The sequence below is a fragment of the uncultured Bradyrhizobium sp. genome, from assembly GCF_947648125.1.
Taxonomy (GTDB): domain Bacteria; phylum Pseudomonadota; class Alphaproteobacteria; order Rhizobiales; family Xanthobacteraceae; genus Bradyrhizobium.
Genome location: NZ_CANSMR010000003.1, coordinates 457,505 through 513,304 on the forward strand (window position 1 = coordinate 457,505; position 55,800 = coordinate 513,304).

Sequence of the window (55,800 nt, forward strand, 5' to 3'; positions counted from 1 at the left end):
CCCCGACGAATCGCATGTCGATGCCGTCAACGACGACTGGGACAAGTTCTCGTCGTTCGCTGCCTATGACGATTTCACGCGCGCCTGGCTGCTCGCCTGCCGCCGCGTGATGAAGCCGTCGGCAACGCTGTGGGTGATCGGCTCCTATCACAATATCTTCCGCGTCGGCGCGATCATGCAGGACCTCGGCTTCTGGCTCCTGAACGACATCGTCTGGCGCAAGTCCAATCCGATGCCGAACTTCCGCGGCCGCCGCTTCACCAACGCGCACGAGACCATGATCTGGGCCGCGCGCGACGAGAAAGCCAAGGGCTACACCTTCAACTATGAAGCGCTGAAGGCGTCCAATGAGGACGTGCAGGCGCGCTCCGACTGGCTGATCCCGCTGTGCACCGGCGAGGAACGCCTCAAGGGCGACGACGGCAAGAAGGTCCATCCGACGCAGAAGCCCGAGCAGCTGCTCGCCCGCGTGCTGCTGTCGTCGTCGAAGCCCGGCGATCTCGTGATCGATCCGTTCAACGGCACCGGCACCACCGGCGCTGTCGCCAAGCGCCTCGGCCGCAACTATATCGGCTTCGAGCGCGACAGGACCTATGCCGCCGCCGCCGAAGCGCGAATCGCCGCGATCGAGCCGCTGCCGGCCGAGACATTGGCCCCGTTCATGACCGCGCGCGAGGCGCCGCGGGTGGCATTCTCCGAGCTGATCGAACGCGGCATGATCGTGCCCGGCGCGAAACTCGTCGATGCCAAAAAGCGTCATGGCGCCCTGGTGCGCGCCGACGGCGCCATCATGCTCGGCGACAAGGTCGGCTCGATCCACCGCATCGGTGCCGTTGCGCAGGGCTCCGGCGCCTGCAACGGATGGACCTTCTGGCACGTCGAGACCAAGACCGGGCTCAGGCTGATCGACGAGCTGCGCGCCGAGATTCGCTCCGGGATGGCGGTGGGCTGAGCAAGCCGACTAATCTTCCTCGTCATTCCCCGATGCGCAATTGCGCATCTGAGGGCTCGCGAAGCGAGAGCCCGGAATCCATCGGGCCGCTGAGCACGTGGCGAAATGGATTCCGGGCTCGCCGCTTTGCGGCGCCCCGGAATGACGGAAATGACGCCGTCTTGAACATGGGCCGCCTTGTTGCGCCACCGCGGCGGGCATACATTCACCCCCGTCACTTGCCGTTTCGATTGGTCGCCCGATGCGAAGACAATCCGAGACCTTGCTGCTGGTGCCGCTGTTGCCGGTCTTCCTGCTCGGCATGTTTCCGATGCTGCTGATCGGCCTGCTCGGATTCTTCGGCCTGATCATCTTCGGCATCCTGCTGGTCTGCGTCGGCTTGACGCTCGCCCTCGAAGCGCATGGCGAGTTCAATGAAGAGATCATCGTCCACGGCTATGCCCGCGGCTCTGAGCGCGCGACGCAGCTTTCCAACCTGCATGCTGCGACCCGCTCCGCCGCCGCGCTGGACGTCGCGGGCGTTGCGCTGGTCGTCGCGGGTATCCTGGGCTTCTTCTGGGCCGGTTGACCGGCGCGGCACGCGACCCTGATTCACAAACTCGTCGCTTGCGCATTGCAGCGAATTTTGCGCATGAGGGGCCAAGCGGCCGTTCCCCGCCGCGTCCCGATTTCGCCGGTCACAAGAACCAAGGGAGTCCCTTCATGATCAAATTCTATTTCAATGGCGCGCCGAATCCGAACAAGGTCGCCCTGTTCCTGGAAGAATCTGGCCTGCCGTTCGAGGCGATCCCGGTCGACACCCGCAAGGGCGAGCAGTTCGCGCCGGAATTCCTCAAGGTCAACCCGAACGGCAAGGTGCCGGCGATCGACGACGACGGGGTGCTGGTGTTCGACTCCAACGCCATCCTGCTTTACCTCGCCGAGGAGAACGGCAAGTTCCTGCCCGCCAACACGCCGGCCAACCGCGCCGCGACGCTGTCCTGGCTGATGTTCATCGCAACCGGCCTCGGCCCGTATTCCGGCCAGGCGGTGCATTTCAAGCATTTCGCGCCAAAGGATCTCGACTACGCCAACAACCGTTACCAGTATGAGGCGCATCGCCACTACAAGATCCTCGACGATCATTTGGCGAAGTCGCGCTACATGGTCGGCGACAGCTACACGATCGTCGACATGGCGTTCTGGGGCTGGGCGCGGATGGCGCCGTTCATCCTCGGCGAGGAAGGCTATGCGAAATATCCGAACGTGAAGCGGCTGGTCGACGAGATCTCGGCCCGGCCGGCGGCGGCGCGCGCGATCGCGCTGAAAGACAAGCACACCTTCAAGACCGAGATGGACGACGCGGCGCGCGACATCATGTTCGGCCACCTCAAGTCCAAGGTGGCGTAAGCCATCCATCAAAGCTGCGCAGGGTGGGCGCGCTTGCGCGTTGCCCACCCTGCGCATTTCGCATCGCATCTTACGGCGGCCAGTAATTGCCGTTGTCGTACCGGCCTTGATGGACGATGTCGGCGCGGCAGACGCCGACGTCCTGCAGCTCACGTTCACTCATGGCAGCAAGCTGTCGCCACGCGCGCCGGTTCTCACGCCACTGCCGGATCCAGGCCAGCGCTGCCGCGGCTGCGGCCGTCAGTGCTTCAACCCGCCGCGCGAACCGCGGCCGCCGGAAACGGACCGAGTGCCTTCTCGGTCAGCACCGAGTCGCAATATTCCCGGACTTCCTTGATCCGGCCGCCGTCGAAGCGAAACACCAGGCAGTAGTCGTTGTCATAGCGCTGACCTTGCTTGGTGAGGTTGCTGCCCTTGGCCTCGACCGCGACGATGTCGCCGTCGGCGATGAAGCGATGGGCGATGGTGCGGCCGCGCTCCACCAGTCTGGAGCGGACGTGGCCGTGCAGGTCGTTCATGATCGACGGCTTGCCGGTGAAGGTGCGTGACCAGGAATATTGCCCGGTCACGGTCCAGATCGCGTCGTCGGCGAGATTGGCCACCAGCAGCGATTTCTCGCGCACCGCGGGATCGGGATCGCCTGCGATCGCGAATATCTCCTGCACCAGTTTCTTGTTGTCGGCTGCGCTCATGGCGGGTCTCCTTGCGATGGATTGGCTCTGATTTCAGGCATTTCCTCATGCGAAGCGCTATTCGCTGCGCGTGAAAACGCCTTGCCTCCCGATCATGCGGCGCCGGTGCACATTCTTCCAATCGATAGGTGGTATGATATATATTCGCCCGATGAATTTGAATTCGCTTGACCTCAATCTGCTGGTCGCGCTCGACGCCCTGCTGCGCGATGCCAATGTCAGCCGCGCCGCGATGCGGCTCAATCTGTCGCAGCCGGCGACCAGCCACGCGCTGCAGCGGCTGCGCGACCTGATCGGCGATCCGTTGCTGGTGCGCAACGGCGCACGGATGGAGCTGACGCCGCGGGCGCAGGCGCTGCGTTCACCGCTGGCACAGGCGCTCGACCAGGTGCGCACGCTGTTCGTCTCCGATGATTTCGACCCCGCGCGCAGCGAGCGACATTTCCGCTTGATGATGCCCGACCTCGCGGTCGAGTTGCTGATGCCGCGGCTGATGGAGAAGGTGACGCAGCTGGCGCCGAACGTCACGATCGACGTGGTGCCGTGGCGGAGCTCCACGATCTTCACGCCCGACTTCGCCCGCACCATCGACCTCGTGATCTCGATCGGCAATTCCTTCAAGGGATTTCACCGCCAGCGGCTCTACACCGACATCGATGCGCTCGCGGTGCGGCGCGGCCATCCCGCCGGCGCCAAGCTCAGGAAGCGCGAGGCGTTCCTCGCGGCACGGCACGTCGCGGTGATCATCCGCGGCCATAACGAGGATCTGATCGATACCTGGCTGCACGCCAAGGGCATCCAGCGCCGGATCGCGCTGGTGGTGCCGGGTTATATCGAGGCGCTGCACGTCACCGCGCGCACCGACCTCGTCGCCTTCGTGCCGCGCCGGCTGATCTCCGCTCTGTCGAAACAATTATCGCTGGTGACGGTGACGCCGCCGCTCGATCCCGGCATCGATGAGCAGCACATGTTCTATCCGACACGGGCCCAGATGGATCCCGGTTCGATCTGGCTGCGCCGGCTGATGCTGGAGACCGGAAGGGAGTTGGAGACGCGGAAGGTGTGACGCGACGCTCCATCCGCGCGTCGTCCCGGCGAAGGCCGGGACCCATTACCACCATTCTGGATCGTGGATGAAGGCTGCGGCCCCAGCGTCGTACCACAAGCGAGATTTGTGGTTATGGGTCCCGGCCTTCGCCGGGACGACAGCGAGTTCTTGGCTTCCGCGTCGCTCTCTGCCTTACACCCTCTGCTCGGCCAGCACCTTCTGCACCGCAGGCCGTTGCTCCATCGCCGCGCGATGCGCCTTCACCTTGGGCAGGGTCGCGATGTCGACGCCGTCGCCATCGAGCCAGAGGGTGAGCGTGTAGAGATAGGCGTCGCCGACCGTGTAGCTGTCGCCCATCACCCAGGGGCCCTTCAACATGTCGCGCTCGATCAGATTGAAGCAGGCGCCCATGGTCTTCGGGACCATCGTCTTCATGTCGGCGAACGACGTCTCCTGCGTCGCCCAGCGCGCGCCGCGCATCTTGTGGGCGTGGCAGACATGCACCGTCGAGCAGAGGTAGGAATTGAAGGCCTGCAGCTTCGCGAATGCAAAGGCGTCGTCGAGCGGCGCGAGCTTTGCCTGCGGATAGGTCTGTGCGATGTAGGCCAGCATCGCGGGCGTCTCGGTCAGCACGCCGTGGTCGGTCACCAGCGACGGCACCCGGCCCTTCGGATTGATCTTCAGATACTCCGGGCTGTTCTGCTGGTTGATCTTGAAATCGAGCCGCTCGACCGAATAGGGCGCGCCGGCCTCGGCCAGTGCAATGTGGGACGCGAGGGCACAGGTGCCGGGGGCGGTGTAGAGCTTGAGCATGTCGTTGTCCTCTGCGGGCCTTGTCGGTTCGTTGCGAACCCGGCCTGGCTTGTTATGAGATGCGGCGGACGTTAGCGGCAGCACCCCTTGCCGTCCACCCCGCGCGGTGCCGCGGACCTTGCCCGCAGCCGGGCCGTCATGCGATGACGATGGCCCATCGAGAGGGCTTTTCATGACTGTGCTGATTGCAGGTGGCGGAATTGGCGGGCTGACGTTGGCGCTCAGCCTGCACCAGATCGGCGTGCCCTGCCGCGTTTTCGAGAGCGTGCCCGAGCTGAGGCCGCTCGGCGTCGGCATCAACGTGCTGCCGCATGCGGTGCGCGAACTGATCGAGCTCGGGCTGCACGATGTGCTCGACGCATCGGCGGTGCGCACCCGCGAGCTCGCCTATTTCTCCAAGCACGGCAAGCCGATCTGGAGCGAGCCGCGCGGGCTCGAGGCCGGCTATAAGTGGCCGCAGTTCTCGATCCATCGCGGCCGGTTGCAGCAGCTGCTGCTCGATGCCGCGACCGAACGGCTGGGAGCCACGAACATCCTGACCAGCCATCACCTCACCGGCTGGACCGAGACCGCCGACGGCGTCCGCGCCGACTTCATCGACAAGGCGACCGGCAAGCCCGCCGGCAGCTACGACGGCGCGGTGCTGATCGCCGCCGACGGCATTCATTCGGCGGTGCGCGAAAAACTCTATCCGCAGGAAGGGCCGCCGATCTGGAACGGCCGCATCCTGTGGCGCGGCATCACCCGCGGCAATGCCTTCCTGACCGGCCGCACCATGATCATGGCCGGCCACGAGACCCTGAAATTCGTCTGCTATCCGATCTCGAAGGAGGCCGGCGCCGACGGCAAGTTCGACATCAACTGGGTCGCCGAGCGCCACATGCCGCCAACCTATCAGTGGCGCCGCGAGGACTATAACCGCACCGCAAAGCTCGACGAGTTCCTGCCGTGGTTCGAGAGCTGGAATTTCGACTGGCTCGACGTGCCCGGTTTGATCCGGAACTGCCCGCATGCCTACGAATATCCGCTGGTCGATCGCGACCCGATCCCGCAATGGACCTTCGGCCGCGTCACGCTGATGGGCGACGCCGCGCACCCGATGTACCCGATCGGCTCCAACGGAGCCTCGCAAGCGATTCTCGATGCACGCACACTGACGCGCGAGATTTTGGCGCATGGCGCAACGCAGGCGGCGCTATTGGCCTATGAGGCCGAACGACGGCCCGCGACCACCGATCTCGTGATGCTCAACCGCCGCAACGGCCCGGAACAGGTGATGCAGCTGGTCGAGGAGCGCGCCCCCAACGGCTTTGGCGTCGTCACCGAGGTGCTGTCGCAGCAGGAGCTGGAAGACATCGCCGCCAACTACAAGCGCGTCGCCGGCTTCCAGGTCGAGGGGCTGAACGCCAAGCCGCCGATCGTGCAGCGGACTGGCTGACGCAGTTTTACCCGTCATCCTCAGCAGCGCGGAACGCGCGTCTCGAAGGATGCAGGGCCCGGCCGGTGGCCGTCGACCCTTCAAGACGCGCGCGACATGCGCGCTCCTCCAGCGACAAAGGCAAAGCCTTTGCGCGGGGGTGACGGAACAGGTTGGGCGCAAGCGGCCCTACCGCAACGCCCGCGCCGCTTCCACCAGGCGGATGCTGCTGCTCGCCGTCGCAAGCAATGTGCCATCCGCGGCGGTCAGCCGGCCCTCGACGAAGGCGATGGTCTTGCCGAGTTGGGTCACGGTCGCCTCGCCGGTGATCGGTCCCGGCTTCGCCGGTGCGAGAAAATTGACGTTCATCGTGATCGTCGTGGTGAACAGCCTGCCCTCGGTCATGATGAACACCGCCGGCCCCATCGTGTCGTCGAGCATAGCCGAGAGCATGCCGCCCTGGACGAAGCCGGCTGGATTGCAGAAGTCCGGCTTGCCGTCGAATACGATCCTGATCCAGCCGTCCTGCGGACGTGCGTCAGCCACGCGCCAACCCAGCAGCTTTGCGACGGGCGGCATCGGGATGCGGTCGAGTGCGGTTGCGATCATGGCGGCCTCCGTTGTCCCTGCGGTCGTAGCTGAGCGCTGCTGCCAGCATGGTGTCAGCAGAATGACCCCCGCGTCAGAGATCCAGCCCGTGCGCGATGGCCTTGCGCATCACGTTCGGAAACGCCTCGCCGTCCAGCGTCGCTACCGGCACCCAGCGCATCCCCTCCGGCGCGCGGGTTCGCGGCGGCACGCTGGCCGTATAGACCACGAGCTCGAGCGGAAAGTGCGTGAACACATGGGTGACGACGCCGGTCTTGCGGTGCCAGCGCGTGACGCACTTGAGCTCCGGCGCCTGCGCCAGCGCGGCCGCATCCGCCTGCCCGGCAAGCCATTGCGATCCCGGCACTTCGGTCATGCCGCCGAGCAGGCCTTTTTCCGGGCGCGAGCGCACCAAAAGCTCGCCGCCGCGCGTTACCACGAAGGCGGCGCCGCGGCGCAACGTGCCGCTCTTCTTCGGCGCCTTGCGCGGGAACGTCTCCTGGTCGCCGCGGGCACGGGCCGCGCAATCGTCATTCAGCGGACACAATGCACAGGCCGGCTTCTTCGGCGTGCAGATGGTGGCGCCGAGATCCATCAGGGCCTGGGCGCTATCTCCGGCGCGAGAGGGACCAAGCAATGTTGCCGCCATCTCCTTGATCAGCGGCTTGGCCTGCGGCAGCGCCTCCTCGATAGCGTAGAGCCGACTGACCACGCGCTCGATATTGCCGTCGACCGGCATGGTGCGGCGGTCGAAGGCGATCGCGGCGATCGCCGCCGCGGTGTAGGGCCCGATGCCGGGCAGCGCGCGCAGGCCCTCCTCGGTGTCCGGAAAGGCCCCGCCATGGTCGCTCAGCACCGCAACCGCGCAGGCATGCAGGTTGCGCGCCCGCGAATAATAGCCGAGCCCTGCCCACATCCTTAAGACGTCGTCGAGCGAGGCGCGGCCGAGCGCCGTCACGTCGGGCCAGCGCGACAGGAATTTCTCGAAATAAGGTCCGACCGCCCTGACCGTGGTCTGCTGCAGCATAATCTCGGACAGCCACACGCGGTACGGATCGGCCCGCTCCCCTGCCTCCGCACGCCACGGCAGCCGCCGGCGATGCCGGTCATACCAGGCAAGCAGCCGCGCCGGGCGGTTGGTTTGGTCGGACAACTTCGCTTTGGCGGCGGCGCGAGAGCTCATGGGCCTACTTTAAGGTCACCGGACCAATCTCTCCACGTCATGCCCGGACTTGACCCGGGCATCCACGTCTTTCTTTGTGCTGTCAGTCCAGACGTAGATGGCCGGGACAAGCCCGGCCATGACGGCTGGAGCGTTCCTCACGCGAACTGCACCATGCTATAACCCTCCCATGCCCAGACCCGGCCCAATCAGCGCAAAGCCCCTATCGATCCTGCTCAGCGACGTCTTCACCGACGCCTATGCCAAGCAGGGCTTTGCCGCACGCGAACTGGTGACGCGCTGGACCGAGATCGCCGGGGAGCGGATCGCGGCCTATTGCGAGCCGCTGAAGATCCAGTGGCCTCGGCCGGTCGAGGGGCAACCGCAGGAGCCGGCGACGCTGGTGCTGCGGGTCGAGGGGCCGATGGCGCTGGAGATCCAGCACTCCTCCGACGTTATCCTGGAACGGGTGAACCGCTTCTTCGGCTGGCACGCGGTTGGTCGCCTGACGATCCGGCAAGCGCCGCTGTCGCGCCGCGGCCGTCCCGCCCGGCCGCGCCCGCCCGACGCCCAAACCGTGGCCCGGGAGGCCGCAAACCTCGGCGCCGTCGAGGACGACGATCTGCGCGCCGCGCTGGCCCGGCTGGGTGCCTCGATCAAGCGAAATTGACGCTTTTCGCAGGCTGCGCCGCGAGACCCCGGCATTGCCACAATGGTCGTTTCAAGCTAGCGAAGGCTTCTTTTTCGGGACCCCTCTTCATTCTGGCGTGAATGCGCCAATCCGGGAGCTGACCTTGATCATCACGCGCCGCGCTTTCACCACCGCTCTCTCGCTGACCGGGCTTGCCGCCCTCGCCGGACTGTCGCCGCTGCGCCTGATCACGGACGCGTTCGCGCAGACCGCCGCCGAGGTCGCCAAGCCGCAGTCGCTGCCGGACATGGGGCTCGGCCCGCAGGACGCCAAGGTGACCATCATCGAATACGCCTCGATGACCTGCCCGCACTGCGCCAATTTCAACGAGACCGTGTTCCCGAAGATCAAGTCGACCTACATCGACAGCGGCAAGGTCCGCTACGTGTTCCGCGAATTCCCGCTCGACATCAAGGCCGCCGCAGGCTCGATGCTGGCGCGCTGCATCGCCAAGGACGACGCGCCGAAATTCTTCGCCGTGATCGACCTGCTGTTCCGCCAGCAGAACGACTGGGTGGTCAAGAACACCACCGAGACGCTGGCGCGGATCGGCAAGCAGGCCGGCCTCAGCCAGCAGCAGGTCGAGGACTGCCTGAAGGATCAGACGCTGCTCGACAAGATCGCCGCCGACCAGAAATACGCCAACGAAGTGCTGAAGGTGAACTCGACGCCGACCTTCTTCGTCAATGGCGAGATGCTGAAGGGCGAGACCTCGTTCGAGGAGTTCAGCAAGCACATCGACCCACTGCTGAAGAGCTGATCAGGCCCCTGCGAATCTGACGTCGTCGTGCCCGCGTTCGAGTCGCGGCACGATAATTGTGGATGATTTGCGATCACGGCATGCCGCCGTCGCATTATTTGGTTGTTGAAAACTTGATTCGCGCGATGCGAATCTTCGAGGACATGCAGAGGCCACAAAACCCCTGTAAATCCCTTGCAAATCCCTTGCAAATCCCTTGGGAAAAGCTTGGTCAAGCGGTTGCCCTGACGCACTCGCACCGCCATTGTCGCCGCTCATGAGAGCTGCACGCAGCTATTCACCCCAGACACCGACATTGCCATCCATGGTATTGTCACGGCAGGGAGATTCGCGCCCGGCCAAACGAGATTTGTGTACATGAAGCTCACGCGCCTCCGCCTGCACGGTTTCAAGTCGTTCGTTGAACCCACCGATTTCATGATCGAGCCGGGCCTGACCGGCGTCGTCGGACCGAATGGCTGCGGCAAATCCAATCTCGTCGAAGCGCTGCGCTGGGCGATGGGCGAGACCTCGCACAAGTCGCTGCGCGCCGCCGACATGGATGCGGTGATCTTCGCCGGTTCCGGCAACCGCCCGGCGCGCAACCACGCCGAAGTCGTGATGACGATCGACAATTCCGATCGCTCGGCACCGGCCGCGATGAACGACAGCCAGCTGCTCGAAATCTCCCGCCGCATCGAGCGCGAGGCTGGCTCGGTCTACCGCATCAACGGCCGCGATGTGCGCGCTCGCGACGTGCAGATCCTGTTCGCCGACGCCGCCACCGGCGCGCGTTCGCCGGCACTGGTTCACCAGGGCAAGATCGGCGAGATCATTCAGGCCAAGCCGGAGCAGCGCCGCCGCGTGCTGGAAGACGCCGCCGGCGTTGCCGGCCTGCATGCCCGCCGCCACGAGGCGGAACTGCGGCTGAAGGCGGCCGAAACCAACCTCACCCGCGTCGAGGACGTGATCGGCCAGCTCACCGGCCAGATGGAAGGCCTCAAGAAGCAGGCGCGCCAGGCGATTCGCTACCGCGAGGTCGCCGCCAAGGTGCGCAAGTCCGAAGCCATGCTGTTCCATCTGCGCTGGATCGGGGCCAATGCCGACGTCAACGATGCCGCGCAGACCCATGATCTTGCCGTGCGCGAGATGGCGGAGCGCACCCAGCATCAAGCGGAGGCCGCGCGTATCCAGGCGATCCGCGCCACCGAACTGCCGGCGCTGCGCGATGCCGAGGCGCGCGCCGCCGCGGGCCTGCAGCGCCTGACCAACGCCCGCGAGATGCTCGATCGCGAGGAGCAGCGCGCCAAGGAACGCGTCGGTGAGCTCGATCGGCGTCTGACCCAGTTCGCCCAGGACATCGCGCGCGAGCAGCAGCAGACCTCCGATGCCGACATCGCGCTGCAGCGGCTCGACACCGAAGACGCCGAGTTGAAGGAAGAGATCAAGTCACGCGTCGAGAAGCGCTCCGGCGTCGACGAGCGTGTCTCCGAGGCCGAGGAGATCCTGGCCGCGACCGAGCGCCAGTTCTCCGAGCTGACCACGCAGCTCGCCGACCTCACCGCCAAGCGCAACCAGCTCGAAGCCGGCGTGCGCACGCATCGCGACCGCTTGGCGCGGCTCGATCAGGAGATCGCCAACGTCCAGGCCGAGGAAACCAAGCTCGCGCAGGAGACCGGCAATCTCGGCGACATCGACGCGCTCGCCGCCGCCATGGAGATGGCGCAGCAGACGCTCGCCGAATCCGAGGCGGCCGTGCAATCCAGCGAGGCGCATCACGCCGCCGCGCGGCAGACGCTGGAAGCCTCTCGCAATCCGCTCGCTGAGGCCGAGAAGCGCGTGCAGCGGCTCGAGACCGAAGCGCGCACCATCTCCAAGCTCGTCACCAGCGAGACCAAGAATCTGTGGCCGCCGATCATCGACGGCATCACGGTCGCCAAGGGCTATGAAAAGGCGATCGGCGCGGTGCTCGGCGACGACCTCGACGCGCCGGTGGATTCCTCCGCGCCGATGCGCTGGACCAATGTCGGCGAAGCCGCGGGCGATCCGTCGCTGCCGGATGGCGTCGAACGGCTGGCCGATCACGTCCAGGCGCCGCCGGAACTGGCGCGCCGTCTGGCCCAGATCGGCGTGGTGGCCAAGGAGCGCGGCGCGGCGCTGGCGTTGCAGCTGAAGACCGGCCAGCGGCTGGTATCGCTCGAAGGCGATGTCTGGCGCTGGGACGGCTTTGTCGCCGACGCTCATGCTCCGACCGGTGCGGCCCGCCGCCTCGCCGAGCGCGCCCGCCTGGTCGACATCGAGCATGAGCTGGAACAGGCCCGCATCGATGCCGCCGCCAAGCGCCAGGCGCTGGAGACGGCTGAAGAAGAATTGCGCTCGGCATCCGCCGCCGAGGGCGCCTCCCGCGAAGCCGTGCGCGCCGCCCGTCGCGAGACCGACGCCGCGCGTGAGCGCCATGCCGCGACCGAACGCGAGATCAACCGCCACTCTGCGCGCAAATCGGCGCTGACCGAGGCGCACAGCCGTGTCGCCGCCGACCGCGACGAAGCCGAAGCCGCCCATGAGAACGCGGTTGCCGCGCTGTCCGAATTGCCGCCGGGCGTGGAGACCGAAGCCCAGCTCGCCGCGGTTCGCGCCGAGATCGACAACCAGCGCCGTGCCGCCGCGCAGGTCCGCGCCGAGGCGCAAGCGCTCGCCCGCGAGGCCGAGCTCGCCGACCGCCGCGTGCAAGCGATCGTTGCCGAGCGTAACGAGTGGCAGAACCGCAAGACCAGCGCCGCCTCACAGGTCGAGACAGTCGAGGCACGCATCGCCGAGGTGTCGGCCGAGCGCGAGGAACTGGCCAATGCGCCGGAGGTGTTCGCCGAGAAGCGCAGCGCGCTGATCACGGAAATCGAGCACGCCGAGGGCGATCGCCGGATCGCCGCCGATGCGCTGGCGATGGCGGAAGCCGCGATGGCGGAAACCGATCGTGTCGCCAAGGCCACGCTCGAAGCGCTGTCGTCCTCCCGCGAAGCTACCGCGCGCGCCGAGGAGCGCATGGAAGGCACCCGCCGCCGCCTCGCCGACATCGAGCGCGAGATCCACGACATGCTCGAGGTCGAGCCGAGCGCGGTCGTCGGCATGGCCGAGATCGAGCCCGGCGCGGAGCTGCCGCCGGTCGCGCAGGTCGAGGAAGAACTCGAAAAGCTGCGCCGCGACCGCGAGCGGCTCGGCGCGGTCAATCTGCGCGCCGAGGAAGAGTTGAAGGAAGTCGAGACCCAGCACACCGGGCTGACCACCGAACGCGACGACCTCGTCGAGGCGATCAAGCGGCTGCGGCAGGGCATCCAGAGCCTCAACCGCGAAGCGCGCGAACGTCTGCTGACCTCGTTCGAGACCGTCAACAACCACTTCAAACGGCTGTTCACCGAGCTGTTCGGCGGCGGCGAAGCCGCGCTGCATCTGATCGAGAGCGACGATCCGCTCGAGGCCGGCCTCGAGATCATCGCCAAGCCGCCCGGCAAGAAGCCGCAGACCCTGTCGCTGCTATCAGGCGGTGAGCAGGCGCTGACGGCGCTCGCGCTGATCTTCGCGGTGTTCCTGACCAACCCGTCACCGATCTGCGTGCTGGACGAAGTCGACGCGCCGCTCGACGACCACAACGTCGAACGGTTCTGCACCCTGCTGAACGAGATGACCGGCTCGACCGAGACGCGCTTCATCATCATCACGCACAATCCGATCACGATGGCGCGGATGAACCGGCTGTTCGGCGTCACCATGGCCGAGCGCGGCGTGTCCCAGTTGGTGTCGGTCGACCTGCAGGGCGCGGTCGATATCCTCGACCAGAACGTGGCGTAGGCTTACGTCGAAGCACCTCGGAGTTGAGGCGAGGCCTCTCGGCCCCGTCATTGCGAGGCGCGACAGCGACGAAGCAATCCACGCCTCCACAAGCGGCGCCATGGATTGCTTCGCTCCGCTCGCAATGACGTGCGATAGTGCAGCGGATGACCTCACCCGATCTTCCCGCCGAACTGCGCGCGGCCCTCAATGCCAGGCTCGAAGGCCTGTCGCGCAATGACGCGGCGGGCCGCGCGGCGGTCATCTCACAGACCTATCGGGAGGGCGGCGGCTCCGGGACGATCCGGACCGAGACCGATGCGCTGGCTTACGCGCTGGCGCGGATGCCCGCGACCTATGCCGCCGTAGTGGCGAGCCTCAATGCGCTGACGGAAATCAGGCCGGACTTCGCACCGGCAAGCCTGCTCGATGTCGGTGCCGGCCCCGGGACCGCGACCTGGGCTGCCGCGGAGGCGTTCACATCGCTAAAGAGCTTCACCCTGCTCGACGCCAATGGCGCGCTGCGAACGCTGGCCGAGGGGCTGTTTCACGGTAGCATTCGCCTGCACGACACCAGCTATCGACTCGGCCAGGCCCGCGCCCTGCTCGACAAGGCCGAACCCGCCGACCTCGTCGTCGCCAGCTACATGATCGGCGAACTCGGCGAAGCCGAGCGCGCGGCACTCACCGATGCGCTGTGGTCCAAAACCGGCGATACGCTATTGGTCGTCGAACCCGGCACGCCCGCGGGCTATGCACGGATCATCGCACTCCGCGCACGCTTGATCGCCGCCGGCGCGCATGTCACAGCCCCCTGCCCGCATGACGGCGGCTGCCCGCTGGTTGCACCCGACTGGTGCCATTTCTCGCAGCGCCTGCAACGCTCGCGCGCGCACAAGCAGGTCAAGGGCGCCGACGCCCCGTTCGAGGACGAGCGCTTCGCCTATGTCGCGCTGAGCCGCGCGCGCGTTGAGAACCGGCCATCGCGCGTGCTGGCGCAGCCGGATGTCGGCAAGGTCGAGATTGCGGCCAAGCTCTGCACGCCCGGGGGCGTCGTCCTCGCCAGGGTGCCCCGCCGCGCCAAAGCCGATTACGCCAGCGCCCGGCGCTGGCGCTGGGGCGACGCGGTTTAGCTACTTGCGTCGTCCCGGGCGAAGGCCGGGACCCATAACCACCGATCCCGGTTGTGAAGCGAAGCCGACGCCACTTGTGCCTTTTCCAGGGGCCGCGGCGTATGGGTCCCGGCCTGCGCCGGGACGACGTAGAACTAGCGGGACGACGACATCGACCTCACCGGACGGTGTTGAACCAATTCGTATCCATCCCCGACCAACGCTTGCCCACCTTTCCGCGGCGGGCTGCCCTGCGCCCCAATCTTGGGCTACGGTGCCGCCGTCTCGTCCATCAGGAGCTGCCCTGTCATGTCGACCAGCTGGATCGTTATCGGCGTCATCGTCCTTCTCGTGCTGTTTGCGTTCGGCGCCTACAACCGCCTCGTCGCGCTCGGCCAGCGGGTCAGCCAGGCCTTTGCCGACATCGATGTGCAGCTCAAGCAGCGCCACGACCTGATCCCGAACCTGGTCGAGACGGTGAAAGGCTATGCCGCGCATGAGCGCGGCACGCTCGACGACGTCATCAAGGCACGCAACTCGGCGATCTCGGCACAGGGGCCAGCCCAGGTCTCGGCGGCGGAGAACCAGCTCTCCGGCGCGCTCGGCCGGCTGATCGCGCTGTCGGAGGCCTATCCGGACCTCAAGGCCAACGCCAATTTCCAGCAGCTCGCATCGGAGCTTTCCGATCTCGAGAACAAGATCGCCGCTAGCCGCCGCTTCTTCAACAACGCGGTCCAGGAATACAACACCGGCATCCAGCAGATGCCGGCCGCCCTGTTCGCCGGCATGTTCGGCTTCACCCGCAAGGATTTCTTCGACCTCGGCGCCAGCCGCACGGAGGTCGAGGCGGCACCGAGCGTGAAGTTCTGAGGCGCAACGCGCGCCGCTCCGTCATGGCCGCCTATGGTCTCTACACGCATATCGCATCGAACAAGTTTCGTTCGATGCTGCTGCTCGCCGGCCTGTTCCTGCTGATCTACGTGCTGGTCTATGCCGGCGCGCTGGTCGCGGAGGTGATGATCGATAGCGGCCGCACCGCCGATTACTATCTGGCCCATGCCTCGCGCGATCTGGTCTCGGCCTTCCCATGGGCGACGATCGCAGCGGTGGCCTGGATCGTGATCGCCTATTTCTTCCACCAGAAGATGATCGACGCCGTCACCGGCGGCGAAAGCGTGACGCGGCAGCAGCAGCCGCGGCTCTACAATCTCTTGGAAAACCTCTGCATCTCGCGCGGCATTCCGATGCCGAAGCTGAAGGTGATGGACAGCCCGGCGCTGAACGCGTTCGCGACCGGACTGAACCCGCGGCAATACGCCATCACGGTCACTACGGGCCTTCTGAAAGCGCTTGATGACCAGGAGGTCGAGGCCGTGCTCGGCCACGAGCTCACCCATATCAAGAACGGCGACGTGCAGCTGATGGTGGTCGCCGTGATCATCGCCGGCGTCGTCGGCTTCTTCGGCGAGCTGTTCTTCCGCCTGTTCACAAATCTGTCGTGGAGCGGAGGCAGCCGCAGCGGAGGCGGCTGGTCGTCCTCGTCATCATCATCATCCTCGTCGGACCGCGAAAGCAAGAGCTCGGGCGGCGGCGCGATCATTGTCATCATCATCGCGGTCGCGCTGATCATGCTGGCCTGGCTGCTGTCGCAGGTGGTCAAGCTCGCATTGTCGCGGTCGCGCGAATTTCTCGCCGATGCCGGATCGGTCGAGCTGACCAAGAATCCCGATGCGATGATCTCGGCGCTACGCAAGATCGAGAACCGCGGCGAGTTGCCGGGCGCCACCTCGGCGGTGATGGAACTCTGCGTCGACAATCCGCGCGAGGGTTTCGCCGACCTGTTTGCCACCCATCCGTCGGTCAAGTCCCGGGTCGATGCCCTGGTGAAATTTGCCGGCGGCCACGATCCCGGACCGCTGGCGCTGCCGGACGAGACGGAGCCGCAGGACCAGCCGTCCACGGCAGGCGACCAGCCCCCGCCGGTGACCCATGGCCCGTGGGGTGACACGCCGCCGGCGAAACCGAACAATCCGCCGCCGCTGCCGGGCACCACCCCTAGGCAGGGACCGTTTGGTCCGCTTCAAGGTCCGCTCCAGGGCCCTTGGGGCCCGCGCCGCTGATCGTGCCCTAGGTTACTCAGTCCATTAAGGAAATCCCCACCAAACCGATCGTGGACACCTTAAGGAATTGAATTCTCCCTCGTTTCTGCCATGTTCGCGCCCAAAGCAGTGTGGGGACTTGCCGATCGCCATCGCGGTCGGGAGCGCGCTTTAAGGGACTTCCATGGCAAAGCCGGTTGTGATCGTGGTGGGCGCTGACAAGGGCGGGGTCGGCAAGACCACCGTCTCGCGGACGCTCCTGGACTATTTCAGTGCCAACAATGTGCAGACCCGGGCGTTCGACACCGAGTCGCCGCGCGGCACGCTGAAGCGCTTCCATCCCGACATCACCGAGATCGTCGACATGACGACGACCGCGGACCAGATGAAGATCTTCGATACGCTGAACGCCGGTTCCTCGGTCACCGTGATCGACGTCCGCGCCGGCCTGTTGTCGCCCGCGCTGGCCTCGCTGCGCGACATCGGCTTCCTCGACGCGGCGCGTTCCGGCCAGATCACCTTCGCCGTATTCCACATCCTCGGCCCCTCGATCGCTTCGCTCGACGAGATCGCCGAGACCGCCAACTTCATGAGCGGCGCGAAGTATTTCCTGGTGAAGAACTTCATCAACGACACCCAGTTCTTCCAGTGGGACCAGGCGACCTACAATTCCTACTTCCACCGCATCAAGGACGCCGTGGACCTCACCATCCCGAAGCTCAACGAAATGGCCTACGAGCAGGTCGAGGTCTCCTCGGTTCCGTTCCTGAAATTCGTGGCCAACAAGGGCATCAACGACGACGCCGCGAACTACTCCTTCGTGCTGCGCGGCTATGTCCGGCACTGGCTCGCCAATGTCTGGAGCGAGTTCGACCGGATCAAGCTGACCGACCTGGTCGGCGCCAAGGCGGCCAAGGGCGAAAAATAGCCGCTCGCAAGGGCGGCGAAAAAGTCGCGCCCGGCAGCGAAAAAATCGCGCCCGGGAGCGGCGATGGGGCTGGATTAGGCGAAAATTTGCCCTGATATAGCGGGCGATGTCGTCCACGCCCGTTTACATCATCTGCTCGCCCCGCCCGCAGGTCGGCAAGACGCTGATCGCGCGGCTGCTCGGCGAATTCCTGCTGCTCAAGAACGGCGACGTCGTCTGCTACGACATCAATCTGAAGGAGCCGTCGCTGCTCGACTATCTGCCGCGGATCACGGAAACCGCCGACGTGATCGACACCTACGGCAAGATGCAGCTGATGGACCGCGTCATCGTCAATGACGGCATCGCCAAGGTAATCGACCTCGGCTACCACGCCTTCGACGAATTCTTCAGAATGTGCGACCAGATCGGGCTGATGAAGGAGGCGCTGCGCCGCCGCGTCTCGCCGGTCATCCTGTATGTCGCCGATACCGACCGCGCCTCGGTGCACGGCTACCAGACGCTGCAGGGCATGATCCCGCCGAACGCGCTCGTCGTCATCGACAATGAATTCGTGGTGCGCGGCGAGCTGCCGCCCGTCATGACCGGCAGCCGGGTGCTGCGCTTCCGCGCGCTGCCGGTGTTCCTGAAGACCTATATCGACCGGCTGACCTTCTCCTTCACCGGCTATCTGCGCCAGGAGAGGGACTCATCGACCGAGCTGCATCAGTGGATCCGGCGGAATTACACCACCTTCCGCGATCTCGAGCTGAGCATGCTGCTGCAAAGGGGCTAACTGTCGTCCCGGCCAAGCCAACGGGTCGCGCAAACGCGCGCCCGATGACAGGCTCCGCGCGAGCCGGGATCCATAACCACAGCTATATGTTTGGCAAAGGCTGGGGCCACAGCCTGTCCACAACTGACATTCGTGGTTATGGGTCCCTGCTTTCGCAGGGACGACGTGGAGAGAGGGAGCTAATGCCCCTCGAACGCCATCAGGGTGCGCACCGGGACGTCCATCGCGCGCAGCTTGGCGGCGCCGCCGAGATCGGGCAGGTCGATAATGAAGCAGGCCGCGACCACATTGGCGCCGATCTGGCGCAGCAGCTTCACCGCGCCCTCCGCGGTGCCGCCGGTCGCGATCAGATCGTCGACCAGGATCACGCGCTCGCCGGGCTGCACGGCGTCGGCGTGCATCTCCATCTCGTCGATGCCGTATTCCAGCGAGTAGGCGATCCGCACCGTGGTATGCGGCAGCTTGCCCTTCTTGCGGATCGGCACGAAGCCGGCGGAGAGCTGATGCGCAACCGCGCCGCCGAGAATGAAGCCGCGGGCCTCGATGCCCGCGACCTTGTCGACCTTCGCGCCCGCCCAGGGATGCACCAGCTCATCGACCGCGCGGCGGAAGGCGCGGGCATCGGCAAGCAGCGTCGTGATGTCGCGGAACAGGATGCCCTTCTTCGGGTAGTCCGGGATGGTGCGAACGGTCGCCTTGATGTCGTGGTCGAAGGTCATTGGTCTCGCAATCCTCAATTGGCCGGCGGATTAAGCCGGAATGCATTCTCGACAATGCGCAGGCCCACCTCGTTGCCGAGCGACATCAGCGATTCCGGATGGAATTGCACGCCGCCGACCGGCAGGGTCTTGTGCTCGATCACCATCGCGACGCCGTCTTCGGTGGTCGCGGTCACCGCCAGCACCTCGGGCACGCTGTCGCGCTCGACATAGAGCGAGTGATAGCGGCCGATCACGATCTCATTCGGCAGGTTGTGCATCAGCCTACCGCCACGGACCTGGACGCGCGACGGACGGCCATGCGCGGGCTGGCCGAGCTGGCCGAGCTGGCCGCCGAAATATTCGCCGATCGCCTGCACGCCGAGACAGACGCCGAAGATCGGCAGCTTTTTCTCGAGCGCGGTGTCGATGGTTTTCGCGATGCCGAAATCCTCCGGGCGACCCGGCCCGGGCGACAGCACCAGCAGGTCCCAGCCGCGCTGCTTCAGCATGTCCTGCGCATGGACGTGCCGGACCACGGTGACATTGGCGCCGACCTGGCGGAAGTAATCGGCCAGCATGTGCACGAAGCTGTCGTCGTGATCGATCAAGAGCACGTTCTTGCCCGAGCCGGTGGCGTCAGGCGCGAAATCCGACAGCGGCTTCGGCGGATCGCCGCGCAGCGCCTGGAACAGCGCCGCCGCCTTGACCTGGCACTCGCGGTCCTCGGCGGCGGGATCCGAGTCGAACAGACAGGTTGCACCGACGCGCACCTCGGCGAGGCCATCCTTCATGCGGATGGTGCGGATGGTGAGGCCAGTGTTGATGCTGCCGTCAAAGTTCACGCAGCCGATCGCGCCGGCGTACCAGCGCCGCGGCGAGCGCTCGTGGTCTTCGACGAACTGCATCGCCCACAATTTCGGCGCGCCGGTCACCGTCACGGCCCAGGCATGGGTCAGGAAGGCGTCGAGCGAATCGAAGCCCGGCCGCAGCATGCCCTCGACGTGGTCGACGGTATGAAACAGCTTCGAGTAGGTCTCGATCTGCCGCCGCGCCAGCACCTTGATGGTCCCGGGCACGCAGACGCGCGCCTTGTCGTTGCGGTCGACGTCGGTGCACATGTTGAGCTCGAACTCGTCCTTTTCCGAGTTCAACAGCTTGCGGATCTGTTCGGCATCGCCGATCGAATCCGAGCCGCGCGCGATGGTGCCCGAGATCGGGCAGGTCTCGACCCGGCGGCCGTCGGAGCGCACGAACATCTCCGGCGAGGCGGAAACCAGGAATTCGCCGTCGCCGAGATTCATCAGCGCGCCATAGGGCGACGGGTTGATGCGACAGAGCCGCTGGAACACTTCCGCCGGCGAGCGCTCGCAGGGCTCGGCAAACAGCTGCCCTGGCACCGCCTCGAACAGATCGCCGCGGGCAAACGCCGCGCGGGCGACTTCGACCGTCGCCTGATATTCGCCCGGGGCGTGATCGGCAAAACCCTGCCGCCCGGTCTTGGCGTAGAGGCTCGGCGCGGTCTCGTGCGACTGGCCGGCGGTGGACTTGCCCTTCCACGCAAACTCGTAATTCAGCGCCACGCCGCGGCCGGTGGCGCGGTCATAGGCCAGCAGCCGGTCCGGCACGTAGAGCACGATGTCGCGCTGGTCGGCCTCGCGGGCGCGCTTCTGCACGATATCCTCGATCTGGAACACGAGGTCGTAGGCGAAGGCGCCGAACAGCCCAAGCAGCGGATCGGCGTTGGAGGCGAACGCCGCCACCATGTCGCGCACCAGCGACATCACGCTGGCGCGGCGGGTGCGCTGGTCTTCCTCGACCGGCGCGGCGCCGCGGATGATATGCCCGGCCAGCCGCGTTGGGCTCCGCTCCGAGATTACGACGCAGGGTTCGCGCAGCACGTCGCCGAGGAAGGCGATCAGGACCTCGCCGCGCGGGTTCAGCGCCTGCAAGGAGAAATCGGTGCCCGAGGTTTCCAGCACCAGCGGCGGATCGGCAAAGCCGAGGTCAAAGCTCTCGTAACGGCCCGGCACCGTCGTGCCCGAGGACAGCACCACACCGCGGCGGCGATCCAGCAGTGCGATCAAATCGTCGAGGCGGTTGGCGCCGCCGGTGAACTGCTCGACCACGCGCGCGACCGCGAGGCCGCCATTGGTCAGGTATTCGCTTCGAGCCGGCAGGGAGAAGACTGTCCTGTTCATGTGATCCTCTTACGAAACTTGGGAAGAGAGCGCCACACAGGACAAACGAAGGGAGACCGTCGCACTGCGATGGCGACCTTCGACGTTTTTGGGAAATGAAAACGCACCGGCCACCTATGAGAAGGTGGGCCACCAACGACGGGATGGACTGGCAACGGTGCTCATGGGCGCTACTCACCACCGGGCGCGGGCCGTGTCAAGGGATGGCCCGACACCCCTGCCCAATCCTGGACGCCCTCTCGGACGGCATTTTCGAGGTTTGAAGGGGCCGGAATCCGCGTAGGATTTGCTGAAATGGCGGCGGATCAGCCGCCCAAAAAACAGACAGATGGCGGAGGCGCAGATGGCGATTTTGGGTCTCGGATATGCCGGCTTCGGCTCCGACGCGCTCGACGACTGGCGGCAATTCGGCACCGGCCTGGTCGGATTGCAGGCGATCGAGCGCGGCAACTCGCTGCTCGCCTTCCGGATGGACGATCGCAAGCAGCGCATCGTGATCGACCGCGCCCAGGGCGAAGGGACGAGATTCTTCGGCTGGGAAGTGGCGGATGCCACAGCGCTGGACGCACTAGCGGCGCGGCTGGAGCATGCCGGCGTTGCCGTGACCGCCGAACCGGCGGCGCTCGCCGACGCGCGGCGGGTGCGCGGCCTGATCTCGTTCCAGGACCCGGCCGGCAACCGTCTGGAGGCGTTTCATGGCCCCGAGATCGACGACACGCCGTTCCGGCCGGGGCGCTCGATCTCCGGCTTCCGGACCGGCGCGCTCGGGCTCGGCCATGCGGTGCTGACCGTCGAGAACATCGCGCTGGTCATGAGCTTCTATGTCGACGTGCTCGGTTTCGGCCTCAGCGACTACATCGAAAAGCCGTTCCGTGCCTATTTCTTCCACGTCAATGCCCGCCACCATTCGCTCGCGCTGATCGAGACCGGGACGAACGGCATGCATCATCTGATGGTGGAATTGTTCTCGCTGGATGATGTCGGCCAAGCCTACGACATCGCGATGAAGGAAGACCGGGTCAACGTCACGCTCGGCCGTCACACCAACGACCTGATGACCTCGTTCTACGCCAGGTCACCGTCAGCCTTCATGGTCGAATGCGGCTGGGGCGGCCGCGAGATCGATCCCGCGAGCTGGACGCCATTCGAAATGTATGACGGCCCGAGCCTGTGGGGCCACGAACGGGTCTGGCTATCGCCGGAGGACCGCGCCGTCGCGCGCGAGATGCGGATGCGCGCCGCCGCAGAGGGCAAGCGCGCACCGGTGCAGGTGCTGGAGGGCAATTTCAAGCTGATGTCGGGCACCTGCCCGTGGTGGGACGGGGTGAAGGCGGAGAGCTAAGACAGTAGCCCGGATGGAGCGAAGCGCAATCCGGGACCGCCCTCTCCACGGAGCAACTTCCCCGGATTACGCTTCGCTCCATCCGGGCTACGGGTTTCGTCATTGCGAGCGCAGCGAAGCAATCCATCTCGCAGCTTGCGGATGCATGGATTGCTTCGTCGCTTCGCTCCTCGCAATGACGGGAGGCGATGACCGGGCTACGAATTAACCCAGATGCTTCTTGAAGAAGTCCGTCGCCCGGTCCCAGGCCAGTTCGGCACACTGGCGGTCGTGCACCGACAGGCGCTGCTCGTTGCCGAAACCATGCTCGGCGTCATAGCGGTACAGCTCCAGCGATTTGCCGGCGGCCTTCATCGCTTTCTCGAAGCCATCGACCAGCGCCGGCGTGCACCAGTCATCCTTGGTGGCAAAATGGCCCTGCAGCGGAATTCTCACGTCCGCCGGCTTGGCCGCCTGCTCCGGCGGAATGCCGTAGAACACCACACCGGCGGTCAGCTCCGGGATCTTGGTGGCGCCGATGATGGTCACCGCGCCGCCGAGGCAGAAGCCGGTCAGGCCGACCTTGGCGCCGTTCTTGCCGAGATATTGCGCGGCGCCGCGCACCGTCTGCGTGGTGGCATCCATGAAGTCGAGCGAGTTCATCTCTTTGCCGGCGGCGTCGGTGTCGTGATACGGCACCACCTTGCCCTTGTAGAGATCGGGCGCCAGGGCATCGAAACCGGCCCGCGCGAAGCGGTCGCACATTCCCTTGATCTGGTCCTGCAGCCCCCACCACTCCTGGATCACGACGACCCCAGGCGCGTTGCCGCGCGCGGCGTTGGCGAGATAACCCGACGCTTCCTTGCCGTCCGGACGCTTGAAGTTGATGCTGGTACCCATGAGTTCCTCCGCGAGGTTTGCCGGCTGATTGGCCGGCATTTTGTCCGTACTCGGTGGCGGACGCAATCGCCCTGCGGCGCCCTCGCGCACTCGTCATGACTGCAGGAGCACCAACGCGCTTCTCGCGACCAAGCCTTGACCTTCACAAAACAAAAAAGCCCCCGAAGGGGCTTTTTCAAACTCGCTATGACGCCCGCGGTCAGTGAGCGTCGGCCCAGACCTTGCGCTTGGTGAAGTACATCAGGATGGCGAAGATCACGAGGAAGAAGAACACCTGCATCCCGATCCGCTTGCGCTCTTCCATGCGCGGCTCGGCCGCCCACATCAGGAACGTGGTGACGTCGTGCGCGTATTGCTTGACCGTCGCCGGCGAACCGTCGTCGAAGGTCACCTGACCGTCGGACAGCGGCTTCGGCATCTTGATGGCGTGGCCGGGGAAGTACTTGTTGTAGTACGAGCCTTCCGGGATCGTCACGCCGGCCGGGACCTTGTCCTCGAAGCCCTGCAGAACGGCGTCGACATAGTCCGGGCCCTGCTCTTGGTACTGGGTGAAGAAGTCGAACACGAACTGCGGGAAGCCGCGCTTGTAGGACCGCGCCTTGGTGATCAGCGAAAGGTCCGGCGGCGCCGCGCCGCCATTAGCCGCGCGCGCGGCCTGCTCGTTCGGGAACGGCGCCGGGAAGTAATCCGCCGGGCGGCCCGGACGCTCGAACATCTCGCCCTGGTCGTTCGGGCCGTCCTTGATCTTGTACTCGGACGCCAACGCCGCCGCCTGCGCCTCCGAATAGCCGGGGCCGCCGGCATCAGCGAGGTTGCGGAATGCGATATAGTTCAAGCCGTGGCAGGCCGAGCAGACTTCCTTGTAGACCTTCAGGCCACGCTGCAGCGAGCCGCGGTCATACTTGCCGAGCGGACCGGAGAACGACCATTCCTGGGCCGGCGGCGCGTTGCCACCTTCCTCGGCCTTGGCGTTCTGGGTGCTGCCGGCGAACAGGCCGCCAGCTACCACCAGCGCGAGCACCACGGAGGCAACGGTCGCGACCCTGCCCTTGCTCTTCGCCAGTACATCGTCGGCGATCGAGTTCGGCACCGGGCGCGGCGTCTCGATGCGGGCGAGCAGCGGCAGCACGATCAGGAAGTAGGCGAAGTAGCACACCGTCAGGATGCGGCCGGCGATCACATAGATGCCTTCCGGCGGCTGCGAGCCGAGATAGCCGAGCAGGATGCAGACCACCACGAAGATCCAGAAGAACTGCTTGGCCAGCGGACGATACTTCGACGAACGGGTCCGTGCGCTGTCGAGCCAGGGCAGGAAGCACAGGATGATGATCGCCGAGAACATCGCCACGACGCCCGCGAGCTTGTTCGGGATCGAGCGCAGGATCGCGTAGAACGGCAGATAGTACCATTCAGGCACGATGTGCGCCGGGGTCACGCCGGGGTTCGCCGGGATGTAGTTGTCGGCGTCGCCGAGATAGTTCGGCATGTAGAAGATGAACCAGGCGAAGAAGATCAGGAAGCACGACACGCCGAACGCGTCCTTGATCGTCGCATACGGGGTGAACGGAACGGTGTCCTTCTCGGTCTTGGCCTCGACGCCGGCCGGATTGTTCTGACCCGCGACATGCAGCGCCCAGACGTGCAGCACGACCACGCCGGCGATCACGAACGGCAGCAGATAGTGCAGCGAGAAGAAGCGGTTCAAGGTCGGGTTGCCGACCGAATAGCCGCCCCACAGCAAGGTCACGATGCTCTCGCCGAAATACGGCACGGCGGAGAACAGGTTGGTGATGACGGTGGCGCCCCAGAAGCTCATCTGGCCCCACGGCAGCACGTAGCCCATGAAGCCGGTCGCCATCATCAGCAGGTAGATGATGACGCCGAGGATCCACAGCACCTCGCGCGGCTCCTTGTACGACCCGTAATAGAGACCGCGGAACATGTGGATGTAGACGGCGAAGAAGAACATCGACGCGCCGCAGGCATGCATGTTGCGCAGCAGCCAGCCGTAGTTGACGTCGCGCACGATCAGTTCGACCGACTTGAAGGCGAGATCGGCGTGCGGCGTGTAATGCATCGCCAGGATCACGCCGGTCAGGATCTGCAGCGCCAGCATCATCGAAAGGATGGCGCCGAAGGTCCACCAGTAGTTCAGGTTGCGCGGCGTCGGATAGGCCACGAACGAGGAGTGGATCAGGCCGAAGATCGGAAGACGCCGTTCGATCCACTTCAAGGCGGGGTTGCTCGGTTGAAAATCAGATGGTCCGCTCATTGATGCGATCCTGAAGAAGAAAAACGACGCGATGGGTCCAAGGGGAAGCCGAAGTCCCGGAGGGTCCGGGACTTAGCCGATCTGGATTTTGGTGTCGGTAAGGAAGGCGTAGGGCGGCACCGCCAGGTTGGCGGGCGCCGGCCCCTGGCGGATACGACCGGAGGAGTCGTACTGCGAGCCGTGGCAGGGGCAGAAGAAGCCGTCGTAATTGCCCTCATGGGCGATCGGGATGCAGCCGAGATGGGTGCAGATGCCGATCACGACCAGCCACTGGTCGTGGCCGGCCTTGACGCGGGCCGAGTCGGGCTGCGGATCGGGCAGGCTCGAGAGCGCCACGCCCTGGGCCTCCTGGATCTGCTTCTTGGTGCGATGGCTGATGTAGATCGGCTTGCCGCGCCAGAAAACCTTGATGTCCTGGCCCTCGGCGATCGGGGTCAGATCGACCTGGATCGGCGCGCCGGCCGCGATCGTCGCGGCATCCGGGTTCATCTGGGCAACCAGCGGCCAGACGGTCGCGGCTGCGCCGACTGCGGCGGCAGCTCCGGTTGCAACAAAAAGAAAATCACGGCGTGTCGGATGGTCCGCCGAAGACGCTGTCGTCACGATTCCTAGCCCTTTCTTTTCTGCAGCCGGTGGAACCGCCCCGGAGACGCAGAACGCGCCCCAAGAAAGGCTGCCGGCGCCCGCGGCCCCCGCGGCGGCAGAAAACCGCTATTCCCCACCCCAAATGGCGGAACAGCAGTCCAGAATCGTTCTATTGGCACCCTTGCCGGACGAGCGCAAGCCCGCTATCGGCTCGCACACGTGCAATGCACGAAATCCGCGCCGAGCGATGTTTTATTGAGACAATTTCATCCGGATTTCACAGGTCGCCCACACCATGCAGATCGCGCTGTTCCAGCCCGACATCCCCCAGAATACAGGGACGATTCTGCGCCTCTGCGCCTGCCTGAACGTGTCAGCCCATATCATCGAACCGGCGGGATTCGACACCTCGGACCGGAATTTCCGCCGGGCGGGTATGGACTATCTCGACCATGTGCGGTTGAAGCGTCACGACTCATGGTCGAAATTCGAGGAATGGCGGGCCGAGGCCGGATGCCGGCTGGTCCTATTCACGACCAAGGCGGCGAAATCCTACCTTGATTTCGCGTATACGGCCTCCGATGTCCTGCTGTTCGGGCGCGAAACGGCAGGGGTGACCGAGGCGGTTGTGGCCGCCGCGGACGCGCGGCTGCTGATTCCGATCAAGCCGTCCTTGCGTTCGCTCAATGTGGCGGTCACCGCGGCCATGGCAGTCGGAGAGGCGCTGCGGCAAACCGGCTCAGGACTTGCCGGTTCAGGAATTGCCGGTTCGGCAACTTAAGGGATTTTTGGTGAGCTACGCGGTCAAGGAGATCTTTCTCACCCTGCAGGGCGAAGGCGCCCATGCGGGCCGGGCCTCCGTGTTCTGCCGCTTCGCCGGCTGCAACCTCTGGAGCGGCCGCGAGCAGGACCGCACTGCGGCAGTCTGCCGGTTCTGCGACACCGATTTCGTCGGCACCGACGGCACGCTCGGCGGCCGCTATGCGACCGCCGACGAGCTGGCCGGCACCATTGCCGCGCAATGGACCGGGGGCGAAGCCGACCGCTACGTGGTGCTGACCGGCGGCGAGCCGCTGCTGCAGGTCGATACCGTGCTGATCGAGGCCCTGCACGGCCACGGCTTTGCGATCGCGATCGAGACCAACGGCACCATCGCGCCGCCCGATGGGCTCGACTGGATCTGCGTCAGCCCCAAGGCCGCCTCCGAGCTCGTGGTGCGCAAGGGGCACGAACTCAAGCTGGTCTATCCGCAGCCGGAGAACGCGCCGGAGGATTTCGCCGGCCTCGCCTTCGAGCGCTTCTCGCTGCAGCCGATGGACGGCCCCGACGTGATCGAGAATACCGAGCGGGCGATCGCATACTGCCTGAAGCACCCGCAATGGCGCCTCAGCGTGCAGACGCACAAGACGCTCGGCATTAGATGAGCTAACAGAATTGGATTGTTGAGAGAGATGTGGGAATTGACGAAAGCGTTTCGGTTCGAGGCTGCGCATGCGCTATCCGGAACGACCTTTGGCACTGCCAGCGAGGAGATCCACGGTCACTCGTTTCGAGCCGAGGTTACCGTCCGTGGCACGCCCGACCCCAAAACCGGGATGGTGATCGATCTCGGCCTGCTCGAACGCGCCATGGCCGAGGTGCAGAAGACGCTCGACCACAAGTTCCTGAACAAGATCGAGGCGATCGGTGTCCCGACGCTGGAGAATCTCTCACGCTTCATCTGGGAGCGGCTGCAGCACGCGGGCAAGCTGACCCGCGTCAGCGTCCATCGCGACAGCTGCAACGAGAGCTGCACCTATTTCGGCCCGCAAGGTTAGCCATGCTGCCAACAGACCCCGCCATCATCGAAAACCGCAAGGCGCGTGCGCGCAGCTGGTTCGAGACGCTGCGCAACGACATCTGCACGGCCTTCGAGAAGCTCGAGGACGACGCCCCCTCCGCGCTCTATCCCGGCAATGCCGGCCGGTTCGTGCGCACCCCCTGGGATCGCACCGACCATACCGGCAAGCCCGGCGGCGGTGGCGTGATGTCGATCATGAAGGGCCGGCTGTTCGAGAAGGTCGGCGTGCACTGCTCGACCGTGCATGGCGAGTTCGCTCCCGAATTCCGCGCGCAGATTCCGGGTGCCGCCGACGATCCACGATTTTGGGCCTCGGGCATTTCGCTGATCGCACATTTGCGCAATCCGAACGTGCCCGCCGTGCACATGAACACCCGCTTCGTCGTCACCACCAAGGCCTGGTTCGGCGGCGGAGCCGATTTGACCCCGGTGCTGAACCGGCGGCGCACCCAGGAAGACCCCGATACGGTCGCCTTCCATGGCGCGATGAAAGAGGCCTGCAGCGGGCCGAACGGCGTCGCGGACTACGACAAGTACAAGAAATGGTGCGACGACTATTTCTATCTGCCACACCGCAAGGAAGCCCGCGGCGTCGGCGGCATCTTCTATGACTGGCACGACAGCGGCGACTGGGAGGCCGATCTCGCCTTCACCCAGGACGTCGGGCGCAGCTTCCTGAAGATCTATCCCGACCTGGTGCGGCGCAATTTCGAGACCGACTGGAGCACGGAAGATCGCGACGAGCAGCTGATCCGCCGCGGCCGCTATGTCGAGTTCAACCTGCTCTATGATCGCGGCACCATCTTCGGCCTGAAGACCGGCGGCAATGTCGATTCGATCCTGTCGTCGCTGCCGCCGGAGGTGAAATGGCCGTAATGAACCTGCCGCGCGCGATGCTGATCGACATGGATGACACCATCCTGTCGGCCTACGGACGTCCCGAGATCGCGTGGAACACGATCACCACCGAATTCGCCGCGGAGCTCGCCCCCCTGCCCCCGGACATGGTCGCGACGGCGCTGTTGGCCTATGCACGGCAATTCTGGTCGACCGCCGAGCCGATCTGGCGGATCAAGCTCGGCGAGGCACGCCGGCTGACCGTGAAGGGCGGCTTCGCTCAGCTGGCGGCGGCCGGCCACCGTGCGCTGCCGGACGATCTCGCGGACCGCATCGCCGATCGCTTCACCGCCTATCGCGAAGAGGAGATGTTCATCTTCCCCGGCGCGCATGAAGCGATCGATACGTTCAAGGCGCTTGGCATCAAGCTCGCGCTGGTCACCAACGGCGCCGCCGACATGCAGCGCGCCAAGGTCGAGCGTTTCGCGCTCGGCCATCGCTTCGATCACATCCAGATCGAGGGCGAGCACGGTTTCGGCAAGCCGGAGGAGCGTGCCTATCTGCACGCGATGCAAGCACTCGGCGTCACCGCAGCCGATACCTGGATGATCGGCGACAATCTGGAATGGGAAGTCGTGGCGCCGCAGCGGCTCGGTATCTACGCGATCTGGATGGACGTGCACGGTGTTGGGCTGCCGCCGGGATCGACGATCAAGCCCGACCGCATCATCCGCTCGCTGACCGAACTGGTTCCGGCCGCGCGCAAATAACGCAGCTTCTGTTTTCACAGCAAATCCAGCGCGCCAGGCGCCGGCCGTGATCGCACTGTCATCACCGGTCGCTAGCTTGCCGTCCGCGTCATCCAGCGCGGAGGGAAAATCATGGAACTGAAACCAGGCGATGTCGTCATGCTGAAATCCGGCGGCCATCCGATCACGGTGGTCGAAGTCGACGAAGACAAGGTCGAGTGCCTGTGGATGGGCACGGACGGCGACCTGTTTCGCGAAACCCTGCCGCTCGTCGCACTCGAGTCGGCCGAAATCGATCCGAAAGATGATGAAGAGGAAGACGACGAGGACGAAGACGACGACGAGGAAGAAGAGGACGACGAAGACGAGGACGACGACGGCGACCGCAAGAAGAAGCGCAAGGCGGCTTGAGATCTGTTGGCGCGATGCTGCCTGGCACATGCCGGCGGCATCGTCTCCACACGAAATTCAATCGTCGTTCAGCCAATCGTCACCATGCCGCCGATGATCACGGCGGCATCGAGATGCCGGCAAGAAAATCCGGCGAGAAACCCGGCAAGAAAATCTAGAGCCGATGGTCGCGGGTGAAGCGGGAAACGGTCTGGTCGGCGATGCCAGACAACACCTGCGGATCCAGCGGGAAATCCGCAGCTAGCCAGGCATCCTCAGCCAGAGTCAGGACATGCCCGAGCGCCGGTCCCTCGGCAATCCCGCGCGCGATGAAATCCGACGCCCGCAACGGAAAGTGAGGCGCGCGCCAGCGCTGCGGCAGCGTGGCGAGCGCACGCCATTGGTCGACATCGCCCCGCGCGCCGGTTCGCGCCCAGGCGAGCAGCAGCCGGTCGCGATAGGGCTCCTCGTCGAGCCGGTAGAGCCTGCGCTTGGCATGCGCCTCGTCCATGCCGGGCAGGCGCCACCAGCGATGGCCCATCGAATCGAGCGCCTTGGCCTCGGCGTTGGAGAGCCGCAGCCGGCTCGCGATGCGCCGCGCGTCCTCGGTCACGGCGACCGCCAACGCGGCGAGCCGGCGCGTCGCGCTCGGCTTGAGCGCCATCAGCTGCTCGATCTCGATCATCGCCGCGAACGGCCCGGTATAGGCGACGCCGCCGAACAGCGGCAGCAGCAACCCGCCATCACCCATCGCGACCACCGCGCCGGCGGCGCCGTTCGCGACCACGAGCTTGAGCATCTCCATGCGGATGCGCTCGGCCGAGAGGCCGGCAAGTCCGGCGCGTCCGCTGACACAGGCGAGATAGCCGGCGCGATCGACCTCGCCTGCACCATAGGCGGCGTGGAAACGGAAGAAGCGCAGGATGCGCAGATAATCCTCGGCAATCCGCTGCGCAGGATCGCCGATGAAGCGCACGCGCCTCGCTGCGATGTCGGCGAGACCGCCGACGTGATCATGCACGACGCCCGAAGCGTCGACCGACAGGCCGTTGATGGTGAAGTCGCGCCGCTCGGCGTCGCGCACCCAGTCGCGCCCGAATGCCACCTTGGCCTTGCGGCCATAGGTCTCGGTGTCCTCGCGCAGCGTCGTCACCTCGAAGGGCTGGCCGTCGACAACCAGGGTCACCGTGCCGTGCTCGATGCCGGTCGGCACGCTCTTGATGGCCGCCCGCTTGGCACGGCGGATCACCTCCTCCGGCAGCGCCGTGGTGGCGATGTCGATGTCAGCGAGAGGAATTTGCATCAGCGCGTTGCGCACGGCACCGCCGATCACCCGCGCTTCCTCGCCGTCGGCATTGAGCAGGCCGAGCACGCGCGCCGCGGGCCCCGAAGCGAGCCATGGCGCGTCGGACAACAAGCGCACCTCGCTCATTTCTCAGCTCCCGGCACCAGCCTGCCGTTCTCGATATGGGCGGGAACGTAGGTCGAGTTCGGCGGCGCGCCGGTCAATTCGGCGAGCAGCACGAAGCTCACGATGACCAGCACCAGCGCCGCCAGCGTCAGCTTCGCGATCATGTCGAGCGGCCAGGATGCCGGCAGCGTCACGCCGGACCGCGTCGCGATGAGGAAGATGGCATAGACCGCGAAAGGGACCAGAAAGATTCCGACCTCGGTCAACACCGTGCGGATCATGACAAATAGATCCGTTCATACAGCACCCGCAGGATGCCGGCGGTCGCGCCCCAGATGTAGCGCTCGGCGAACGGCATCGCGTAGTAGGACCGGTCCATGCCGCGGAATTCCTTGGTGTGGATCTGATGATTCTCGGGGTTCATCAGGAAAGCGAGCGGCACCTCGAACGCATCGACGACCTCGGCCTCATTGATCTCCAGGGCAAATCCCGGCTTCACCCTGGCGACCGTCGGCAGGATGCGGAAGCCGAATGCGGTGCCATAGAGGTCGAGATAGCCGACAGGGTCGATGAATTCCCGCTTCAGCCCGACTTCTTCACAGGCTTCGCGCAGCGCCGCATCGAGCGGCGAGGCGTCGGTCGCGTCGATCTTGCCGCCGGGAAACGAGATCTGGCCAGCATGACTCGACAGATTGGGCGAACGCTGCGTCAACAGCACGGTCGGCTCGGGATGATCGACCACCGGGATCAGCACCGCGGCCGGCCGCACCGGCTGCTCCTGCGCGACAATCTCCAACATGCGATCGTTGCCGGAATCTCCGGTGCGCGGAATGATATGCGGATCGACCAGGCCCGGCGGCACTTCGAAATCGAGCCGCGTGCGGGCTCGCGCGAAGAATTCCGTCGAGCTGATCGTCGCCGGCTTCACCTTCAGCAACGGCTCGTTCAAAGTACACCCCTCACCTGGCTGGCATCGGCCATCGCGAAAAATTCGCCGCCGGACTCGATGCCGAACATCTCCTGACCATCGACCATCCGCTCCTCGCCCATGTCAACCAGATCGTAGTAGAGCGCGCGGGTGACCTTCGCCCACAGGTCGGCACGGACATGCAGATAGGGCGTCAATCCGCCATCCTCCGCGGCCTCGAATCTGAGGCCGTGGCCCTGCTCGCAATCGACCCAGTCATCGACATTGGTCCGGAACCGGAGCAAACGGCCGCGCGCGTCTGCTTCCGTCTGCATTTCCACGGCAAGGAACGGCGCGTCGTCGACGCGGATGCCGACCTTCTCGACCGGTGTCACGAGAAAGTGCTTGCCGTCCTCGCGCTTCAGGATCGTGGAGAACAGCCGCACCAGCGCGGGGCGTCCGATCGGCGTTCCCATGTAGAACCAGGTGCCGTCGGGCGCGATTCGCATGTCGAGATCGCCGCAGAACGGCGGATTCCATAGATGAACCGGCGGCAGGCCCTTGCGTCCGGCTGGACCCGATGTCGCAGCTTGATTGGCGGCAGTGGTCAGCCCTTCGAGGCCCTTGCCTCCGAGGGCCTTCGTTTCGAGCCCCGTAGTTTCACTGCCGGAATCGCTCTGCCCTTGCTTCGCCATTGTTTGCCCTGAAGTTTCCTATCCTCAATCTGGCACATTTGGTGCACGTATTCTGAGATGTGGTCGGGATGTCATTCTCGCCACATCGTGATGCCGTTCATACCCTGAAATACCGATAAGGTGGGGATAGTTTAATTCAACGAATACATGGCCTTCGCATAGGTTTAGCATGCAAGCCATGTGGTGACGACGCGAGAATCGAGCGCATCGTCAAGAAGGAGCGGATCGAATGGCCGGTGCAGACAGCGTCGAGAAACTGGAGGATGTGATCGTCCGTTCGGCCGAACAGGTCGCGGGCCAGATCAAGGCCGCCAAGGAAGCGGTCTCCACGGTCATTTTCGGCCAGGACCAGGTGATCGAAAACACCCTGGTGACGATCCTGTCCGGCGGCCACGCGCTGTTGATCGGCGTGCCCGGCCTTGCGAAGACCAAGCTGGTCGAGACGCTCGGCGTCACGCTCGGGCTCGACGCCAAGCGCATCCAGTTCACGCCCGACCTGATGCCGTCGGACATTCTCGGCGCAGAAGTGCTCGACGAGAATTCGGCCGGCAAGCGCTCGTTCCGCTTCATCTCGGGTCCGGTGTTCGCGCAGCTCCTGATGGCCGACGAGATCAACCGCGCCAGCCCGCGCACCCAGTCGGCGCTGCTGCAAGCCATGCAGGAGCAGCACATCACCATTGCCGGCGCGCGTCACGATTTGCCGAAGCCGTTCCACGTGCTCGCGACGCAGAATCCGCTCGAGCAGGAAGGCACCTATCCGCTGCCCGAAGCACAGCTCGACCGCTTCCTGATGGAAATCGACGTCGACTATCCCGATCGCGACGCCGAGCGGCGCATCCTGTTCGAAACCACCGGCGCCGAGGAGACGCTCGCCAAGGCGTCGATGGACGCCGAGACGCTGATCACGGCGCAACGCCTGGTGCGTCGCCTGCCGGTCGGCGATTCCGTGGTCGAGGCGATCCTGACGCTGGTGCGCGCCGCGCGCCCCGGCACCGAGGGCGGCGAAGCCGGCAAGCTGATCGCCTGGGGACCCGGTCCCCGCGCCAGCCAGTCCTTGATGCTCGCGGTGCGCGCCCGCGCGCTGCTTGATGGAAGGCTCGCGCCGTCGATCGACGACGTGCTCGATCTCGCCGAGCCCGTCCTCAAGCATCGCATGGCGCTGACCTTCTCGGCGCGCGCCGAGGGCCACACCATTCCTGACGTGATCAGGCAGTTGAAGACGCGGATCGGTTGATGGCGGCAGACAACAGGCACCAGAACGAGGAGATCCTGGCGGTTCGACGTGCCGATGGCGAAAGCCGAACGCTCGCCGCATCGCTGCCGCGTCTTGTGCTTGAGGCCCGCCGTGTCGCCGCAAACGTCATCCATGGCCTGCACGGCCGCCGCCGCGCCGGCTCGGGCGAGAATTTTTGGCAATATCGCCGCTTCGTATCCGGCGAGCCGTCGCAGCGCGTCGACTGGCGCCGCTCGGCGCGCGATGACCATCTCTATGTCCGCGAGCAGGAGTGGGAGGCCGCACACACCGTGTGGATCTGGCCCGACCGCTCGCCTTCGATGGCCTTTGCCTCGCGCGACGCCCGCGACAGCAAGTTGGAGCGCGGACTGATCGTCGCCTTCGCGCTTGCCGAGCTGCTCGTTGCGGGCGGAGAACGCGTCGGCATTCCCGGCCTGCTGAACCCGACCGCAAGCCTCAACGTGATCGACAAGATGGCGGAAGCGATGTTGCACGACGAGACGACGCGCGCGAGCCTGCCGCCGTCCTTCGTGCCGTCGTCGCTGGCCGAGATCGTCGTGCTGTCGGATTTCTGGTCGCCGATCGCCGAGATCACGGCGATGCTGGCCGGGCTCTCCTCCTCCGGCGCGCACGGCACCCTGATCCAGGTCGTCGATCCCGCCGAAGAGACCTTCCCCTATTCTGGCCGCGTCGAATTCGTCGAGCCGGAGGCCGGCAGCGTCATCACCGCGGGCCGCGCCGAGAGCTGGGCCAGCGACTATGTCGCGCGCGTCGCGCTGCATCGCGACCAGATCCGCAGCGAGACCAACCGGCTCGACTGGCTGTTCTCGACCCATACCACCAGCCGCTCCGCGGCCGAACTGCTGCTGTTCCTGCACGCGGGCATGATGGTGAGCAAGGGCGGCGGCCGCTCAACCGTCAAGGCGGGACGCAGCGCATGATCGCAGGCCTCCCGCTCTCCTTCGCCGAACCGTTGCTGCTATTGGGGCTGGTCAGTCTGCCGGTGCTGTGGTGGCTGCTGCGCGTGATGCCGCCGCGGCCGCGCCGGGTCGAGTTTCCGCCGACACGGCTATTGTTCGACATCGCGCCCAAGGAGGAGACGCCGTCGCGCACGCCGTGGTGGCTGACGCTGCTGCGGCTCGCCGCCGCCGCGCTGGTCATTTTCGCCGCCGCCGGACCGATCTGGAATCCGCAGACCGGCGTTGCCGCCGGCAAGCAGCCGCTGGTGATCCTGCTCGACGACGGCTGGAGCGCGGCCTCGAGTTGGGATGCGCGGATCAAGGCCGCGGACGAGTTGGTTACCAATGCCGACAGCGACCGCCGCGGCGTCGCGCTGGTGCCGCTGTCCGAGCCCGCGCGCGACATCACACTGATGCCGGCCGGCGCCGCGCGCGTCGCGCTGCGCCAGCTTGCGCCAAAGCCCTACTCGATCGATCGCGTTGAAACCCTGGCGACGCTGGAACGTTTCCTCAAATCGACCGGCGACTGCGACATCGCCTGGCTGTCCGACGGCGTCGACACCGGCCGCGGCAGCGAATTCACCGAAGGTCTCGGCAAGGTGATCGAGAGCCGCAATCTGACGATCTATGCCGGCGGCGCGCAATCGGCGCAGGCGCTGGTCGCGGCCGAGAACGCCGCCGCCAAGATGACCGTCAAGGTGTTGCGCACCGAGAGCGGTATCGCGGCGGGAACGGTGCGCGCGGTCGACGCCAAGGGCTCGCCGATCGGCGAGGCCCGCTACAGCTTTGGCCCGCAGGAGCGCGAGACCGAAGCCGCCTTCGATCTTCCGGTCGAACTGCGCAACGACATCGCGCGGCTCGAAATTTCCGGCGAGCATTCGGCCGGCGCCGTGCAGCTGCTCGACCGGCGCTGGCGCCGCCGCGCCATCGGCGTGGTCTCGGGTGCGAGCAACGACACCGCCCAGCCGCTGCTGGCTTCGACCTTTTATCTCTCGCGCGCGCTGTCGCCGTTCGCCGACGTCAGGCTCGGCGATCGCGGAGCGCCGCAGCAGGTGATCGGGCAATTCCTCGACCAGCGGCTGCCGATGATCGTGATGGCCGATGTCGGCACGCTGTCGCCGGAAATCCGCGACCGGCTCAACGCCTGGATCGAGCAAGGCGGCGTGCTGGTGCGCTTCGCAGGTCCCCGCCTCGCCCAGGCCGATGACGACCTCGTTCCGGTCAAGCTGCGCCGCGGCGGACGCACCCTCGGCGGCAGCCTGACCTGGGAGAAGCCGCAACACATGGCCTCGTTCGCCGCCGACGGCCCGTTCACAGGCCTCATTGTGCCGAAGGACATCACCGTCAGCCGCCAGGTGCTGGCCGAGCCCGACGCCGTGCTCGCGACCAAGAGCTGGGCCTCGCTCGAGGACGGCACGCCGCTCGTCACCGGCGAGCGTCGCGGCAAGGGCGTGGTCAGCCTGTTCCATGTCGGCGCCGACATGCGCTGGTCTGATCTGCCGATGTCCGGCACCTTCGTCGAGATGCTGCGCCGGCTGATCGACATGTCCGGCTACACCTCGAAGCCCGGCCCCGGCGTCGCCGGCGATCCCAATGCCGAAACGGTGGCGCCGCTGCGTACGCTCGACGGCTTCGGCGCGTTCGGTCCGCCACCCTCGACCGCCAAGCCGATGTCGGCGGACTACCGCGACCGCGGCACCGCGGACCATCCGCCCGGCTTCTACGGCACCGCCGAGAGCCCGATCGCGGTCAACACGCTGGCCTCCGCCGACCGCATTGCGCCGCTCGATACCTCCGGCCTGCGCGCGAAGCATGCGACCTACACCAACACCGAGCCGCGTGACCTGCGCGGCATCATGCTGTCGACGGCGCTGGCGCTGTTCCTGCTCGATGCGATCGTGGTGGCGATGCTCGGCGGCGGACTCGCCGCGCTGATCCGGCGGCGCGCGGCGCCTGCGGCGCTTGCCTTGGCTTTCATCCTTACGACCACGATGGTGCCGTCGCCGACCCGCGCGCAGAACGCCAGCAGTGATGACTTCGCCATCAAGGCGGTGTCGCAGACGCGGCTCGCCTATGTCGTGACGGGCAATGCCGACGTCGATTCCATCGTCAAGGCCGGGATGTCCGGACTGACGCTGTTCCTCGGCCAGCGCACGGCGCTGGAGGCCGGCGATCCCGTCGGCATCGATCCCGCACGCGACGAGCTGGCATTCTTCCCGCTGATCTACTGGCCGATCGTGCCCGGCGCGCCGAAGCCGGCGCAGGACGCCATCAACAAGATCGACGCCTACATGAAGCAGGGCGGCACCGTGATCTTCGACACCCGCGACGCCGTCGAGGCGCCGCCGGGCGACAATGGCGCGTCGCAGACGCCGGGTATGCAGACGCTGCGCGAATTGCTGTCGACCCTCGACGTGCCCGAGCTCGAGCCGGTGCCGCGCGAGCACGTGCTGACCAAGACGTTCTATCTGTTGCGCGACTTCCCCGGCCGCTTCAACACCGGCCAGACCTGGGTCGAGGCGCTGCCGCGCGAGGACGATGAGGAGGCCGCGCAGCGCCCGGCACGCGGCGGCGACGGTGTCTCGCCGATCATCATCACGTCGAACGACCTCGCCGGCGCCTGGGCGATCCGTCCCGACGGGCAGCCGATGCTGCCGTTGACCCCGGGCGAGCCGCGCCAGCGTGAATTCGCGTTCCGCGCCGGCGTCAACATCGTGATGTACACGCTGACCGGCAACTACAAGGCCGACCAAGTGCACGCGCCTGCTTTGATCGAGCGGCTGGGACAATGAGCATGATCCGGAAAAGTGGGAACCGGTTTTCCCTCGCGACAAACGCAAGCGTTTGCGCGGAGATCATGCTCACAACGAATAGAAACAAGCCATGAACTACGGTATCGCGTTCACACCGCTGGTTCCTTCGATCGTGCTGTGGATCGCGCTCGGCGCGATCGTCGTCATCGCGGTGCTGCTGTTGCTGTCGCGTGCGCGCGGTGCCGCGGTGCGTGTCGCCGCGCTGGCGCTGATCCTGCTTGCGCTGGCCAATCCGTCCTTTACCCGCGAGGACCGCGAGCCGTTGACCTCGGTCGCCGCCGTCGTGGTCGACAAGAGCCCGAGCCAGAATTTCGGCACGCGCAATCAGGAGACCGACAAGGCGCGGCAGGCGCTGGTCGACAGCCTGAAGCAGATCAAGGGCCTCGAGGTCCGCGTCGTCGAGGCCGGCCAGGCCGACGGCGAAACCGACGGCACCAAGCTGTTCGGCGCGCTGACGTCGGCACTGTCAGACGTTCCGGTCGAGCGCGTCGCCGGCGCGTTCATGATCACCGACGGCCGCGTGCACGACATTCCCGCCAACGCCCAGGCGCTCGGCTTCCAGGCGCCGGTGCACGCCTTGATCACCGGCCGCAAGGACGAGCGCGATCGCCGCATCGCGATCACGGCCGCGCCCCGCTTCGGCATCGTCGGCCAGACCCAGACCATCACCTACCGGCTCGACGATCAGGGCGTCACCGGCGAGCGCGCCAAGGTCACGATCCGCCGCGACGGCGAGGTGATCAACGAGCGCACGCTGACCAGCGGCCAGACCTCCAGCGTCGATATCGACATCAAGCATGCCGGGCCCAACATCGTCGAGATCGAGGCCTCACCGCTCGAGAACGAGCTGACGCCGGTCAACAACCGCGCCGTGGTGGCGATCGACGGCGTGCGCGACAAGCTGCGCGTGCTGCTGGTGTCCGGTGAGCCGCATGCCGGCGAGCGCACCTGGCGCAATCTCTTGAAGTCCGACCCCAGCGTCGATCTCGTCCACTTCACCATCCTGCGTCCGCCGGAGAAGCAGGACGGCACGCCGATCAACGAGCTGTCGCTGATCGCGTTTCCGACCCGTGAGCTGTTCCAGCAGAAGATCAACGAATTCCAGTTGATCATCTTCGATCGCTACGCCCGCCAGGGCGTGCTGCCGATCGCCTATTTCGACAACATCGCGCGCTATGTCCGCTCCGGCGGCGCGGTGCTGGTCTCGGCCGGCCCCGATTACGCCTCGACCACCAGCATCTGGCGCACGCCGCTGGATTCGGTGCTGCCGGCCGAGCCGGTCGGCGTCACCGAGAAGCCGTTCTACGCGCATTTGAGCGATGCCGGGAAACGCCACCCGGTGACGCGCGGGCTGGAAGGCTCGAATGCCGAGCCGCCGCATTGGAGCCGGTTCTTCCGCACCGTCGACACCCGCAACGCGATCAATCCGCCGGTCATGACCGGCGCTGACGGCAAGCCGCTGCTGCTGCTGTCCCGCTTCGGCGAAGGCCGCGTCGCGCTGCTGCTCTCCGACCAGATCTGGCTGTGGGCGCGCGGCTATGAGGGCGGCGGACCGCATCTCGATCTGTTGCGGCGGGTGTCGCACTGGCTGATGAAGCAGCCCGACCTCGACGAAGAGGCGCTGCGGATGCAGGTGCAGGGCAAGGATCTCATAGTGGTGCGCCAGACCATGGCCGACACCGTCGCACCGGTCACCGTGACGTCGCCGAGCGGCGCCACGCATGAGCTGACCTTGACCGCCGGCGATCCCGGCGAGTGGCGCGCCACGTTGCCGGCGAGCGAGCTCGGCCTGTGGCAGGCCACCGACGGCACGCTGAAGGCGCTGATCAATGTCGGCCCGACCAACCCGAAGGAATTCTCGGAAGTCACTTCGACCACCGACATGCTGAAGCCGCTGGCGCAGGCGACCGGCGGCGACGCACGGCGCATCGTCGACGGCTCGAGCCTCGACATGCCCCGCGTCGTCCCGGTGCGCGCGTCAACGATCTTCCGCGGCGACGGCTGGCTCGGCGTCAAGATGCGCGACGCCAGCGTGGTCAAGGGCGTCGGCGTGCTGCCGATGTTCGCCGGCCTGGTCGGCCTGCTGCTGTTGCTCGGCGCGTTCGCGGCAACTTGGCTGCGCGAGGGACGCTGAGACCAACAGCGCTCAATGTCCAATCGGCCCCGTTGCCTCAATCACACACCGGCAACGGATCGACATAGTGTGTCTGAACCACCGTTGACATCGCGGCCACCCTCCGATGTTATAATGTAACATCGGGCGGCTGGGGAATGAGCGCCGTCCCGATGGGTGGGGTTCAATCGGCGTGAAGTGGTTCCGGAGACATATCAAGACTGGTTCGCGGCTGGCGCTGTTCGCGCTCGCCGTCCAGTTCGTGCTGTCGTTCGGGCACTTCCACCCGATCGCGCCCGCGCAAGCGGCACCCGCGGTCCAGACCGGCCTATCGCTGCTCGACCTCGCCTATATCGGGACCTCGGCGACGCCGGACCTCGCGGTCCAGGTGACCAGGACCGAGCCGCCCACGAGGCACGACAACGACCGGCACCCGGCCGATAATTGCGCGATCTGCGCCGTCATCTCGCTCGCGAGCAGCGTGCTGTTCACGGCGCCGCCGCTGCTGTTGCTGCCGGAAGCCGTCGAGCTTCTGTTCCGCACCACCAATGCCGAATTCGTCCATCTAAAGTCGGCGCCGGCAGCCTTCCACTCCCGCGCACCTCCTTTGTCCTGACATCGACTGATTGCTGCACGCCCTGAGCGGACGGCCGCGTCACAGTTGCGGCCTGCTCCAGTAGGGCAAATCGGGATCGATCCGTCATTTCGACGGCACCTGGATCGGGACAATGACACTTCAGAAGAAACGAGCACTCCACATCGGAGGCGCGAGCTGGCTGCTGCTCGGCGCAATGCATAGCGGCGCGCTGGCCGATGACACGCCGACGCAACTCCCTGACATCACGGTGACGGCGCCAAGCCCGATCCAGCGGCATCGGACTGTGCCCACGCGTACGCCGGTTCACGTCGTCCGGGCTGCACCTAGCCGCAACCGCGAACGCGCCGCAGCGGTGCAACCCGCGCAAGCGGCACCGGCACCGACGCCACAACAGGGCGTGCTGCCCGTCGTCACCGACCAGTTCGCCACCGTCACCGTGGTGCCCAATGAGGAACTGCGGCGCGCCGGCGGCGCCACGCTGGGCGACCTCCTGTTCTCGAAGCCCGGCATCACCGGTTCGAGCTTCGCGCCCGGCGCATCGAGCCGGCCGATCATCCGCGGCCTCGACGTCAACCGCGTCGGCATTGTCGAGAATGGTCTCGGTGGCGGCGGCGTCTCGGATCTCGGCGAGGATCATTTCGTGCCGATCGATCCGTTCTCGACCGACCAGCTGGAGGTGGTGCGGGGACCTGCCGCGCTACGCTACGGCTCGACCTCGATCGGCGGTGTGGTGAGCGCCACCAACAACCGGATTCCCGACGCGATGCCGGCTTGCGCGGCGGCACCGTTCCAGAGCTACGGACTGCCGATGAAAGCGCCGCTGGCCGACACAGGCGCGCCCGGCTGCCTCAATGTCGAGACCCGCACGTCGGTGAGCTCGGTCAATCGCGGCGTCGAGGGCGGCATGCTGCTGGACGCCGGCGGCAACAATGTCGCCGTGCACGCAGATGTCTATGGCCGCACCAGCAGCGACTACAGCATCCCGAGCTATCCGTATCTGTTCGATCAGACCCGGCCGGTGAACGGCCGCCAGCCGAACTCCGCGACGCAGTCGGACGGTGCTTCCGTCGGCGCGTCCTATTTCTTCCAGGGCGGCTATATCGGTGCGTCGATCACCCAGAACGACTCGCTCTATCACATTCCGGGAATCGACGGCGCCGATCACCAGACCCGGATCGACGCGCACCAGACCAAGATCGCTGTGAAGGGCGAGTACCGGCCCGATGCGGCTGCAATCGACGCCGTGCGGTTCTGGGTCGGCGCGACCGACTATCGGCACAACGAGCTCGGCCTCGCCGATCCGACCGACCTGTTCAGCGATGGCGTGCGCCAGACCTTCACCAGCAAGGAGCAGGAGGCCCGCGTCGAGGTGCAGATGATGCCGTTCAACGCGCGCTTCGCCACGGTGACCACGGCGTTCGGCCTGCAGGGCGGGCATCAGGAGTTGACGGCGCCGAGCCCGGACAACCCCGGCGCACTGTTCAATGGCCTGTGGAGCCCGAACAACAACAACCGCATCGCGGGTTACGTGTTCAACGAGTTCAAGTTCACGGATTCGACCAAGGCGCAGGTCGCCGGCCGCATCGAGCATGTCGACCTGCACGGAGCGACGCCGGATTTCCCGGCGGACTTCCTGCCGGACGGTGCGCCGCAAAGCTCGGTTTCGCGCAATCCGTCCTACACGCCGGTCAGCGGCAGTGTCGGGCTGATCCAGAACCTTCCGGGCGATCTCGTCGGCAGCATCACGGCGCAATATGTCGAGCGCGCGCCGAAGCCCGCGGAGCTGTTCTCGCGCGGCGCGCATGATGCGACTGCGACCTTCGACATCGGCAATCCGAACCTGACCATCGAGACCGCGAAATCGGTCGAGGTCGGCCTGCGCAAGGCGACCGGACCGTTCCGCTTCGAGGCCACCGCCTATTACACCCGCTTCAGCAATTTCATCTATCGCCGCCTGACCGGCGTGATGTGCGGCAGCGATTTCGACTCCTGCGGCAACGGCGATCCCGGCAACGAGGGCCGCCAGGCGGTCTATTCGCAGCGCGATGCGACCTTCCGCGGCGCCGAGTTCCAGAGCCAGCTCGACATCGGCCCGCTGAACGGCGGCATCTGGGGCATCGAGAACCAGTTCGACGTGGTGCGCGCCACCTTCACCGACGGCAGCAACGTGCCGCGGATTCCGCCGGTGCGGCTCGGCGGCGGTGTGTACTGGCGCGACAGCAACTGGTTCACCCGCATCAACCTGGTACACGCCTTCGCGCAGAACAACATCGCGGTCATCGGTGAGACCCCGACCGCGGGTTACAATCTGCTGAACGCGGAGATCACCTACAACACCAAGCTCAATCAATCGTGGATCGGTGCGCGCGAGATGACGCTTGGCCTGGTCGGCAACAATCTGCTCAACCAGAATATCCGCAACTCGGTGTCCTACACCAAGGACGAGGTGCTGATGCCGGGCCTCGGCGTGCGGGCTTTCGCCAATCTGAAGTTCTGAGACGAGCGAATCCCTCTGCCATCAGCGGCAGAGGGATCATGCTCTGATGTCCGCGCCGTTCAGTAGCCGACGACGACTTCGCTGATCTGAATCACCGGCTGCAGATCGGTGTAATTCGGAATGTCGCCCATGATCTCCTGGGCGTGCTTGCCCATGCCGGCCGCGAAGGCCTCAACCGAGTCGCAGAAGATGTGGCACATCCCGACATAGGTTGCGGGCGTCCCCGGTGCGCCGCCGGCGAGACCCTTGTCGACGGTGTAGTATTTGCAGGCGTCGCCGAGGCGCGCCTTCACCAGCGGCATGTGCTTGTCGCGGTAATACTCGTGATCAAAGCGTGCGCCTGGATTGTTCGGATACATCACACTGACCTTGATCATGGCGCGCACTCTCCCTGTTGATATGACATGCGCCGGTCTTGTCCCGGCGCTTGCCTCAACTGTGCTTCAGTTTCCGAGAGCGCGCAACCGTTCCGGGCGACGCTCGCGGGAACGTCAGATCGCCTTGCTCCAGTCCGGCTGGATCGGCCCGGATACGCCCTCGGCAGCGCCGTCGACCAGTTCCATGACAAGCAGGCGACTGTAGTCGACGGGGCCGGGCATCGTCATCCGTCCCTTCGGGACCGGCTTGAAGCCGACCCGCGAATAGTACGGCTCGTCACCGACCAGTACGATCAACCGATGGCCCTTGGCGCGGGCGTCGTTGATCGCGCGTTCGAGCAGCGCGCGGCCGACGCCGCGGCTGCGGAACGGCGGCTCGACCGTCAACGGCCCGAGCATCAAAGCCGGCGTATCGCCGATGCACACCGGCAGCTGACGCACCGAACCGACCAGCAGCGTGCCGATCCGCGCCGTGAAGGAGACATCGAGCAGATGATCGACATGCTCGCGCAACCGGTAGGCGCTGAGTGCGAAGCGGCCGGGCCCGAAGGTACGCTCATGCAGGCGCTCGATCGCCTGGGCGTCTTTCGGGGTCTCGGGCAGGATGGTCAGGGACAATTCAGTCATTGTGGGGCGCGGGATAGCATCTGGCGCGGGCGCGGTCCATCACCGCCATTTCGCCGTCGGCGGCTTGCCCTCGAGCACCTCCGCGATCCGCAGCCGCGTACCGGGGGTGGTGTCATCAGGCAGATCAGCCGGATCGAAGAAGCCGCAGGCCACGATCTCGCGATTCGGCTCCGGCAGGCGGTCCTGCCGGTAGTTCCTGACGACATAGACCGCGACATGATCGCGCGGCGAGACGTGGCTGTTGTGGAAGATGCCATGCAGCACCGGCGTGCCGTCGAACTCGATCCGCCCCTCCTCCTCGAGCTCCCGTCGCAGTGCTTCAAGAAAGCTCTCGCCGACCTCGACCCCGCCGCCGGGCAGATACCAGCCATGGACATAGCTGTGCTTGACCAGGAATACCTTGTTGTCGGCGTCGAGCACGACGGCGCGGACCCCGAGCGTCATGCCGCGGGCCAGGCGCCAGTAGAAATGAAACACCCACCTGATCTGCGGCTCGCAGCGCCTGCGAAAATCCTCAAGGACCGTCACTGAACCCTCGACATCATGGTGTTTGATCCATGCTTTGATCCTTGCGCGGCTGCGCAGCTCTTGCCAATACAGGGCAGGACGTTCGGGATAGCACGACATGACTGGTGGCCGGCCACTTTTCACCGACAATCCGAAGGGAATCGCGTGATGGCGGCGTTCCGCCTCGCGCATCTGTCGGATCCGCATCTGCCGCCGCTGCCGGCGGCGCGGCTGCGCGATCTCGCCGGCAAGCGCGCCTTCGGCTACCTGAACTGGACGCGCAACCGTCACAAATATCATCGCCGCGACGTGCTCGACACGCTGGTGTCGGACATGCAGGCACAGCAGCCGGACCATGTCGCCGTGACCGGCGATCTCGTCAATCTGGCGCTGGATGCCGAATTCAATCCGGCCCGGCAATGGCTCGAGGGTGTCGGCGGCGCGGCCGACGTCACCGTGGTCCCCGGCAATCACGACGCCTATGTGCGCGCGACCCGGCATCGCTTCGTCAGTCACTTCGGCGATTATCTGCGCGGCGACGCCGATGGCGCGGCGACGCATTTTCCGTTCGTGCGCCGCCGCGGCCCGGTGGCGCTGATCGGCGTCTCCTCGGCGGTGCCGACGCCGCCGCTGATGGCGACCGGCTGGCTCGGCCATGCCCAGCTCGGCGCGCTGGATACGATCCTCGGGCGGCTGTCGCGGGAGGATGCTTTCCGCGTCCTCTTGGTGCATCACCCGCTGCACTCCGACGGGCGCGCCAAGCGGCTGACCGATTCGCATCAGTTGCTGGCGCTGCTCAAGCGGCACGGGGTCGAGCTGGTGCTGCATGGCCATGACCACATCCATTCGACGATGTGGTTCGACGGCCCCGAGCGGAAGATCCCGGCGATCGGCGTGCCGTCGGCATCGGCGCTGGCGCGCAAGCACTATCCGGCGGCGGCGTACAATCTGTTCTCGATCGAGCGTGACGGCAATGGCTGGCGCTGCGAGCAGACCGTGCGCGGCCTCGGCGCTCACGACGGCATTCGCGAACTGAAGCAAGTGCGGCTGTCCTAATCGCCGCCCCCGCCGCCGCCACACCCACCGCCGCAGCCGCCTCCGCTATCTCCGCCGCCGCCTCCATCACCGCCGCCGTGGCCACCTCCGTCGCCACCATGGCCGCCATCGCCGCCATGGCTTCCGTCGCTGCCGGCATCGCCAAACCCCGCCGACGATCCATCGATCGACGAGTCGGAGAAATCGCCGCCGCAATAGGGACTGTCGCCGGCAATGCCGCTGCGGCGCAGCGCCTCGCAGTCCGTGTGATAGATGAAGCCGCCCGCAATGCTCAGCTTGGCGTCGAGTGCGAACAACAGCGGCAGCCGCGTCGGCCTGACCGGATCGATGTTCTCGTATTTGCAGCAATACCACCAGACCCGCCGGAGCCCTTCGTTGCTCCGGCGCCGCTCCTTCACCAGCACGACCGCGGGCGTGTGATGCAGGAAGCTGCCGAAGGCGCGGCGGCAGAACGCGTCGTATTCGCGGGTGTAGAGAATGAATTCGTGCCAGAGGTCGTCGGCCGCTTGCGACGGCATCGAGACGTAACGCTTGCCGCTCATCAGATAGGCGAGGAAGAACTGCCGCAGGCCGCGCGACACCAGCGCGCTGTCCTTGCGGGCGAAGCCGGGGTGATGCCTCTCGAGCCGGGCCAGCAGGCCCGCCGGCCACTTGAAGGTGCGGATATATTCGGCGCGCCGCAGCGTCTGCCATTTGCCGAACAGCACGGCGCTGCCGACCACCGCTGCCGCCGCCAGGATGCCGAAAAATGCCGAGGCGGGAGTTACGACCACGATGTCCCCCGCCGGTCAGCGGCTAAAGCGCGATTGAATCGTCATCGCGCTTTCGCTCCTTGTTTGCACATGGTCTGATCGGAAAATCGCTTGGCACTTTTGCGGATCATGCTTCAGAAATTCTGCAAGCTCGCCAGCAGCGCGAAGCCGAACAGCGCCAGCGCGCCGAGGACGAAGCCGAGCACGAACATGCCGATCCCGCCGCGGCGCTTCGGCGGCACCACCGGCACCGGCGGAGGTGCCGGCGGCTCGGCAACCGGAAGCGGCGTTGCCACCATCGCATGCTCGCGCTCGATCATGCGCCGCGCCACATAGTCGGTGACCGCATCGACAATCACGGGCACGTCGTGCGATTCGGCGAGCACGATGCGGCCGAATCTCGTGTCCTGCACGAAGCGGTAGATGCGCTTGTCGCGGCCCATCAGCACATGCGCGACGACATCGATCCACAGCCGCGGCGTCTCGCCCTGGCTGATGCCGCGGTCGAACAGATCGACCTTCTCCGGCACCTGCGCAAACAGCGGATCGAGCGCGTCGTTGAGGATCTCGAGCCGCGCCACCTCGGCATCGCGCAACTCGACCACGACCCCGGTGCGATCGGCCGCCTCGATCCGCGCCCGCCGCAGCGCCTCTCGCAGCGTCGGCCGCATCTCGCGCGCCTCGCTGCCGGTGTTCTGCGGATCGGACATGCCTTACGGCCTCGTGGTGACGGGTTGCCTTACCCATTAACCTATCAGCAACCATGACGTCCGCAAAGGACGTTGGTTCCCAAGCACTTAGGTGGCCACTTATCCCCAGCTGAAAGATCCCGGCGCTGTCCCAAAAACGGTCGACCCCACCCGGATGAACCGGATGGGGTCGCCGTCCTTGGACGTTTCTTAGCTCAGATAATTTTGGCGTCAGGCCGAAACCCGGGACGGCTCCTCGACGATCGAGAAGCGCACGCCGGCCTTGTGGCGGCTCTCTTCCGAGACTTCCTTCCAGCACTCTTCGGCTTCCTTGCGGGTCTTGAACGGACCGCGGACCTGGGCGGAGCCTTCGACGAGCTTGTGGAAGTTCATCGAGCCGAACTCGCCGCCGATCACCCAGAAATTGCTGCCGTTGCTCATCGTCAGTCTCCTCTAAAAAATCCTGCTGCCTGCTCAGCCGCCTGAATTCTGACCCCCGCGACCTGTTCGCCGTACCGACATTCTTGACAGAGCATCGCGAAGTGCGTGTCAGGAGATAAACGCGAAAACGCGAAGTTCGTACAGATGCCTTGTTTTTTATTGGTGATGTCATGTAACATCTGAACTTGTAATAAATGTCGATTTGTAAATTTTGTCACAAAATGGGTCAGGAAGGCTGCCATGCCTGGCGAGTCCGGAAAGAAGCTGTTCGTCGGTCCACGCTTCCGGCGGATCCGCCAGCAATTGGGGCTGTCGCAGACCCAGATCGCCGAGGGGCTCGGCATCTCGCCCTCCTACATCAACCTGATCGAGCGCAACCAGCGCCCGGTGACGGCGCAGATCCTGCTGCGGCTGGCCGAGACCTACGACCTCGATCTGCGCGACCTCGCCACTGCCGACGAGGACCGCTTCTTCGCGGAACTCAACGAGATCTTCTCCGATCCGCTGTTCCGCCAGATCGATCTGCCCAAGCAGGAACTGCGCGATCTCGCCGAGCTGTGCCCCGGCGTGACGCATGCGTTGCAGCGGCTCTACGCCGCCTATACCGAGGCACGCCGCGGCGAGACGCTGGTGGCGGCGCAGATGGCCGATCGCGAAGGCTCGCAGTTCGACGCCAACCCGATCGAGCGGGTGCGCGACCTGATCGAGGCCAACCGCAACTATTTTCCGGAGCTCGAGACCGCTGCGGAAAATCTGCGCGACGAGCTCAACGTGCCGACCGAGGGCCTGTTCACGGCACTCGCCACGCGCTTGCGCGAAAAACATTCGATCGTCGCCCGCGTCATGCCGGTCGACGTGATGCGCGAGACGCTGCGCCGTTTCGACCGCCATCGCCGGCAGTTGCTGATCTCCGAACTGGTCGACAGTGCCGGCCGCAGCTTCCAGCTCGCGCTGCAGATCGGCTTCGTCGAATCCGGCGCTGCGATCGACGCGATCGTCAGCCGCGCCGGCCCGCTCGACGACACCGCGCGCAGGCTGTACCGCATCACGCTCGCCAATTATTTCGCGGCGGCCGCGATGATGCCCTATCAGGCATTTCATTCCGCGGCCGAGGCCTTGAGCTACGACGTCCACGTGCTGGCGCAGCGCTTCAATGCCGGCTTCGAGCAGGTCTGCCACCGTCTCACCACGCTGCAACGGCCGAACGCGCGCGGCGTGCCGTTCTTCCTGCTGCGCGTCGACAATGCCGGCAACGTGTCGAAGCGGTTCTCCTCGGGCACCTTCCCGTTCTCCAAATTCGGCGGCACCTGCCCGCTCTGGAACGTGCATTCGACCTTCGACATGCCGGACCGCCTGCTCAGCCAGGTGATCGAGCTGCCGGACGGCACGCGCTACTTCTCGATCGCGCAGACGGTGCGGCGGCCGGTCGCGCCCTATCCGCAGCCGCAGCCGCGTTTTGCGATCGGGCTTGGCTGCGAGATCCGTCACGCGGCCAAGCTCGTCTATGCGACCGGCATGGATCTGGAGAAGGTCGAGGGCACGCCGATCGGCGTCAACTGCCGCCTCTGCGAGCGCGAGAACTGCAGCCAGCGCGCCGAACCGCCGATCACGCGCAGCCTGATCCTGGACGAGACCACGCGGCGGGTGTCGTCGTTCGCGTTCTCGAATGCGCGGGAGTTGTAGCTTCACCCTCCCCTGGAGGGGTCGAGACGAGCGAAGCTCGCTCTTGGGTCGACGCGAATGAAATGAGCGGCGGGGTGGGGTGAAGGTCTCTCGTATCGGCTGCCGCCCGTGTTGCGAGATCACCCCACCCCGTCTCACGTTTCGCTGCGCTCAGCGTGAGCCGACCCTCCCCCTCCAGGGGAGGGTGACTCAATCGACCGCGGCAAAGGCCTTGCACCAGGCGTCCTTGCTGATGGAGCCGTCCACCACCTTGCAGCCGTCGGGCGCGACGAACAGCGTGCACAGGCCGCAGGAGTAGATGCCGTTCGGCGTGTCCCGGTATTCGGCTTGCGGTTTTGTCATTTTGTCGGAGGCCACAGCAGGTCGCGGCAGAAGCGAGGCGGGAATTCCTGCGATGGCGACGGCGATGAACGCGCGTCGCGAACGTTCAGACTGTTGTTTGGCCATGGTGTTCACCCCATGCGTCGCCCCGGCGAAAGCCGGGACCCATACTCCGCGGCAGGCATTGTAAGCGGGACTCGTCGTTCCGGCATCGCGCAACAATGATCGTTTGTGGTTATGGATCCCTGCTTTCGCAGGGACGACGCTGAAATTCTCACCCAACGCGTGCCGCCATTGGCTCCGTCACCCCCGCGCAACGGCTTCGCCATTGTCGCTAGAGGAGCGCGTAGCGCGTCTCGAAGGGTCGACGGCCACCAGCTGGGCCGTTCATCCTTCGAGGTTCTCGCTTCGCGAGCCCTCAGGTGCGCAATTGCGCACCGGGGAATGACCCCAGGAATACGAACGCGCGATCGAAGCCGCTCAGGGTTTGCGCAGATTGAGCGAGAAGCGCAGGTTCAGCGGCTGCAACATTTCCGGCGGCGGCGCCTCGCCGACATTGCCGCGCTTCAGGATGGTGCGCAGGTCCTCGGTCGCGCCGGTATCATTGAGCGCCGGAAACGTGACGCGCTCGACGGTGCCATCCGGGTTGAGCCAGGCGCGCACCACGAGCGTCGGCGGCGGCCCGTTCTCCTTGCCGGAATGTTCGATGACCCAGTTGCGGAAGCGATTGGCAACCGTCTCGTCGGCCGCGATCCATTCCTCGAACCGGTATTTGACCAGCTTGGCAAACTGCGCCCATGACGGTGGCGCCTGTTCGGGATTGCGAAAGTTGGCGTCCTGGGCATGGCCGGACGCCGGGGCGAGGATCAGCAGGCCGAACGAGAGCACGAGCGTGCCCCGCAAGATGAGCATGGTTCTGGACAAGGGTTGACCGCGGACAGCAGGCTGACAAGGCAACGCGAGAGTATTAGCGCTTGCAGCAACTAGTCGTTCATTGTTGCAGGCATGTGACGCGCGCCGGGATGCTGGCCGCCTCCTCGGTGTTTTGGCCGATCACCATGGGGCCTGCCTGCGCAAGGCGATGAAGTGCTGGACGCCGCTCTCGCCGCAACCCGCCGACCTCGCAGCCGTCAATCGGGTAGCCCAGCCCGTCGTAGCGCGTCCGCATACTTCGCCACGTCTTCGAGGTTCCGATACGGACCCAACACAGTGTTCAGCGTCGCTGGTCGTAGCGCCGGATCGACCTCGTGCAATCGCGTCGCAAGCCTCCTGGCCTCGTCGCAGTGCCCGGCAAGCGCACCGCTCGCGGCGCCGATGCGCAGCGCGGCGTGGCTGTCCGGCCGGCTGCACAACGCCATCCTCGCCCATGACAGTGCTTCGTCGTAGCGGCCCGCGAAGAAATGAGCATGAGCTGTTCCTTCCTGCGGCCAGAACCTGCCCGGATCGACGGGGCTCAGTCGCATGGCGCGTCCAAAGTGCTGGATGGCCAAGTCTGCCTCCCCAAGCCACAGCCGCGACCAGCCGCTGTGTGTCCACGAGGCCCCGAGGTTCGGGTTCAGGGCCAGCGCGCGATCAATCAAGGCGACGCCCTCAACGAGGTCTTTGGCGACATAGGCCAACGAATGCCCGACATGCACGAAGGCGATCGGGTCGTTCTTGCCTAGTTGCATCACCCGGCGGGCCAGTCTCCTGACTTCAGCGACCTCCTGATCGGGATCGACGATCCAGCCGAACCCCTTGCGCACGCTGAAACGCATCGCGGCAGCGCCGTAAGGCGTCGGGAATTCGGGATCAAGTTCGATGGCCCTGTAGAACAGGCGGAGCGCTGCTTCGTTCCCCTCTCTGGTCCACTTGTAGGTTTCCGCCATTCCTCGAAGATAGAGATCATAGGCGCCCAGATTCTCCGTCGGCTTGCATTTGGCATGCTCGAGCTCCGCCACATACACATGGTCGGCCAGGACAGCGACAATGGTGCGCGCCACGTCCTCCTGGACCGCGAAGATGTCCTTCAGCTCGCGGTCGTAACGCTCGGCCCAATGATGCGCCCCGGTCAGGGCATCGATCAGCTGTGCCGTGATCCGAACCCGCTCTCCGTCACGCCGAATGCTGCCTTCGAGCAGGTAGCGCACATCAAGCTCCCGACCGATCTGACGGACGTCGACAGCCTTGTCCTTGTACGTGAAGGACGAGTTGCGGGCGATGACGAACAGCTGCGAGAACCGTGACAGTTCGGTGATGATGTCTTCGGTGATGCCGTCGCTGAAATAGTCCTGCTCCCTGTCCCCCGACAGATTAGCGAAGGGCAGCACCGCGACGGACGGCATGTCGCTTGAAGCGCCGGGCGGTGCGTCCACCTCGAGCCGGATCTCGCGCCGGGGCGACCATTCCGGGTGCGCGAGCCGGTTTGCGTCCTTCCCGTCCAGAGCCATGGCCGGCAATCCAGTCGGCGGTTCCTGTACCACTCGCACCACGCCCACGAAGCGAAAGCCTTGTCGAGGCAGTGTCTTGATCAGGCGTTGCTCTTGACCGGAATCGCCGATTGCGTGTCGGGCAGCATTCAGGCGCGTCGTCACCGCGCCATCGGAAACCACCCGTCCATCCCAGATCGTGGCGACAAGGTCGTCCTTGCTGACGACGCGATCCCTGTTGCGGATCAGGTAATCGAGCAGCGCGAAAACCTGTCGCGTCGTCGGAACAATCTCTGGCCCGCGTTGCAGTTCGCACCGCTCGGTGTCCAATACGTAATCCTCGAAGGAATAGCGCAAGGGACCATTCTCCAAATGGCCCTCCGGTCGCCAGAAGGCGCTCCCGCGCGGGCTAGCGTCGAAAAGAATAAGCCGCCGGTAAGGAAAATGTAAGCGATATGTCAAGCAGGCCTCCCGCCGTCCTGCCACCTTCATGCAGAGGACGAGACGTCGGGAGATGTCCAATGGATACGCCCTACAATGTGGTTGGATCGCCGCATGCGATTGCATCAGCACATCCGCGCCTTGCCATTGTCAGCCGGTGCTGGGCCGCGTTGCTGGATTGGCAGGAACGCGCGCGGCTACGGCAGCGTCTGAGCAATCTGAACGATCACGAGCTACGGGATATCGGTATTGCGCGCGGTGAGATCGACTATGTCGCCTCGCATCGCGCGGTCGACCCGCGGGGCGCCATCTATCCTCCATGAGCAGAGGTGCCCGACGACAGGAACGCCGGCGATAGCATCGCTTTGGGAAGAGGCTGCGTCACGTCAGCACAAAAAGGCTCCTCTCATGAGATCCGAACGGACAGTGCGCGCATTCCGGGTCCAGCCCGACTGGTATGAGGAATACTGGCTACGGCCGGAGCCGGCTGCCCCGTCCGGTAGCGCGAGATGGTGGCGTCGGGCGTCTTGGCTTCTTATTCGATCTTGTCTGCATACAATGGCGGTAACGGTGACGACCTTCGTCAGCGCGGGCCGGTCGGGTTTCAGCACAAGGCTTGGCTTCAAACACAGTGAACCATCGGATCGCCCTTGCGACCTCAGTTCAGGCTAGTCTGCGCCCGCAATTCTGCCTTAACGGAAGCCTGCTTGCAGTCTGCCGCGCTGTCGGGATTGTCGTCGATCGACAGGTCCAACCCGGAACGACGCAAGCAACCGCAGGCGCGACTGACAGGACCGCGCAAGAGCATCAGCCATCGCCGCAACTAATCACTCATTGTTGCAGGCATGTGACGCGTGCCGAAATGCTGGCGGCGCGATGCGCGCGGGACGCGGTGCCGCTCATCTGCGGCCGGTCGTCCTCCTGGAAGCGCACGCCGTGCGCGGCGAGAAAGGATTTGGCGTGCACGGCATCGACCGCCAGCACGCGATCGATTGTGGTCCTGCGGCTCACCACGCCTTCGACGAGGCCGCGGGAATCCAGCACCGGCGCTCCGCTGGTGCCGAAGGTGACATTCGAGCGCAGCACGAGGTGCTCGGGATCGCGCAGCGTGGTATCGACGAACGCATTGCCGAGCGATCCGCCATGCGCGAGCATAGGCTTCAGCCGGTCATAGGCCTCGGCAAACACCATGTCGTTGGCGACGGACGTGTTGGCGCGCGGGAAGACCGCCGCGAGACCCAGCGTGCGCGGCACCTTGATCAATGCAATGTCGCTCGCGGCCAGCGCCACCACGCGGGCCGCGACGGCCCGGCCCTCCTTGCTGACCACAATCCGGGCGCAGTCCGCGACCGCATGCCGCGCGGTCAGCATATGTCCGAGATCGTCGACAAAGAACGCGGTGCCGTCGAGCCGCTGGCTGATGGCCGGCGGGCCGGTGACGTCACGCGCCAGCGGCTTCGCAGCCTCGATCTGTCGCGCCGGTTGAAACGGAGAGAATGGCACCTGTGCTGCCACCCGCTGCGGCGTGAAGCCAATGAGGGCGCAGCCGATCGCAATACCGCCGGCCAGCCGGACAATGCGGACAGGCAATTTCGCGCGCGCCGTCGACGCCACACGGCCCAAACTCGAAACCAAGTGATGCACTTTCAGAACCCAACCCGCCCTTCAACGTCGCCGCGCAAATCGTTGGCCGGCAATGTTTGTACATACACCGCACTTAAGGGCGGCTGAAGACCCCGCGGACGATGCGGCGCGCCAGAACGCTTTCGAGCGAAAGGCCGTCACGTCGATGTATCAAAATGTGAAACGATGACTTTCCATCATTGCCGTTTCATGACGGCGGCTGCGACCACATCATCTCAGAAGTCACATGGAGGTCTCAGATGAACGAGCATGCTAGCAAGACCAGCGTCGCCCCCTCCGAGGGCGCAGATGTGCGCGTGATCGAAACGCTGCTGACCCGCAATCTTCCGGAGGTTTTTGGTGAAGGCGATCCGGTGCGCCGAAGGGCCGCAATTGAAGAACTCTACACCGCGGACTGCGCGCTCTACGCGCCGCCGGGCGTTCTCGTCGGCCGCGACGCACTCGACAAGTTCGCCGGCGATCTCCGCGCGACACACCCGCACTTTGTTTACACGCCGCAGGGCGCGCCGCAGGCGCTGCACAATTCGGGACGCCTGGCGTGGGGCTCCGGACCGAGAGGCGAAACGCCTGTCTATACCGGCGTGGATTTCATCATCGCGCGGGACGGCAAGATCGCGGCGCTTTACGTGTATCTGGACTCTCCGCCCTCGTGAGCGGCGGTGGCACGGTTGCCGCAATCCCCGCGTCGAAGACAGATAGAACGAGGCGGCGGACGTCATGCGACGGCACAACCGGCCGGGGCTATGCAAGCCAGCATGCGCGCGCGACGTCCGCCCGAGCGACTGCCCATCCGTTAAACGCGCCCCGGATCAGCGGCGCGCAACGGTCCTCGCCTCCGCGCGGGACGCTGCGAAGCGCCGCCGCGCGCGAGTGGCAGCGGTCATCAGATCGATCTGCGCCGCGTTTCGTCGTCCGTGCCTGCTAACTTCCCGGAGGCGAGTAGGCGGCCTTGAGCTTGCTCGCGTGCTGACGCACCACCTTGATCTCGTCCTGCGTGAAGAGCCGGACCAGCTTCACATTCTGAATGGCGCCGGCCGCCACGACCACGCCGGTGATGGCGGGTGCGACGGTCGGATCCGGCACGTCGAAGATCACCATCACGCCGGGGCCATCGGCCGCCGTGCTGTACATCGAAATCAATTTGCCGCCGCCTGCCTCGATCAACTTCTTGGCCGCCTCATACCGATTGGTTGTCGGGTTCTCCATGATGCTGTTGATGGATCGCGGCGTGTATTCCCCTGAGAGACAGAAATGCATGGCAATCGCTCCATTTGGCTGGAAATGAAAAGCCATTCACCCAGGCGTCGCCCGGGCAGAAGAAGATTTCGTACTGAAATGAGGAAGAAGCGGCCTGCCGATAGCCAGTTGCGCTGCCGCTCATTCTCCGGAATTCGGCGTGACCGGTGGCAGCTCGCGCGACAATCTATATCAAACGTCCTGCGAATGAAATCCTGCGCTGCGACGAAATCGCCCGAGGACGCAGACTGAGGGGCAGCGAGGCTGACCTGACACACGACCTGCATCATGCCTTCCGATCGGTCCCTTCCGGATTCGCCTCTGGTCGTTGCGGCCGGCACGGTGCCTTGCAAACAAGGGCAATCTGCCCC

General features: G+C 65.5%; 56 protein-coding genes (1 of these 56 running past the window's edge). 30 read left to right on the top strand and 26 right to left on the bottom strand.

Annotation, left to right across the window (positions count from 1 at the left end):
* The 3 genes from Q0030_RS09130 to Q0030_RS09140 all read left to right on the top strand — a co-directional run.
* Window positions 1-952 carry the 3' portion of a site-specific DNA-methyltransferase gene (locus Q0030_RS09130; protein ID WP_097672884.1) on the top strand. Its footprint begins 182 nt before the window's first position, so the window shows 952 of its 1,134 coding nt (coding positions 183-1,134); its start codon lies off the left edge, out of view; the stop codon is at window positions 950-952.
* Window positions 953-1,193: 241 nt separating this feature from the next.
* Window positions 1,194-1,520: a hypothetical protein gene (locus Q0030_RS09135; protein WP_298365615.1), complete on the top strand. Its 327-nt coding sequence runs from the start codon at window positions 1,194-1,196 to the stop codon at window positions 1,518-1,520.
* Window positions 1,521-1,654: 134 nt separating this feature from the next.
* Window positions 1,655-2,341, top strand: coding sequence for a glutathione S-transferase family protein (locus Q0030_RS09140; protein WP_212315537.1), 687 nt, complete (start codon window positions 1,655-1,657; stop codon window positions 2,339-2,341).
* 70 nt (window positions 2,342-2,411) lie between these two features.
* On the opposite strand, the gene Q0030_RS09145 is transcribed toward Q0030_RS09140, so the two are convergent.
* Both Q0030_RS09145 and Q0030_RS09150 read right to left on the bottom strand, forming a co-directional pair.
* Window positions 2,412-2,585 carry a DUF1127 domain-containing protein gene (locus Q0030_RS09145; RefSeq protein ID WP_363323436.1) on the bottom strand — a complete coding sequence of 58 codons (174 nt, stop codon included), beginning with the start codon at window positions 2,583-2,585 and terminating at the stop codon, window positions 2,412-2,414.
* 4 nt (window positions 2,586-2,589) lie between these two features.
* Complete coding sequence (locus tag Q0030_RS09150) at window positions 2,590-3,033, bottom strand: nuclear transport factor 2 family protein (protein WP_298365621.1); 444 nt, start codon at window positions 3,031-3,033, stop codon at window positions 2,590-2,592.
* Window positions 3,034-3,184: 151 nt separating this feature from the next.
* Between Q0030_RS09150 and Q0030_RS09155 the strand changes: the two genes are divergently transcribed.
* A complete protein-coding gene (locus Q0030_RS09155) occupies window positions 3,185-4,099 on the top strand; it encodes a LysR family transcriptional regulator (protein ID WP_298365624.1) in 915 nt (304 codons plus the stop codon).
* Window positions 4,100-4,273: 174 nt separating this feature from the next.
* On the opposite strand, the gene Q0030_RS09160 is transcribed toward Q0030_RS09155, so the two are convergent.
* Window positions 4,274-4,894, bottom strand: coding sequence for a glutathione S-transferase family protein (locus Q0030_RS09160; RefSeq protein WP_298365626.1), 621 nt, complete (start codon window positions 4,892-4,894; stop codon window positions 4,274-4,276).
* 172 nt (window positions 4,895-5,066) lie between these two features.
* Between Q0030_RS09160 and Q0030_RS09165 the strand changes: the two genes are divergently transcribed.
* Entirely contained in the window at window positions 5,067-6,332 is a 1,266-nt protein-coding gene (locus tag Q0030_RS09165) for a flavin-dependent oxidoreductase (RefSeq protein WP_298365629.1), read from the top strand.
* 168 nt (window positions 6,333-6,500) lie between these two features.
* On the opposite strand, the gene Q0030_RS09170 is transcribed toward Q0030_RS09165, so the two are convergent.
* A complete protein-coding gene (locus tag Q0030_RS09170) occupies window positions 6,501-6,920 on the bottom strand; it encodes a PaaI family thioesterase (RefSeq protein ID WP_298365631.1) in 420 nt (139 codons plus the stop codon).
* A 73-nt stretch (window positions 6,921-6,993) separates the two neighbouring features.
* Window positions 6,994-8,082 (bottom strand): A/G-specific adenine glycosylase, encoded by a 1,089-nt coding sequence (mutY, locus tag Q0030_RS09175; protein WP_298365633.1) that lies wholly within the window; start codon window positions 8,080-8,082, stop codon window positions 6,994-6,996.
* 169 nt (window positions 8,083-8,251) lie between these two features.
* On the opposite strand from mutY, the gene Q0030_RS09180 reads away from it, so the two are divergent.
* The 8 genes from Q0030_RS09180 to Q0030_RS09215 all read left to right on the top strand — a co-directional run bounded on the left by Q0030_RS09180 (window position 8,252) and on the right by Q0030_RS09215 (window position 18,227).
* Entirely contained in the window at window positions 8,252-8,731 is a 480-nt protein-coding gene (locus Q0030_RS09180) for a DciA family protein (RefSeq protein ID WP_298365635.1), read from the top strand.
* Window positions 8,732-8,855: 124 nt separating this feature from the next.
* Window positions 8,856-9,512, top strand: a complete 657-nt coding sequence (locus tag Q0030_RS09185; protein WP_298365637.1) for a DsbA family protein — start codon at window positions 8,856-8,858, stop codon at window positions 9,510-9,512.
* A gap of 357 nt (window positions 9,513-9,869) precedes the next feature.
* The gene (gene smc / locus Q0030_RS09190) at window positions 9,870-13,334 is read left to right on the top strand and encodes a chromosome segregation protein SMC (protein WP_298365639.1); all 3,465 of its coding nucleotides are present in this window, start codon (window positions 9,870-9,872) and stop codon (window positions 13,332-13,334) included.
* Between the two features lie 146 nt (window positions 13,335-13,480).
* Complete coding sequence (locus Q0030_RS09195) at window positions 13,481-14,446, top strand: small ribosomal subunit Rsm22 family protein (protein WP_298365641.1); 966 nt, start codon at window positions 13,481-13,483, stop codon at window positions 14,444-14,446.
* 288 nt (window positions 14,447-14,734) lie between these two features.
* Window positions 14,735-15,295 carry a LemA family protein gene (locus tag Q0030_RS09200; RefSeq protein WP_092124555.1) on the top strand — a complete coding sequence of 187 codons (561 nt, stop codon included), beginning with the start codon at window positions 14,735-14,737 and terminating at the stop codon, window positions 15,293-15,295.
* 23 nt (window positions 15,296-15,318) lie between these two features.
* Window positions 15,319-16,545, top strand: coding sequence for a M48 family metallopeptidase (locus Q0030_RS09205; protein WP_298365645.1), 1,227 nt, complete (start codon window positions 15,319-15,321; stop codon window positions 16,543-16,545).
* A gap of 163 nt (window positions 16,546-16,708) precedes the next feature.
* Window positions 16,709-17,452 (top strand): hypothetical protein, encoded by a 744-nt coding sequence (locus Q0030_RS09210; protein WP_092124553.1) that lies wholly within the window; start codon window positions 16,709-16,711, stop codon window positions 17,450-17,452.
* Window positions 17,453-17,558: 106 nt separating this feature from the next.
* Entirely contained in the window at window positions 17,559-18,227 is a 669-nt protein-coding gene (locus Q0030_RS09215) for a hypothetical protein (protein ID WP_298365647.1), read from the top strand.
* A 179-nt stretch (window positions 18,228-18,406) separates the two neighbouring features.
* Here Q0030_RS09215 and Q0030_RS09220 read toward each other — a convergent pair whose 3' ends face one another.
* Together Q0030_RS09220 and Q0030_RS09225 are read right to left on the bottom strand one after the other, a co-directional pair.
* Window positions 18,407-18,946, bottom strand: coding sequence for an adenine phosphoribosyltransferase (locus tag Q0030_RS09220; protein WP_074131621.1), 540 nt, complete (start codon window positions 18,944-18,946; stop codon window positions 18,407-18,409).
* A gap of 14 nt (window positions 18,947-18,960) precedes the next feature.
* Window positions 18,961-21,126 carry an anthranilate synthase component I gene (locus Q0030_RS09225; protein WP_298365652.1) on the bottom strand — a complete coding sequence of 722 codons (2,166 nt, stop codon included), beginning with the start codon at window positions 21,124-21,126 and terminating at the stop codon, window positions 18,961-18,963.
* Window positions 21,127-21,469: 343 nt separating this feature from the next.
* On the opposite strand from Q0030_RS09225, the gene Q0030_RS09230 reads away from it, so the two are divergent.
* Window positions 21,470-22,468: a VOC family protein gene (locus Q0030_RS09230; protein WP_298365654.1), complete on the top strand. Its 999-nt coding sequence runs from the start codon at window positions 21,470-21,472 to the stop codon at window positions 22,466-22,468.
* 204 nt (window positions 22,469-22,672) lie between these two features.
* On the opposite strand, the gene Q0030_RS09235 is transcribed toward Q0030_RS09230, so the two are convergent.
* The 3 genes from Q0030_RS09235 to petA all read right to left on the bottom strand — a co-directional run bounded on the left by Q0030_RS09235 (window position 22,673) and on the right by petA (window position 26,222).
* A complete protein-coding gene (locus Q0030_RS09235) occupies window positions 22,673-23,347 on the bottom strand; it encodes a dienelactone hydrolase family protein (protein ID WP_194459106.1) in 675 nt (224 codons plus the stop codon).
* Between the two features lie 199 nt (window positions 23,348-23,546).
* The gene (locus Q0030_RS09240) at window positions 23,547-25,619 is read right to left on the bottom strand and encodes a cytochrome c1 (RefSeq protein ID WP_298365661.1); all 2,073 of its coding nucleotides are present in this window, start codon (window positions 25,617-25,619) and stop codon (window positions 23,547-23,549) included.
* A gap of 72 nt (window positions 25,620-25,691) precedes the next feature.
* Window positions 25,692-26,222 carry a ubiquinol-cytochrome c reductase iron-sulfur subunit gene (gene petA / locus Q0030_RS09245; protein ID WP_298365664.1) on the bottom strand — a complete coding sequence of 177 codons (531 nt, stop codon included), beginning with the start codon at window positions 26,220-26,222 and terminating at the stop codon, window positions 25,692-25,694.
* A 277-nt stretch (window positions 26,223-26,499) separates the two neighbouring features.
* On the opposite strand from petA, the gene Q0030_RS09250 reads away from it, so the two are divergent.
* The 6 genes from Q0030_RS09250 (at window position 26,500) to Q0030_RS09275 (ending at window position 30,041) form a co-directional block, all read left to right on the top strand.
* Window positions 26,500-26,985 (top strand): tRNA (cytidine(34)-2'-O)-methyltransferase, encoded by a 486-nt coding sequence (locus tag Q0030_RS09250; protein WP_298365666.1) that lies wholly within the window; start codon window positions 26,500-26,502, stop codon window positions 26,983-26,985.
* Between the two features lie 10 nt (window positions 26,986-26,995).
* Complete coding sequence (gene queE, locus Q0030_RS09255) at window positions 26,996-27,628, top strand: 7-carboxy-7-deazaguanine synthase (RefSeq protein WP_298365668.1); 633 nt, start codon at window positions 26,996-26,998, stop codon at window positions 27,626-27,628.
* A 27-nt stretch (window positions 27,629-27,655) separates the two neighbouring features.
* A complete protein-coding gene (locus Q0030_RS09260) occupies window positions 27,656-28,021 on the top strand; it encodes a 6-carboxytetrahydropterin synthase (RefSeq protein ID WP_050404001.1) in 366 nt (121 codons plus the stop codon).
* Between the two features lie 2 nt (window positions 28,022-28,023).
* The gene (gene hemF, locus Q0030_RS09265) at window positions 28,024-28,920 is read left to right on the top strand and encodes an oxygen-dependent coproporphyrinogen oxidase (RefSeq protein WP_298365671.1); all 897 of its coding nucleotides are present in this window, start codon (window positions 28,024-28,026) and stop codon (window positions 28,918-28,920) included.
* Window positions 28,911-29,651 (top strand): HAD family hydrolase, encoded by a 741-nt coding sequence (locus Q0030_RS09270; protein ID WP_298365673.1) that lies wholly within the window; start codon window positions 28,911-28,913, stop codon window positions 29,649-29,651. Before hemF ends, Q0030_RS09270 begins: the two co-directional genes overlap by 10 nt.
* A 138-nt stretch (window positions 29,652-29,789) precedes the next feature.
* Window positions 29,790-30,041 (top strand): DUF2158 domain-containing protein, encoded by a 252-nt coding sequence (locus tag Q0030_RS09275; protein ID WP_298365675.1) that lies wholly within the window; start codon window positions 29,790-29,792, stop codon window positions 30,039-30,041.
* 154 nt (window positions 30,042-30,195) lie between these two features.
* On the opposite strand, the gene Q0030_RS09280 is transcribed toward Q0030_RS09275, so the two are convergent.
* The 4 genes from Q0030_RS09280 to Q0030_RS09295 are packed head-to-tail and all read right to left on the bottom strand — an operon-like array spanning window position 30,196 to window position 33,033.
* Window positions 30,196-31,452: a CCA tRNA nucleotidyltransferase gene (locus Q0030_RS09280; RefSeq protein ID WP_298365677.1), complete on the bottom strand. Its 1,257-nt coding sequence runs from the start codon at window positions 31,450-31,452 to the stop codon at window positions 30,196-30,198.
* Window positions 31,449-31,712, bottom strand: coding sequence for a DUF6111 family protein (locus Q0030_RS09285; RefSeq protein ID WP_298365679.1), 264 nt, complete (start codon window positions 31,710-31,712; stop codon window positions 31,449-31,451). The genes Q0030_RS09280 and Q0030_RS09285 overlap by 4 nt, the downstream gene beginning before the upstream one ends.
* Window positions 31,709-32,380 carry a CoA pyrophosphatase gene (locus Q0030_RS09290; RefSeq protein WP_212315580.1) on the bottom strand — a complete coding sequence of 224 codons (672 nt, stop codon included), beginning with the start codon at window positions 32,378-32,380 and terminating at the stop codon, window positions 31,709-31,711. Before Q0030_RS09290 ends, Q0030_RS09285 begins: the two co-directional genes overlap by 4 nt.
* On the bottom strand, window positions 32,377-33,033 hold the full coding sequence (locus Q0030_RS09295) for a DUF1285 domain-containing protein (protein ID WP_298365682.1): 657 nt from the start codon (window positions 33,031-33,033) through the stop codon (window positions 32,377-32,379). The genes Q0030_RS09290 and Q0030_RS09295 overlap by 4 nt, the downstream gene beginning before the upstream one ends.
* A 229-nt stretch (window positions 33,034-33,262) precedes the next feature.
* On the opposite strand from Q0030_RS09295, the gene Q0030_RS09300 reads away from it, so the two are divergent.
* The 6 genes from Q0030_RS09300 to Q0030_RS09325 all read left to right on the top strand — a co-directional run bounded on the left by Q0030_RS09300 (window position 33,263) and on the right by Q0030_RS09325 (window position 43,247).
* Window positions 33,263-34,267, top strand: a complete 1,005-nt coding sequence (locus Q0030_RS09300) for a MoxR family ATPase (RefSeq protein ID WP_298365684.1) — start codon at window positions 33,263-33,265, stop codon at window positions 34,265-34,267.
* Window positions 34,267-35,208 carry a DUF58 domain-containing protein gene (locus Q0030_RS09305; RefSeq protein ID WP_298365686.1) on the top strand — a complete coding sequence of 314 codons (942 nt, stop codon included), beginning with the start codon at window positions 34,267-34,269 and terminating at the stop codon, window positions 35,206-35,208. Before Q0030_RS09300 ends, Q0030_RS09305 begins: the two co-directional genes overlap by 1 nt.
* Entirely contained in the window at window positions 35,208-38,018 is a 2,811-nt protein-coding gene (locus Q0030_RS09310) for a DUF4159 domain-containing protein (protein ID WP_298365768.1), read from the top strand. Before Q0030_RS09305 ends, Q0030_RS09310 begins: the two co-directional genes overlap by 1 nt.
* Window positions 38,019-38,109: 91 nt before the next feature.
* Window positions 38,110-40,173 (top strand): hypothetical protein, encoded by a 2,064-nt coding sequence (locus Q0030_RS09315; RefSeq protein ID WP_298365688.1) that lies wholly within the window; start codon window positions 38,110-38,112, stop codon window positions 40,171-40,173.
* 172 nt (window positions 40,174-40,345) lie between these two features.
* The gene (locus Q0030_RS09320) at window positions 40,346-40,768 is read left to right on the top strand and encodes a DUF2946 family protein (protein WP_298365690.1); all 423 of its coding nucleotides are present in this window, start codon (window positions 40,346-40,348) and stop codon (window positions 40,766-40,768) included.
* Window positions 40,769-40,880: 112 nt separating this feature from the next.
* Window positions 40,881-43,247, top strand: coding sequence for a TonB-dependent receptor (locus Q0030_RS09325; protein WP_298365693.1), 2,367 nt, complete (start codon window positions 40,881-40,883; stop codon window positions 43,245-43,247).
* A 59-nt stretch (window positions 43,248-43,306) separates the two neighbouring features.
* On the opposite strand, the gene Q0030_RS09330 is transcribed toward Q0030_RS09325, so the two are convergent.
* The 3 genes from Q0030_RS09330 to Q0030_RS09340 all read right to left on the bottom strand — a co-directional run bounded on the left by Q0030_RS09330 (window position 43,307) and on the right by Q0030_RS09340 (window position 44,779).
* Window positions 43,307-43,624 carry an EthD family reductase gene (locus tag Q0030_RS09330; protein WP_298365695.1) on the bottom strand — a complete coding sequence of 106 codons (318 nt, stop codon included), beginning with the start codon at window positions 43,622-43,624 and terminating at the stop codon, window positions 43,307-43,309.
* Window positions 43,625-43,738: 114 nt separating this feature from the next.
* Window positions 43,739-44,251 (bottom strand): N-acetyltransferase, encoded by a 513-nt coding sequence (locus tag Q0030_RS09335; RefSeq protein ID WP_298365697.1) that lies wholly within the window; start codon window positions 44,249-44,251, stop codon window positions 43,739-43,741.
* 39 nt (window positions 44,252-44,290) lie between these two features.
* Entirely contained in the window at window positions 44,291-44,779 is a 489-nt protein-coding gene (locus Q0030_RS09340; protein ID WP_298365699.1) for an NUDIX domain-containing protein, read from the bottom strand.
* A gap of 147 nt (window positions 44,780-44,926) precedes the next feature.
* On the opposite strand from Q0030_RS09340, the gene Q0030_RS09345 reads away from it, so the two are divergent.
* Complete coding sequence (locus Q0030_RS09345; protein WP_298365701.1) at window positions 44,927-45,814, top strand: metallophosphoesterase; 888 nt, start codon at window positions 44,927-44,929, stop codon at window positions 45,812-45,814.
* Here the strand turns inward: Q0030_RS09345 and Q0030_RS09350 are convergent.
* The 4 genes from Q0030_RS09350 to Q0030_RS09365 form a co-directional block, all read right to left on the bottom strand.
* Complete coding sequence (locus tag Q0030_RS09350) at window positions 45,811-46,587, bottom strand: hypothetical protein (protein ID WP_298365703.1); 777 nt, start codon at window positions 46,585-46,587, stop codon at window positions 45,811-45,813. The two genes, Q0030_RS09345 and Q0030_RS09350, sit on opposite strands and share 4 nt — an antisense overlap.
* A 113-nt stretch (window positions 46,588-46,700) precedes the next feature.
* A complete protein-coding gene (locus Q0030_RS09355; RefSeq protein ID WP_298365705.1) occupies window positions 46,701-47,276 on the bottom strand; it encodes a hypothetical protein in 576 nt (191 codons plus the stop codon).
* A 210-nt stretch (window positions 47,277-47,486) separates the two neighbouring features.
* The gene (locus tag Q0030_RS09360) at window positions 47,487-47,696 is read right to left on the bottom strand and encodes a hypothetical protein (protein WP_298365707.1); all 210 of its coding nucleotides are present in this window, start codon (window positions 47,694-47,696) and stop codon (window positions 47,487-47,489) included.
* Between the two features lie 2 nt (window positions 47,697-47,698).
* Entirely contained in the window at window positions 47,699-47,938 is a 240-nt protein-coding gene (locus tag Q0030_RS09365; protein ID WP_298365709.1) for a hypothetical protein, read from the bottom strand.
* Between Q0030_RS09365 and Q0030_RS09370 the strand changes: the two genes are divergently transcribed.
* Window positions 47,937-49,379: a short-chain fatty acyl-CoA regulator family protein gene (locus tag Q0030_RS09370; RefSeq protein WP_298365711.1), complete on the top strand. Its 1,443-nt coding sequence runs from the start codon at window positions 47,937-47,939 to the stop codon at window positions 49,377-49,379. The two genes, Q0030_RS09365 and Q0030_RS09370, sit on opposite strands and share 2 nt — an antisense overlap.
* Before the next feature lie 189 nt (window positions 49,380-49,568).
* Here the strand turns inward: Q0030_RS09370 and Q0030_RS09375 are convergent, their stop codons facing one another.
* From Q0030_RS09375 to Q0030_RS09385, 3 genes are all read right to left on the bottom strand, one after another.
* On the bottom strand, window positions 49,569-49,835 hold the full coding sequence (locus Q0030_RS09375; protein ID WP_298365713.1) for an iron oxidase: 267 nt from the start codon (window positions 49,833-49,835) through the stop codon (window positions 49,569-49,571).
* A gap of 345 nt (window positions 49,836-50,180) precedes the next feature.
* Entirely contained in the window at window positions 50,181-50,612 is a 432-nt protein-coding gene (locus Q0030_RS09380; RefSeq protein ID WP_298365715.1) for a hypothetical protein, read from the bottom strand.
* Between the two features lie 218 nt (window positions 50,613-50,830).
* The gene (locus Q0030_RS09385; RefSeq protein ID WP_298365717.1) at window positions 50,831-52,465 is read right to left on the bottom strand and encodes a winged helix-turn-helix domain-containing protein; all 1,635 of its coding nucleotides are present in this window, start codon (window positions 52,463-52,465) and stop codon (window positions 50,831-50,833) included.
* 164 nt (window positions 52,466-52,629) lie between these two features.
* On the opposite strand from Q0030_RS09385, the gene Q0030_RS09390 reads away from it, so the two are divergent.
* On the top strand, window positions 52,630-52,872 hold the full coding sequence (locus tag Q0030_RS09390) for a DUF1127 domain-containing protein (RefSeq protein ID WP_298365719.1): 243 nt from the start codon (window positions 52,630-52,632) through the stop codon (window positions 52,870-52,872).
* Window positions 52,873-53,380: 508 nt separating this feature from the next.
* Here the strand turns inward: Q0030_RS09390 and Q0030_RS09395 are convergent.
* Entirely contained in the window at window positions 53,381-54,139 is a 759-nt protein-coding gene (locus tag Q0030_RS09395) for a serine protease (protein WP_298365721.1), read from the bottom strand.
* A 350-nt stretch (window positions 54,140-54,489) separates the two neighbouring features.
* Between Q0030_RS09395 and Q0030_RS09400 the strand changes: the two genes are divergently transcribed.
* Entirely contained in the window at window positions 54,490-54,846 is a 357-nt protein-coding gene (locus Q0030_RS09400; RefSeq protein ID WP_298365723.1) for a nuclear transport factor 2 family protein, read from the top strand.
* A 268-nt stretch (window positions 54,847-55,114) separates the two neighbouring features.
* Here the strand turns inward: Q0030_RS09400 and Q0030_RS09405 are convergent, their stop codons facing one another.
* Complete coding sequence (locus tag Q0030_RS09405; RefSeq protein ID WP_298365725.1) at window positions 55,115-55,486, bottom strand: GYD domain-containing protein; 372 nt, start codon at window positions 55,484-55,486, stop codon at window positions 55,115-55,117.
* Window positions 55,487-55,800: the final 314 nt, after the last annotated feature.

What these genes read in the sequence shown, in the direction of transcription:
- Q0030_RS09135 (WP_298365615.1), top strand. Translation starts at nt 1,194, where the DNA reads ATGCGAAGACAATCCGAGACCTTGCTGCTGGTGCCGCTGTTGCCGGTC.
- Q0030_RS09140 (WP_212315537.1), top strand. Translation starts at nt 1,655, where the DNA reads ATGATCAAATTCTATTTCAATGGCGCGCCGAATCCGAACAAGGTCGCC.
- Q0030_RS09150 (WP_298365621.1), bottom strand. Translation starts at nt 3,033, where the DNA reads ATGAGCGCAGCCGACAACAAGAAACTGGTGCAGGAGATATTCGCGATC.
- Q0030_RS09155 (WP_298365624.1), top strand. Translation starts at nt 3,185, where the DNA reads ATGAATTTGAATTCGCTTGACCTCAATCTGCTGGTCGCGCTCGACGCC.
- Q0030_RS09160 (WP_298365626.1), bottom strand. Translation starts at nt 4,894, where the DNA reads ATGCTCAAGCTCTACACCGCCCCCGGCACCTGTGCCCTCGCGTCCCAC.
- Q0030_RS09165 (WP_298365629.1), top strand. Translation starts at nt 5,067, where the DNA reads ATGACTGTGCTGATTGCAGGTGGCGGAATTGGCGGGCTGACGTTGGCG.
- Q0030_RS09170 (WP_298365631.1), bottom strand. Translation starts at nt 6,920, where the DNA reads ATGATCGCAACCGCACTCGACCGCATCCCGATGCCGCCCGTCGCAAAG.
- mutY (WP_298365633.1), bottom strand. Translation starts at nt 8,082, where the DNA reads ATGAGCTCTCGCGCCGCCGCCAAAGCGAAGTTGTCCGACCAAACCAAC.
- Q0030_RS09180 (WP_298365635.1), top strand. Translation starts at nt 8,252, where the DNA reads ATGCCCAGACCCGGCCCAATCAGCGCAAAGCCCCTATCGATCCTGCTC.
- smc (WP_298365639.1), top strand. Translation starts at nt 9,870, where the DNA reads ATGAAGCTCACGCGCCTCCGCCTGCACGGTTTCAAGTCGTTCGTTGAA.
- Q0030_RS09195 (WP_298365641.1), top strand. Translation starts at nt 13,481, where the DNA reads ATGACCTCACCCGATCTTCCCGCCGAACTGCGCGCGGCCCTCAATGCC.
- Q0030_RS09200 (WP_092124555.1), top strand. Translation starts at nt 14,735, where the DNA reads ATGTCGACCAGCTGGATCGTTATCGGCGTCATCGTCCTTCTCGTGCTG.
- Q0030_RS09205 (WP_298365645.1), top strand. Translation starts at nt 15,319, where the DNA reads ATGGCCGCCTATGGTCTCTACACGCATATCGCATCGAACAAGTTTCGT.
- Q0030_RS09210 (WP_092124553.1), top strand. Translation starts at nt 16,709, where the DNA reads ATGGCAAAGCCGGTTGTGATCGTGGTGGGCGCTGACAAGGGCGGGGTC.
- Q0030_RS09215 (WP_298365647.1), top strand. Translation starts at nt 17,559, where the DNA reads ATGTCGTCCACGCCCGTTTACATCATCTGCTCGCCCCGCCCGCAGGTC.
- Q0030_RS09220 (WP_074131621.1), bottom strand. Translation starts at nt 18,946, where the DNA reads ATGACCTTCGACCACGACATCAAGGCGACCGTTCGCACCATCCCGGAC.
- Q0030_RS09225 (WP_298365652.1), bottom strand. Translation starts at nt 21,126, where the DNA reads ATGAACAGGACAGTCTTCTCCCTGCCGGCTCGAAGCGAATACCTGACC.
- Q0030_RS09230 (WP_298365654.1), top strand. Translation starts at nt 21,470, where the DNA reads ATGGCGATTTTGGGTCTCGGATATGCCGGCTTCGGCTCCGACGCGCTC.
- Q0030_RS09235 (WP_194459106.1), bottom strand. Translation starts at nt 23,347, where the DNA reads ATGGGTACCAGCATCAACTTCAAGCGTCCGGACGGCAAGGAAGCGTCG.
- Q0030_RS09240 (WP_298365661.1), bottom strand. Translation starts at nt 25,619, where the DNA reads ATGAGCGGACCATCTGATTTTCAACCGAGCAACCCCGCCTTGAAGTGG.
- Q0030_RS09250 (WP_298365666.1), top strand. Translation starts at nt 26,500, where the DNA reads ATGCAGATCGCGCTGTTCCAGCCCGACATCCCCCAGAATACAGGGACG.
- Q0030_RS09260 (WP_050404001.1), top strand. Translation starts at nt 27,656, where the DNA reads ATGTGGGAATTGACGAAAGCGTTTCGGTTCGAGGCTGCGCATGCGCTA.
- hemF (WP_298365671.1), top strand. Translation starts at nt 28,024, where the DNA reads ATGCTGCCAACAGACCCCGCCATCATCGAAAACCGCAAGGCGCGTGCG.
- Q0030_RS09270 (WP_298365673.1), top strand. Translation starts at nt 28,911, where the DNA reads ATGGCCGTAATGAACCTGCCGCGCGCGATGCTGATCGACATGGATGAC.
- Q0030_RS09275 (WP_298365675.1), top strand. Translation starts at nt 29,790, where the DNA reads ATGCTGAAATCCGGCGGCCATCCGATCACGGTGGTCGAAGTCGACGAA.
- Q0030_RS09280 (WP_298365677.1), bottom strand. Translation starts at nt 31,452, where the DNA reads ATGAGCGAGGTGCGCTTGTTGTCCGACGCGCCATGGCTCGCTTCGGGG.
- Q0030_RS09285 (WP_298365679.1), bottom strand. Translation starts at nt 31,712, where the DNA reads ATGATCCGCACGGTGTTGACCGAGGTCGGAATCTTTCTGGTCCCTTTC.
- Q0030_RS09295 (WP_298365682.1), bottom strand. Translation starts at nt 33,033, where the DNA reads ATGGCGAAGCAAGGGCAGAGCGATTCCGGCAGTGAAACTACGGGGCTC.
- Q0030_RS09300 (WP_298365684.1), top strand. Translation starts at nt 33,263, where the DNA reads ATGGCCGGTGCAGACAGCGTCGAGAAACTGGAGGATGTGATCGTCCGT.
- Q0030_RS09305 (WP_298365686.1), top strand. Translation starts at nt 34,267, where the DNA reads ATGGCGGCAGACAACAGGCACCAGAACGAGGAGATCCTGGCGGTTCGA.
- Q0030_RS09315 (WP_298365688.1), top strand. Translation starts at nt 38,110, where the DNA reads ATGAACTACGGTATCGCGTTCACACCGCTGGTTCCTTCGATCGTGCTG.
- Q0030_RS09325 (WP_298365693.1), top strand. Translation starts at nt 40,881, where the DNA reads ATGACACTTCAGAAGAAACGAGCACTCCACATCGGAGGCGCGAGCTGG.
- Q0030_RS09330 (WP_298365695.1), bottom strand. Translation starts at nt 43,624, where the DNA reads ATGATCAAGGTCAGTGTGATGTATCCGAACAATCCAGGCGCACGCTTT.
- Q0030_RS09335 (WP_298365697.1), bottom strand. Translation starts at nt 44,251, where the DNA reads ATGACTGAATTGTCCCTGACCATCCTGCCCGAGACCCCGAAAGACGCC.
- Q0030_RS09345 (WP_298365701.1), top strand. Translation starts at nt 44,927, where the DNA reads ATGGCGGCGTTCCGCCTCGCGCATCTGTCGGATCCGCATCTGCCGCCG.
- Q0030_RS09355 (WP_298365705.1), bottom strand. Translation starts at nt 47,276, where the DNA reads ATGTCCGATCCGCAGAACACCGGCAGCGAGGCGCGCGAGATGCGGCCG.
- Q0030_RS09360 (WP_298365707.1), bottom strand. Translation starts at nt 47,696, where the DNA reads ATGAGCAACGGCAGCAATTTCTGGGTGATCGGCGGCGAGTTCGGCTCG.
- Q0030_RS09370 (WP_298365711.1), top strand. Translation starts at nt 47,937, where the DNA reads ATGCCTGGCGAGTCCGGAAAGAAGCTGTTCGTCGGTCCACGCTTCCGG.
- Q0030_RS09365 (WP_298365709.1), bottom strand. Translation starts at nt 47,938, where the DNA reads ATGGCAGCCTTCCTGACCCATTTTGTGACAAAATTTACAAATCGACAT.
- Q0030_RS09380 (WP_298365715.1), bottom strand. Translation starts at nt 50,612, where the DNA reads ATGCTCATCTTGCGGGGCACGCTCGTGCTCTCGTTCGGCCTGCTGATC.
- Q0030_RS09390 (WP_298365719.1), top strand. Translation starts at nt 52,630, where the DNA reads ATGGATACGCCCTACAATGTGGTTGGATCGCCGCATGCGATTGCATCA.
- Q0030_RS09405 (WP_298365725.1), bottom strand. Translation starts at nt 55,486, where the DNA reads ATGGCTTTTCATTTCCAGCCAAATGGAGCGATTGCCATGCATTTCTGT.